The sequence below is a fragment of the Corynebacterium sp. NML180780 genome (genome assembly GCF_007786415.1).
Classification (GTDB): domain Bacteria; phylum Actinomycetota; class Actinomycetes; order Mycobacteriales; family Mycobacteriaceae; genus Corynebacterium; species Corynebacterium gottingense.
This window is the reverse complement of the sequence record NZ_VNKN01000015.1, coordinates 1-57671: the sequence shown is the minus strand read 5'-3', so window position 1 is coordinate 57671 and position 57671 is coordinate 1. Positions and strand designations below refer to the sequence as shown.

The 57671-nt window shown below is 63.3% G+C and carries 51 protein-coding genes, 1 tRNA gene and 1 pseudogene (1 of these 53 running past the window's edge); 36 read left to right on the top strand and 17 right to left on the bottom strand.

Annotated features, from left to right (window positions below; genetic code table 11):
* The 4 genes in view from FPP74_RS10530 to FPP74_RS10515 are tightly spaced (at most 32 nt apart) and all read left to right on the top strand, a layout consistent with a single transcriptional unit that may run on beyond the window.
* On the top strand, positions 1–1199 hold the 3' portion of the coding sequence (locus FPP74_RS10530) for an ATP-dependent DNA helicase RecG (protein ID WP_095548317.1). 904 nt of this gene lie to the left of the window's left edge; only the last 1199 of its 2103 coding nucleotides appear in the window; its start codon lies beyond the left edge, outside the window; the stop codon is at positions 1197–1199.
* Between the two features lie 32 nt (positions 1200–1231).
* Positions 1232–1822, top strand: coding sequence for a 16S rRNA (guanine(966)-N(2))-methyltransferase RsmD (gene rsmD / locus FPP74_RS10525; protein WP_095534988.1), 591 nt, complete (start codon positions 1232–1234; stop codon positions 1820–1822).
* Complete coding sequence (coaD, locus tag FPP74_RS10520; protein ID WP_144718398.1) at positions 1819–2295, top strand: pantetheine-phosphate adenylyltransferase; 477 nt, start codon at positions 1819–1821, stop codon at positions 2293–2295. The genes rsmD and coaD overlap by 4 nt, the downstream gene beginning before the upstream one ends.
* A complete protein-coding gene (locus FPP74_RS10515) occupies positions 2292–3044 on the top strand; it encodes a sulfite exporter TauE/SafE family protein (RefSeq protein WP_144718396.1) in 753 nt (250 codons plus the stop codon). Before coaD ends, FPP74_RS10515 begins: the two co-directional genes overlap by 4 nt.
* A gap of 18 nt (positions 3045–3062) precedes the next feature.
* Here FPP74_RS10515 and FPP74_RS10510 read toward each other — a convergent pair whose 3' ends face one another.
* The 4 genes from FPP74_RS10510 to FPP74_RS10495 all read right to left on the bottom strand — a co-directional run bounded on the left by FPP74_RS10510 (position 3063) and on the right by FPP74_RS10495 (position 6348).
* Positions 3063–3836, bottom strand: coding sequence for an amino acid ABC transporter ATP-binding protein (locus FPP74_RS10510; RefSeq protein ID WP_304505087.1), 774 nt, complete (start codon positions 3834–3836; stop codon positions 3063–3065).
* 3 nt (positions 3837–3839) lie between these two features.
* Positions 3840–4787: an amino acid ABC transporter permease gene (locus FPP74_RS10505; RefSeq protein WP_144718394.1), complete on the bottom strand. Its 948-nt coding sequence runs from the start codon at positions 4785–4787 to the stop codon at positions 3840–3842.
* A gap of 6 nt (positions 4788–4793) precedes the next feature.
* Positions 4794–5708: an ABC transporter substrate-binding protein gene (locus FPP74_RS10500; RefSeq protein ID WP_144718392.1), complete on the bottom strand. Its 915-nt coding sequence runs from the start codon at positions 5706–5708 to the stop codon at positions 4794–4796.
* Between the two features lie 88 nt (positions 5709–5796).
* Positions 5797–6348 carry a hypothetical protein gene (locus FPP74_RS10495; RefSeq protein WP_144718390.1) on the bottom strand — a complete coding sequence of 184 codons (552 nt, stop codon included), beginning with the start codon at positions 6346–6348 and terminating at the stop codon, positions 5797–5799.
* Between the two features lie 172 nt (positions 6349–6520).
* Between FPP74_RS10495 and FPP74_RS10490 the strand changes: the two genes are divergently transcribed.
* Complete coding sequence (locus FPP74_RS10490; protein ID WP_144718388.1) at positions 6521–7561, top strand: HNH endonuclease signature motif containing protein; 1041 nt, start codon at positions 6521–6523, stop codon at positions 7559–7561.
* A 73-nt stretch (positions 7562–7634) separates the two neighbouring features.
* Here FPP74_RS10490 and FPP74_RS10485 read toward each other — a convergent pair whose 3' ends face one another.
* From FPP74_RS10485 to FPP74_RS10475, 3 genes and pseudogenes are all read right to left on the bottom strand, one after another.
* Positions 7635–8846, bottom strand: coding sequence for an MFS transporter (locus FPP74_RS10485; protein ID WP_186439435.1), 1212 nt, complete (start codon positions 8844–8846; stop codon positions 7635–7637).
* 82 nt (positions 8847–8928) lie between these two features.
* On the bottom strand, positions 8929–9369 hold the full coding sequence (locus FPP74_RS10480; RefSeq protein ID WP_144718384.1) for a MarR family winged helix-turn-helix transcriptional regulator: 441 nt from the start codon (positions 9367–9369) through the stop codon (positions 8929–8931).
* A gap of 92 nt (positions 9370–9461) precedes the next feature.
* Positions 9462–11246 (bottom strand): annotated as a pseudogene (locus FPP74_RS10475) (oleate hydratase).
* Between the two features lie 583 nt (positions 11247–11829).
* On the opposite strand from FPP74_RS10475, the gene FPP74_RS10470 reads away from it, so the two are divergent.
* Together FPP74_RS10470 and FPP74_RS10465 are read left to right on the top strand one after the other, a co-directional pair.
* Positions 11830–12156: a hypothetical protein gene (locus FPP74_RS10470; protein ID WP_143340325.1), complete on the top strand. Its 327-nt coding sequence runs from the start codon at positions 11830–11832 to the stop codon at positions 12154–12156.
* The gene (locus tag FPP74_RS10465; RefSeq protein ID WP_143340324.1) at positions 12153–12632 is read left to right on the top strand and encodes a hypothetical protein; all 480 of its coding nucleotides are present in this window, start codon (positions 12153–12155) and stop codon (positions 12630–12632) included. Before FPP74_RS10470 ends, FPP74_RS10465 begins: the two co-directional genes overlap by 4 nt.
* A gap of 1543 nt (positions 12633–14175) precedes the next feature.
* Here FPP74_RS10465 and FPP74_RS10460 read toward each other — a convergent pair.
* From FPP74_RS10460 to FPP74_RS10445, 4 genes are all read right to left on the bottom strand, one after another.
* Positions 14176–14949: a hypothetical protein gene (locus FPP74_RS10460; protein ID WP_095546306.1), complete on the bottom strand. Its 774-nt coding sequence runs from the start codon at positions 14947–14949 to the stop codon at positions 14176–14178.
* A gap of 135 nt (positions 14950–15084) precedes the next feature.
* On the bottom strand, positions 15085–15564 hold the full coding sequence (locus tag FPP74_RS10455; RefSeq protein WP_095546305.1) for a hypothetical protein: 480 nt from the start codon (positions 15562–15564) through the stop codon (positions 15085–15087).
* Positions 15558–15863, bottom strand: a complete 306-nt coding sequence (locus FPP74_RS10450; RefSeq protein WP_095546304.1) for a hypothetical protein — start codon at positions 15861–15863, stop codon at positions 15558–15560. The genes FPP74_RS10455 and FPP74_RS10450 overlap by 7 nt, the downstream gene beginning before the upstream one ends.
* Before the next feature lie 374 nt (positions 15864–16237).
* Positions 16238–16311, bottom strand: a tRNA-Leu gene (locus FPP74_RS10445).
* Between the two features lie 75 nt (positions 16312–16386).
* Here FPP74_RS10445 and polA point away from each other — a divergent pair.
* Entirely contained in the window at positions 16387–19029 is a 2643-nt protein-coding gene (gene polA, locus FPP74_RS10440; RefSeq protein ID WP_144718382.1) for a DNA polymerase I, read from the top strand.
* Positions 19030–19602: 573 nt separating this feature from the next.
* Here the strand turns inward: polA and FPP74_RS10435 are convergent.
* Positions 19603–20370, bottom strand: a complete 768-nt coding sequence (locus tag FPP74_RS10435) for a class I SAM-dependent methyltransferase (protein WP_144718380.1) — start codon at positions 20368–20370, stop codon at positions 19603–19605.
* A 212-nt stretch (positions 20371–20582) separates the two neighbouring features.
* Here FPP74_RS10435 and rpsA point away from each other — a divergent pair, with 212 nt between their 5' ends.
* From rpsA to FPP74_RS10420, 3 genes are all read left to right on the top strand, one after another.
* Positions 20583–22046: a 30S ribosomal protein S1 gene (gene rpsA / locus FPP74_RS10430; RefSeq protein ID WP_095278821.1), complete on the top strand. Its 1464-nt coding sequence runs from the start codon at positions 20583–20585 to the stop codon at positions 22044–22046.
* 84 nt (positions 22047–22130) lie between these two features.
* Positions 22131–22739: a dephospho-CoA kinase gene (gene coaE / locus FPP74_RS10425; protein ID WP_144718378.1), complete on the top strand. Its 609-nt coding sequence runs from the start codon at positions 22131–22133 to the stop codon at positions 22737–22739.
* 57 nt (positions 22740–22796) lie between these two features.
* Positions 22797–23171: a DUF4259 domain-containing protein gene (locus FPP74_RS10420; protein ID WP_095536477.1), complete on the top strand. Its 375-nt coding sequence runs from the start codon at positions 22797–22799 to the stop codon at positions 23169–23171.
* A 4-nt stretch (positions 23172–23175) separates the two neighbouring features.
* Here FPP74_RS10420 and FPP74_RS10415 read toward each other — a convergent pair whose 3' ends face one another.
* On the bottom strand, positions 23176–24414 hold the full coding sequence (locus tag FPP74_RS10415; protein WP_144718376.1) for an alpha/beta fold hydrolase: 1239 nt from the start codon (positions 24412–24414) through the stop codon (positions 23176–23178).
* A gap of 57 nt (positions 24415–24471) precedes the next feature.
* On the opposite strand from FPP74_RS10415, the gene FPP74_RS10410 reads away from it, so the two are divergent.
* The 4 genes from FPP74_RS10410 to FPP74_RS10395 all read left to right on the top strand — a co-directional run bounded on the left by FPP74_RS10410 (position 24472) and on the right by FPP74_RS10395 (position 29640).
* Complete coding sequence (locus FPP74_RS10410) at positions 24472–26487, top strand: hypothetical protein (protein ID WP_144718374.1); 2016 nt, start codon at positions 24472–24474, stop codon at positions 26485–26487.
* 57 nt (positions 26488–26544) lie between these two features.
* The gene (uvrB, locus tag FPP74_RS10405) at positions 26545–28644 is read left to right on the top strand and encodes an excinuclease ABC subunit UvrB (protein ID WP_095278830.1); all 2100 of its coding nucleotides are present in this window, start codon (positions 26545–26547) and stop codon (positions 28642–28644) included.
* Between the two features lie 25 nt (positions 28645–28669).
* Positions 28670–29128 carry a universal stress protein gene (locus FPP74_RS10400; RefSeq protein WP_144718372.1) on the top strand — a complete coding sequence of 153 codons (459 nt, stop codon included), beginning with the start codon at positions 28670–28672 and terminating at the stop codon, positions 29126–29128.
* A gap of 68 nt (positions 29129–29196) precedes the next feature.
* Positions 29197–29640 carry a universal stress protein gene (locus FPP74_RS10395; protein WP_095278832.1) on the top strand — a complete coding sequence of 148 codons (444 nt, stop codon included), beginning with the start codon at positions 29197–29199 and terminating at the stop codon, positions 29638–29640.
* Between the two features lie 44 nt (positions 29641–29684).
* Here the strand turns inward: FPP74_RS10395 and FPP74_RS10390 are convergent, their stop codons facing one another.
* The 3 genes from FPP74_RS10390 to FPP74_RS10380 all read right to left on the bottom strand — a co-directional run bounded on the left by FPP74_RS10390 (position 29685) and on the right by FPP74_RS10380 (position 33806).
* Positions 29685–31916 carry an AAA family ATPase gene (locus FPP74_RS10390; RefSeq protein ID WP_255456134.1) on the bottom strand — a complete coding sequence of 744 codons (2232 nt, stop codon included), beginning with the start codon at positions 31914–31916 and terminating at the stop codon, positions 29685–29687.
* Between the two features lie 115 nt (positions 31917–32031).
* Positions 32032–33078, bottom strand: a complete 1047-nt coding sequence (locus FPP74_RS10385) for a DoxX family protein (RefSeq protein WP_095536487.1) — start codon at positions 33076–33078, stop codon at positions 32032–32034.
* 131 nt (positions 33079–33209) lie between these two features.
* On the bottom strand, positions 33210–33806 hold the full coding sequence (locus tag FPP74_RS10380; RefSeq protein WP_095548334.1) for an MBL fold metallo-hydrolase: 597 nt from the start codon (positions 33804–33806) through the stop codon (positions 33210–33212).
* 103 nt (positions 33807–33909) lie between these two features.
* Between FPP74_RS10380 and uvrA the strand changes: the two genes are divergently transcribed.
* The 21 genes from uvrA to tyrS all read left to right on the top strand — a co-directional run bounded on the left by uvrA (position 33910) and on the right by tyrS (position 57243).
* Positions 33910–36762 (top strand): excinuclease ABC subunit UvrA, encoded by a 2853-nt coding sequence (uvrA, locus tag FPP74_RS10375; RefSeq protein ID WP_095548335.1) that lies wholly within the window; start codon positions 33910–33912, stop codon positions 36760–36762.
* A 291-nt stretch (positions 36763–37053) separates the two neighbouring features.
* A complete protein-coding gene (infC, locus tag FPP74_RS10370) occupies positions 37054–37602 on the top strand; it encodes a translation initiation factor IF-3 (protein WP_205691350.1) in 549 nt (182 codons plus the stop codon).
* A 31-nt stretch (positions 37603–37633) separates the two neighbouring features.
* Positions 37634–37828 carry a 50S ribosomal protein L35 gene (gene rpmI / locus FPP74_RS10365; RefSeq protein WP_095278838.1) on the top strand — a complete coding sequence of 65 codons (195 nt, stop codon included), beginning with the start codon at positions 37634–37636 and terminating at the stop codon, positions 37826–37828.
* A 57-nt stretch (positions 37829–37885) separates the two neighbouring features.
* Entirely contained in the window at positions 37886–38269 is a 384-nt protein-coding gene (rplT, locus tag FPP74_RS10360) for a 50S ribosomal protein L20 (RefSeq protein ID WP_095278839.1), read from the top strand.
* Positions 38270–38376: 107 nt separating this feature from the next.
* Positions 38377–38880: a TM2 domain-containing protein gene (locus FPP74_RS10355; RefSeq protein ID WP_095278840.1), complete on the top strand. Its 504-nt coding sequence runs from the start codon at positions 38377–38379 to the stop codon at positions 38878–38880.
* Between the two features lie 22 nt (positions 38881–38902).
* Complete coding sequence (locus FPP74_RS10350; protein WP_144718368.1) at positions 38903–39715, top strand: RNA methyltransferase; 813 nt, start codon at positions 38903–38905, stop codon at positions 39713–39715.
* Positions 39716–39831: 116 nt separating this feature from the next.
* Complete coding sequence (pheS, locus tag FPP74_RS10345; RefSeq protein WP_144718366.1) at positions 39832–40878, top strand: phenylalanine--tRNA ligase subunit alpha; 1047 nt, start codon at positions 39832–39834, stop codon at positions 40876–40878.
* Between the two features lie 33 nt (positions 40879–40911).
* Positions 40912–43431, top strand: a complete 2520-nt coding sequence (pheT, locus tag FPP74_RS10340) for a phenylalanine--tRNA ligase subunit beta (RefSeq protein ID WP_144718364.1) — start codon at positions 40912–40914, stop codon at positions 43429–43431.
* A 51-nt stretch (positions 43432–43482) separates the two neighbouring features.
* Positions 43483–44526, top strand: a complete 1044-nt coding sequence (argC, locus tag FPP74_RS10335; RefSeq protein WP_144718362.1) for an N-acetyl-gamma-glutamyl-phosphate reductase — start codon at positions 43483–43485, stop codon at positions 44524–44526.
* A gap of 72 nt (positions 44527–44598) precedes the next feature.
* Positions 44599–45813, top strand: coding sequence for a bifunctional glutamate N-acetyltransferase/amino-acid acetyltransferase ArgJ (gene argJ / locus FPP74_RS10330; RefSeq protein ID WP_144718360.1), 1215 nt, complete (start codon positions 44599–44601; stop codon positions 45811–45813).
* A 19-nt stretch (positions 45814–45832) separates the two neighbouring features.
* Complete coding sequence (gene argB / locus FPP74_RS10325; RefSeq protein ID WP_095554349.1) at positions 45833–46813, top strand: acetylglutamate kinase; 981 nt, start codon at positions 45833–45835, stop codon at positions 46811–46813.
* Positions 46810–48021: an acetylornithine transaminase gene (locus tag FPP74_RS10320; protein ID WP_144718358.1), complete on the top strand. Its 1212-nt coding sequence runs from the start codon at positions 46810–46812 to the stop codon at positions 48019–48021. Before argB ends, FPP74_RS10320 begins: the two co-directional genes overlap by 4 nt.
* On the top strand, positions 48018–48959 hold the full coding sequence (argF, locus tag FPP74_RS10315; RefSeq protein WP_144718356.1) for an ornithine carbamoyltransferase: 942 nt from the start codon (positions 48018–48020) through the stop codon (positions 48957–48959). Before FPP74_RS10320 ends, argF begins: the two co-directional genes overlap by 4 nt.
* Positions 48956–49453: an arginine repressor gene (locus FPP74_RS10310; protein WP_095278849.1), complete on the top strand. Its 498-nt coding sequence runs from the start codon at positions 48956–48958 to the stop codon at positions 49451–49453. The genes argF and FPP74_RS10310 overlap by 4 nt, the downstream gene beginning before the upstream one ends.
* A 109-nt stretch (positions 49454–49562) precedes the next feature.
* The gene (locus tag FPP74_RS10305; RefSeq protein ID WP_095536499.1) at positions 49563–50783 is read left to right on the top strand and encodes an argininosuccinate synthase; all 1221 of its coding nucleotides are present in this window, start codon (positions 49563–49565) and stop codon (positions 50781–50783) included.
* A 2-nt stretch (positions 50784–50785) separates the two neighbouring features.
* Positions 50786–52222 carry an argininosuccinate lyase gene (gene argH / locus FPP74_RS10300; RefSeq protein WP_095536858.1) on the top strand — a complete coding sequence of 479 codons (1437 nt, stop codon included), beginning with the start codon at positions 50786–50788 and terminating at the stop codon, positions 52220–52222.
* A gap of 56 nt (positions 52223–52278) precedes the next feature.
* Positions 52279–53445 (top strand): hypothetical protein, encoded by a 1167-nt coding sequence (locus FPP74_RS10295; protein WP_144718353.1) that lies wholly within the window; start codon positions 52279–52281, stop codon positions 53443–53445.
* Positions 53442–55070, top strand: coding sequence for a VWA domain-containing protein (locus FPP74_RS10290; protein WP_144718351.1), 1629 nt, complete (start codon positions 53442–53444; stop codon positions 55068–55070). The genes FPP74_RS10295 and FPP74_RS10290 overlap by 4 nt, the downstream gene beginning before the upstream one ends.
* A complete protein-coding gene (locus tag FPP74_RS10285) occupies positions 55057–55722 on the top strand; it encodes a hypothetical protein (protein WP_095548347.1) in 666 nt (221 codons plus the stop codon). Before FPP74_RS10290 ends, FPP74_RS10285 begins: the two co-directional genes overlap by 14 nt.
* A gap of 10 nt (positions 55723–55732) precedes the next feature.
* A complete protein-coding gene (locus FPP74_RS10280; protein WP_095278855.1) occupies positions 55733–55909 on the top strand; it encodes a Trm112 family protein in 177 nt (58 codons plus the stop codon).
* Positions 55910–55977: 68 nt separating this feature from the next.
* On the top strand, positions 55978–57243 hold the full coding sequence (gene tyrS, locus FPP74_RS10275) for a tyrosine--tRNA ligase (RefSeq protein ID WP_095278856.1): 1266 nt from the start codon (positions 55978–55980) through the stop codon (positions 57241–57243).
* A 13-nt stretch (positions 57244–57256) separates the two neighbouring features.
* Here tyrS and FPP74_RS12360 read toward each other — a convergent pair.
* The coding region (locus FPP74_RS12360; protein ID WP_222428221.1) for a hypothetical protein at positions 57257–57671 on the bottom strand (415 nt) is incomplete at its 5' end.

Genomic DNA, 57671 nt, shown 5'->3' with positions numbered 1-57671 from the left:
AGGGTGAGGTCGGCTCCGGCAAGACGATCATCGCGCTGATCGCCATGCTGCAGGCGGTGGACAACGGCGCACAGGCCGCGCTTCTCGCGCCGACCGAGGTGCTGGCGATGCAGCACGCGCGCTCGCTTGCAGAGACGCTGCTGCGCGCCGGCGTTCCCGCGCGCGTCGTCGCGCTCACCGGTTCCATGGGGGCCGCGCAGAAGCAGGAAGCGCTGCTCAAGATCGTCTCCGGCGAGGCGGACATCGTCGTGGGCACGCACGCGTTGATCCAGGACACGGTGGACTTTTTCAACCTCGGGCTGGTCGTGGTGGATGAGCAGCACCGGTTCGGGGTGGAGCAGCGTGATACGCTGCGGGCGAAGGCGGGGGAGCGCACCCCGCACCTGCTCGTCATGACCGCGACCCCCATCCCGCGCACCATCGCCATCACCGTGTTCGGCGATCTGAGCGTGTCCACGCTCAAGGAGCTGCCAGGCGGGCGCAAGCCGATTCGCTCCTCGGTCGTGCCGGAGTTTCGGCCGTCCTGGGTGGCGCGCGCGTGGGAGAAGATCCGCGAAGAGATCGCGGCGGGCCACCAGGCGTACATTGTCTGCCCCAGGATCGAGGGCGAGGGTGGCGTGCACGAGGTGGCCGAGTACCTCGCCGACGCGGAGTTCCCGGACAGCACGGTCGCCGTCCTCCACGGCCGGATGAAGGGCGAAGAGAAGGACGCCGTGATGGCGGATTTCGCCGCGGGCGCCACGGACGTGCTCGTGTCCACCACGGTGATCGAGGTCGGCGTGGACGTGCCCAATGCCACGGTGATGATGGTGCGCGAGTCCGAACACTTCGGCGTCTCCCAGCTGCACCAGCTGCGCGGGCGCGTCGGCCGTGGCGGGTTCGAGTCGTGGTGCCTCTTCCATACGCTGGCGGACCAGGGCTCCCCGTCGTTTACCCGGGTACAGCAGGTCGCGGCCACCACGGACGGCTTCAAACTCGCGGAGCTTGATCTGCTCAACCGCCGCGAGGGCGACGTGCTGGGCAAGGAGCAATCGGGCCTGCACCGCACCCTGCGGCTGATCAATCTTGTGGACGACCGAGCACTCGTCGAGCGCGCCTACCGGGACGCGGGCAGCATCGTCGCCGACAACCTGGAGTTCGCGCGCAGCGCCACCGCGGACTTTGTCGCCGAAGACTTCGAATACCTAGACAAAAGCTAAACCCGCGCTACCTGCCCGCTACAGTGTGTGGCATGAACCGCATTATTTCCGGAGACGCCCGCGGCAGGAAGATCAAGGTCCCGCCCGAGGGCACGAGGCCGACATCCGACCGCGCCCGCGAGGGCCTGTTTTCGTCCCTCCAGGTCCGCTTCGGGTTCACGGGGGCGAACGTGCTCGACCTGTTCGCCGGTTCCGGCGCGCTTGGCCTCGAGGCAGCGTCGCGCGGCGCGCAGCAGGTGGTGCTGGTGGAAAATGACCCGCGTGCGGTCGCCGTCATCGAGCACAACGCCGAGGTCGTCGGCCACGCGGACGTCCGCATCGAGCCAGTCAAGGCTTCCACCTACGTTGCGCGCGCCCCGCGCAAGCACTTCCACATGGTGCTCGCAGACCCGCCGTACGCGCTCGATGACGCCACCGTCGCCGAGATGGTCCGCGCGCTCGAGCCATTGCTTATCGACGGAGCCGTGGTCGTCGTCGAGCGCCACCGCGACAGCCCCGAGACCGATTGGCCGGCGACCTTCACCCCGACGGGCCAGAAGCTGAAGAAGCGCACCTACGGCATTGCCCGCATGGACATGGCCGTCTACGCGGACCCCGAGACCAACGAAAGCGAGGAGCAATGACCACCGCTGTCTGCCCCGGGTCCTTCGACCCGATCACGAACGGGCACCTCGACATCGTGCGCCGCGCCTCGCACAGCTTTGACGAGGTCGTCGTGCTTGTCACCGGCAACCCGTCGAAGAAGTCGGGTCTGTTTAGCGTGGACGAGCGCATGGCGCTTATCCGCGAGGTGACCGCGGACATCCCGGGCGTGCGCGTGGACTCCTGGGGAGGCCTGCTCGTCGACTACACCAACGAGCACCGCGTGACCGCCCTGGTCAAGGGCCTGCGCTCCTCGCTGGACTACGACTACGAGCTGCCCATGGCGCAGATGAACCGCCGCTTGTCCGGCATCGACACCTACTTCCTCATGACGGACGAGAAGTACGGCTACGTCTCCTCCTCCCTGTGCAAAGAGGTGGCCAAGTACGGCGGCGACGTCACCGGGCTGGTGCCGCACACGGTCCGCGAGGCCATGCGGGAGAAGTTCCAGTGATCTGGCTCGCCGTCGGCGTGTTCGTTGCCATCGCTGCCGGCGCCATCTCCCAGCGCGTCTCCGGCATGGGGCTCGGTCTCATCGCCGCGCCCGCGCTCTCGCTCATGCTGGGGCCGGTCGTGGGCATCATCCTCATCAACGTCCTCGCCACGATCAACGCGGTGCTGAACACGTGGTCCATGCGCGCGGACGTCGATTGGGGCAAGTTCGCACCGATTGCGGCGGCGCTCGTCGTCGGCGCGGTGCCGGGTGCGTTCCTCATCCGCGCGGTGTCGCCCTCGGCGCTGCTCGTGGTCGTCGGCATCGTGCTCATCATCGCGTTGAGCGTGGTGACCCTGGGCAAGCGGTACGTGCCGCCCATCGAAGGCGCGCTGCCCGCGGCCGTCTCCGGCGCCGTCGGCGGGTTCATGAACACGCTCGCTGGCGTGGCAGGGCCCGCCATCACGGTGTACTCGCAGGCGGCGCGCTGGCTGCAGCGCACCTACGCGGCGACCTTGCAACCCATCTTCATGGTCTCCGGCGCGGTCTCGTTCCTGATCAAGGAGCTCACCGGGGCTGCGAACCTGGCGACTATCCCGGCGGCGTTCTGGGTGGCGGCGGCCGCGGGGCTTTTTGTCGGTCAGGTTTCGGGCACGAAGTTAGCCCCGCACATCCCGAGCGCCAAGGCGCACACCGTGGCGCTCTCGCTCGCGTTTTTCGGCGGGTTTACCGCGCTCGTGCGCGGGCTGGTCGGGATGTTCGGGGCGTAAAGGGCGCTAGAACGAGCGTTAGAACAGCGTCGAAACGAAGGCCTTGGTGCGCTCCTCGCGCGGGTTGTCCAGGACCTCGGCGGGCGTGCCGTACTCAATGACCTGGCCGTTCGCCATGAACGCAACGTGGTCGGCCACTTCGTGGGCAAACGCCATCTCGTGGGTGACCACCATCATCGTCATACCCTCGGCGGCGAGGTCCTTCATCACGCGCAGCACTTCGCCGACGAGCTCGGGGTCGAGGGCGGACGTGGGCTCGTCGAAAAGCATGAGCTTCGGCTCCATGGACACGGCGCGCGCGATCGCGACGCGCTGCTGCTGGCCGCCCGAGAGCTGGATGGGGAAGGCGTCGGCCTTCGCGGCGAGGCCGACCATCTCAAGCAGTTCCATCGCGCGCGCCTTCGCCTTCGCCGGGTCCTCGCCCTTGACGTGGATGGGCGCCTCGATGATGTTTTCCAGCACCGTGCGGTGGCCGAAGAGGTTGAAGTTCTGGAACACCATGCCGATGTCGCGGCGCTGCTTGGCCGCATCCTTCTCGCTCATCTCGTAGAGCACGCCGTCGCGCTCGCGGTAGCCGATCAGGTCGCCGTCGACGTACAGGCGGCCCGCGCTGACCTTCTCCAGGTGATTGACGCAGCGCAAAAACGTCGACTTGCCGGACCCCGACGGGCCGATGAGGCAGGTGACGCTGCCCGGCATGACCTCCAGGTTGATGCCTTTGAGCACGTCCAGCTGGCCGAACGACTTCCACACGTCCACGGCCTGGATCATCGGTGTTGCTTTGACCGTCATGGCTTAGCGTCCCTTCTTCTTGTCCGGTGCGGTGATGATTTCCACGTTGGAGGGGATGGTGCCCTCCGCGTCGGCCAAGCTGGCGAGCTGGCGGGCGGTGAGCTGGCGGGTCGCACCGCGCTCGAAGTAGCGCTCCAGGTAGTACTGGGCGACCATGAGCAGCGAGGTGATGACGAGGTACCAGGTCGCCGCGACGAGCAGCAGCGGCACCGGCTGGAACAGGGCCGCCGCGATGTCCATGGAGCGGCCGTACAGCTCGAGCGAGTAGGGGACCGCCACGACCAGCGACGAGGTCTTGAGCAGCGAGATGAACTCGTTGCCCGTCGGCGGGATGATGATGCGCATCGCCTGCGGGAGCACCGTGCGCGTCATCGTTTGGCGCCAGCTCATGCCGAGTGCCTTCGACGCCTCGACCTGGCCCTCCGGCACCGAGGACACGCCCGAGCGGACGATCTCCGCCATGTACGCGGCCTCGTTCAACCCGAGGCCCACGACCGCCAGCGCGAACGCGGAAGAGGTGAACGGCTCGAGCGGGATCTCGGTGAAGCCGAGGTTGATCGAGTCATAAATCGCGCCGATCAGTCCCCAGAACATCAGCTGCACGTAGACCGGCGTGCCACGGAAGACCCAGAGGAAGAGCCAGGCGACCGCGTTGAACACCGGGTTCGGGCTCATGCGCATGACCGCAAGCAAGATGCCGCCGACGACGCCGATGATCATACCCAGCAGCGTGATCGCGAGCGTGTGCAGGCCCGCGACGGCGATGCGCGTGTCAAAGAGGTACTGGAAGTAGGTGTCCCACCCGTAGGCGTCGTTACGCGCGGCGCCGATGATGAACCAGGCGACGAGTGCGATCAGGATCGCGGCGAGCACCCAGCGGCCGGGGTGGCGAAGCGGCTTCGCCTCGATGCGCTCCGGCTTGCTCCGCCGGCTGTATACCTTGTTGCTCATCTGGTGTTACCCCAGCCCTTCTATCGGTTGTTCGTTCAGGAGTGCGTGCTCGAGCAGCCCACTATCGACGTTCCACTGCTCCAGGATGCGGGCGTATTCCCCAGTGACGATCAGGTGCTGCATGGCCAGCGCCATGACGGGGCCCAGCTCCGAGTCCTTCGGTACGGCGATTCCGTACGGCGCCGCGTCAAACATCTCGCCGACGAGCTCGAGGTCGCCGCCCGAGCGCTCCACGGCCCACGCGGTGACGGGGGAGTCGGCGCTGTACGCGTCCGCGCGGCCGACGAGCGCGGCCAGCGCAGCGTTATCGGCGGTGTCGAAGGAGAGGACGGTAATCGGCTCCTTGCCCGCCTCGACGCAGGCGTCGGATTTGGGGCGCACGTCGTCGGTTTCGGAGACGGTCGTGCGCTGCACGGAAACGGTGAGCCCGCAGGCGTCCTTGGGGTCGACGGCGCTGTCCGTCTGCCGCGCCCACTGGATGCCGGCGTACAGGAAGTCGACGAAGTCGAACGATTCGCGACGCTCCGGGTTGTCAGTGAATCCAGATATGCCGGCATCGAGGCTGCCGGCTTGCACCGCGGGGAGGATCATGGAGAAGTCCATGTCTTGTGGGTCGTATTCCAGGCCCATCACGCCTGCGAGTGCGCGTCCGATGTCCATCTCGAACCCGATGAGTTCGCCCTCGGAGTTCTTAAACTCAAACGGGGCGAATGGCGGGTTGGCGCCGATGGAAAGCTTGCCGTCCGCGGCGACCTGCTCAGGCACAAGGGCCGCGATCTCGGGGACTTCTTCCGGGACGATCGGCTCCCAGCCATCGGGCGTACCGTCCTCGGTGTTAGTCACGCAGCCGGTCAGCAGGGTCGCTGCGGCGAGGCAGGCCCCGAGGACGCCTGCCCGGCGTGCGGTGAATGTTGCGTGCATGGAACTTCCAGAAGCGTAGAAATATACTGTGCACTGTATATTACTCGCAACGGTGTCGGCGGGGAAGTCGCCATGCCGTGCGGCAAAGCTACTGCTGCGCCATGCGGATGCCGCGCATCACCAGCTCCACGAGCTGGCCGATCACCAGCAGGCCCAGCATGACTGGGATGACGGACGACGCCGCGCGGCTCGAGCCCGCGGAGCTCTGCGCAAAGTCGCCGGTAAAGAAGCCGGACGACATCATCGACGAGCCCTGCACCTCCTGCTTCGCCAGCTCCCACGGGCTCGCTGTGTCCGGCACCGACGAGTTCTTCGCCCACGCCTGCACGACGTCCTTGCCGTCGCCCTCCTCCATGTCCTTGGTCCAATCCAGGAACATCTCGGAGCTCGACACCTTCTTCACCGGGTTCTTGTCCGGATCCAGGTGCATGGGATCCTTCTCTTCGTCGTAGTCCAGCGGCTTCAGGCCGGGCGAGGGGTCGCCGGGCTTGTTGCCCTTGGGGCGAGTGCTTGACGACGCCCCATCGCCCCCGTTTTCCCCCGCCTCCGCAGCGGCGGCGGCCGGGACGAGGGGGCTGAACTGGACGGTGGATACAGCGAGTGCGGCAGCGATGGTGCCGGCAAGAATGGTCTGGCGCATGCGAACATCCTAACCAAGTGGGTGGACCATTGTCCCATCGGCGAGGCGTGCGGAAAACCCTTAACCAGTATTAGACGCAATATGTAGGCCCGCGGTTCCCTTCGGTGGGTGTTTTGGGAGTCTTCTCACAAGTGCTTGTTTGCGCTGGTCACGGGCCCGTATGGTGCTGGGTATGGATGTGATTGCAGACCTTGTGGCCCACGACCGCGCCGGCGTTGACTACGTCGCCGCGGCCGTTGGCGTGTCTGCAGATTCGCTTATCGACGCCGACGTGGCCCCCGACCGCGCCGCCCAGCTAGTCGTTGCCGCCCGCATGTTGTACGCGCCGACGTCGCATTCGCGTTACCAGGCCCGTGCGGTGGCAGGTGCTCGTGAGTGCGGGCATCGGGTGGATACGTTGGCCTATATTGCGCGTGCGTCGCGCTCGATTGCAGATGCGACGAACCGGTGGCGGTTTATTGAAACGCTGTGTGCCACCAGTGGTGATTTGGCGTGTGTGCGCCGTGTTGCTGCGCAGTTGAAGCAGGAGTTGTCGCCGGCGCCTGCGCGCACGCCTGGGGTGCGGGTGCGCCAGCATGGTGATGGGCTGGCAACGCTTCGTGTGACAGGGCCGGCCCTTGCGGTGCAAGGTGTCTACGATGCGGCGAAAGATGATGTTGCTGGTTGGTTGGCCAATGATTGCCCGAAGGCGGACTACACGGTGCGTGTAACTGCGAATTTGGATCTCGGTGATTACGTGAAGATCATCTCGGGTGCCGGCGACGATGTTGAGGTGCATTTTGCCAACGGGGTGATTTGTTCTGGTGAGGAGTTTGTGCGGATGCAGCTCGAGGAACTGGGTGCGATCATTTTGGTGGGGGCGGCTGATGGGCCGGTGAATGCGTATGATGTGCGGTTTGCGCATCGGAAGCATCGGGAGATGATGTTGGCGGATTCGCTTACGTGTACGTGGAAGGATTGTGATGTGCCGGCGTCACAGTGCGATGCGCATCATATGGTGGAGCATCAGCATGGGGGTGAGACTGAGGTGGGGAATTTGGGGTGGTTGTGTCGGTATCACAATTATCAGGCCGGTCGGCCGTCGCGTGGGCGGACGCAGCGTCGGGGTGGGCGGATTGTGTGGGTCTCGCCGTCGGGTCGGGTCACACCGACTGGGGCGGATCACGCCGCGCGGGCGCCGTTTCGTAGCCCGGACCCGCCGGATGAAGGGTAGCGTGCCGTCGCCCTCGTGTTAAAAGCGCCAGTGCCCCTGGCGCCAACACGCATGCGCTGGGGCGGTGGCGTCGTTAAGCGAGGCGGCCCAGGTTGCGCTTGCCCACGAGCAGGATTGCGAGGGAGAGGACCAGCGACGCCGCGCCGAACCAGTACGGGACGCCTGCGCCGAGGGCGGCGGCGAGCGGGCCGGAGACCGCGGGGGCGATGGCGCCGCCGAGGAAGCGCAGTCCGGAGTACGTGGAGGAGGCGACGTTGCGGGGGAGGTGGGTGGCTTCCATGACGGCCTCGGTGAGCACGGTGTTGAAGACGCCGATGAAGATGCCGGCGATGATGACCAGGGTGACGACCGCCGTGAGGTGCAGCGCGGCGAAACCGAGGCAGGCGAGCAAAACGCCGAAGCCGCCGAGGATCAGGTTCAGCACGGGGAAGAGGCCGAGCCATTGCACGAGGCGGGGTGCGAGGAACACCGAGGAGATGGCGAGCGTGAGGCCCCAGCCGAAGAAGACGAACCCCAGCTCGATGGCGCCGAAGTCCTTGCCTGCGAGCGAGGCGGCCTCCTCGATTGGGTACGGGGAGTACGCCAGAAGCGTGAAGAAGCCGAAGTTGTAGAAGAACGCGACCAGGCCGAGCGTGAGCAGCGCCGGTTCCTTGAGCGCGACGAAGCCTGCGCTGAACTCGACGGGGGCGGGGTTGTTGGACTTGCGCTTGAGGAGCGTCGCGATTGCAAGAAAGCCGATGGCCATGAGGACGGCGGTGCCGTAGAAGGGGGCTCGCCAAGAGATCTCGCCGAGGAGTCCACCGGCCAGCGGGCCGACGGCGAGGCCGATGCCCATCGCCGCTTCGTAGAGGATGATGGCTTGACCGGCGCTGCCTGCGGCGGCGCCCACGATCGCTGCGAGCGCGGTGGAGATGAACAGGGCGTTGCCCAAGCCCCAGCCGGCGCGGAACCCGATGATGGCGTCAACGGAGCCAGCGGCGCCGGACAGAAACGCGAAGACGACGATGAGTGCGAGGCCAATCAAGAGTGTGACCTTGACTCCGATTCGCGAGGAGATGAAGGCGCTGAAAAACATTGCGAGCGCCGTGATGAGCAGGTAGCTGGTGAACAGCAGCATCGTCTGCGTGGGGGACGCGTCGAGTTCGCGGCTGATGGCAGGCAGAATCGGATCGACCAAGCCGATGCCCATAAACGAGACCGCGCAGGCGAACGCGAGGGCCCACACAGCGATTGGTTGCTTCAGCATTGAATGCGGTTCGGTGTCTTCCAAACCAGCGTTGGACATGAAAACCTCCTTGTTTTTGGGCATGACAAATGTGGTGGGGTCGACTGGATTGCCGGCCTCAGTAAGTAGGGATGCAGATGTGCTAGCGCTTCTCGGAGAGTTCCTCGGTGATCTGCTGGAGCAGTTCGGAGGCGCGGTGAAGCACGGCGATGTCGTCGTCGCTCAGCGTGTCCAGCACAGGCAGAATCTGGGCGGCGGAGTCGTTGCGGTACTTCAGGAGAATGTCGCGGCCCTTGTCGGTGATCATGAGGTCCGCGGCGCGCGCGTCTTCGGGCGAGGGGTGGCGGGTGATGAAGCCGCCGTCGACAAGCTTCTTGATTGCCTGACTCATGGACGGCTGTGTGATACCCTCACGACGTGCGAGTTCTCCGACGCGAAGTCCGGGCTCGCGATTGAGTGCGGACATCGCGCGTAGCGAGACGTACGAGAGTTGCACCGGGGTTGCTTGATATGCGGTCCGTGCGAAGCGGCTGCTGGCCCACACGAGGTTATTGGCGAGCTGTGCTTGTTCGTCAATCTGCATAGCGTAAATATATACTATGCCTATGTAAGTTGCAATCCGGGGCCCGCGCCAAGCCGCGGTGCAGCGCGCGGCCTGGCAGGTGGAGGACGCGGCTAATTGCGCGGTTTGAGCAGGCCCGACTCCTGGAGCAGCTCGCCGATCTCGTTGTCCTCGATCTTGTCCAGGAAGTGCTTTCGCATGAAGCGGCCCGCCTTGGTGTCGCGGCCGGAGCCAAGCGGCTCGCCGTCGCGGAGTTGGACGGTGGCGTCGAGAAGCGCGCGGACGTCGAAGGTCGAATTGAAGACCTCGGGCACACCGCGCTCGACATTCATGAGCGTGTAAACGGCCTCCATTGGAGTGCGGACCGAGTACTCGGTGGTGAAGATGCAGTCCCGCTGCGCGGACTCGGCGAATTGGCCGATGAATGCGAAGTTTTTCGCACCTTCCGGGACGACGTCAGGGCGGTCGCCGGCCTGGCGCGGCATGAAGAATGCCGTAACGTACGGCATCATCACTGGGACGGCCTTCGCGCCGGTGGCGGCGAGCTCGTCGATCTGGTCAACCGGGACGCCGAGGTGGTAGAGCCACTCGCGGGTAATTTCCTCGCCCGTGGACTCCTCGATGGTTTTACCTGTGTAGTCACCAGGCTTGTCCGAGTAGAGCGCGTAGACCCACACCACGATCTGGTCATCTGGCTGGTTCTTGAAGTGTGGCTGGCGGTTCACGGTCCACGAAAGCAGCCAGCTCGAGTCGCGCGCGGTAACGATGCCGCCCGTGACCACCTTGCCGGAGAAGGGGTCGCGCTTGGCAATCTTCTCGATGTAGCGCGGGATGCGCTCATCGAGCGTGGTCACGGTACACGACTCCCACTTCGTCTCCGGGATGTGGCTGCCAAACACGTCCGGGCGGCCGAACGAGGGGTCCTTCGCCGCGATCTTGCGCCACAGGTCCCACGCCGGGGCAGGTCCCTCGTTGAGCTTGGCCGCGCGGTGGTGGTTGCCGTTGTCGGAGTTTTCCACCAGTGAGCCGATGGTGAGAAACGCGAGGTCGTTCTCCGTGAGTGCGACGCCGCCGTCCTCGCCGTCCTTCTCCCAGTGGATGTACGTGGCCTGCTTCTCGCCGTTGGCGATGCGGAAGTCGACGTCCGTGACCCGCGTACCGTACTCGAACTGCACGCCGTTGTCCTGCAGGTATTTGGTCAGCGGGAGGACGAGGGACTCGTACTGGTTGTACTTGGTGAATTTCAGGGCGGAGAAGTCGGGCAGGCCGCCGATGTGGTGGATGAAACGGTGGACGTAGAGCTTCATTTCCAGCGCGGAGTGCCACTCCTCGAACGCGAACATGGTGCGCCAGTACATCCAGAAGTTGGACTCCAGGAAGTCTTCGCTGAACCACTCGTTGATGCGCACGTTTTCCACCTCGTCGCGGGTGGCCAAGAAGAGCTTGATCAGTTCCTTCTGCGCCTTGCGGGTAAGTGTGAACTTGCCGTCCGTGTGTGCGTCCTGGCCGCGGTTGACGGTCGCGCGCTGGAGGGAGTAGTTCGGGTCGTCGAGGTTGAGCTAGTAGAACTCGTCAAGGACGCTCGCGCCTTCGATTTCCAGCGAGGGGACGGAGCGGAAGAGGTCCCACAGCGTTTCGAAGTGGTTTTCCATCTCGCGGCCGCCGCGGATGACAAAGCCGTCCTCCGGTTCTTTGATGCCGTCGAGCGCGCCGCCGGCGATGTTCGCCTGCTCGAGGATGTGGATGTTTTCGCCCGGCACCTGTGCGTCGCGGATGAGGAAGGCTGCGGCGGACAGCCCGGCGAGTCCGGAGCCGAGGATCCAGGCGGTCTTTTCGTCAGCACCTTCGGGCTTGCGGGGGCGGGCAAAGGCTTCGTAGTTGCCGTTTGTGTAGCGCATGGTGGATCTCCTTCGGAAGCGGTTGTTGCTACAACTGCTTAGGCTAGACCTCTGCAAAACCGCAGCGCTAGGGATTGACGCGAACTCGCGCACAAATGAGGGTGGCTGCAATCCCCGTCACGTCCTGGACGTGGAGAAACGGAAATGTATCGCAAAATGGAGTGCGGATTGCGAGTTGCTCGTGCGGGGCTAGGAGGCGGGAAGCAGCCCAAGAACGGTGGGTGGCAGGCGCACGAAGAACGCCCCGCGGCTGGCTGGTGGGCCGGCGGCGGGGCGTCGAAAAGCGTGCCCCAAGTGAGGCTCGAACTCACGTACTGGCTGTTTCTGTCGCCTGTCATATCCGCAGGTAATGGCATCCTTTTGCGGTATCTGCGACACTGTAAACCTGCTCCGTACGTCATTTGTATGGCACCGGGTTTGGGGGTAGCTGTCGAAACTGTACGCGCCAACTGGCCTTCTGGGACGTGCCGTTAGTTTCTCTACGTCACTATCTCGAATCGGAGAAGCCTTCAAAAAGTTCGCGGATCTGCACTAATGGGACGGGTATAATAGAAATGTATCTCTAATAGAAGAAGGATATTAAATGGCTTCACGCAAAACCACCCAGTCAGGCCGCTTCACACGCGGTTATGTCACAACGCGGAGCAATAGAGACGGAACCGTTGTAGACGTGGAAGTCTTCCACCCTGATGGTTCTTTTGTTCCGGCCCCTCGAATCCGTGGCTATAAGGATCATGGTGGGCTTTTTGGAGGCAATCAGTGGGGCTATCCGCGCGCTCAAGCTCTGCAATATCTGCGATGGCTCAACGGCGGTATGCCTCGGGATTTTGAACCGGAGTTCCTTTTGGCAGATACAGACCGGTTTCTTCTGTCCACTTACCGAACGGCTATGGCATTGTTAGGGCCGTGATGGTCTGGAGCGACCCCAAAAAATCAGATCCCCTGCAGTTTGGCCCGGTGCGATCTGAAGCGATTCTTTCCCAAACGGGTGAAGTGGAGAGCAAAACTTGGGGCGAGGATCTCGTCGAATACGTGAACCTGCTGGCGGTCCGGTCACTTCGTCACGGAGGAGTTGACCCTGAGACCCTGTGCAATCTTTTGGACACTTACGCGAATGAAATTCGCATCGCCTATCATATAGAAGCAGAAGAGAGAACCTATAGTGACGCCATTATCCTGAAGTTCTGGAGAAACGACGATGGCCTCTTGCGCTACTCAGTGCAAACGTCACAAACTTTCCCCGTGAACATCCTTCCGCTCGCCCAACGCTTGGGAGAACTAACCGTGAATCTAAGCGAAAAGAGCACCCCTTCAGCACCATTGCCCGCCATCGATCCCGAGGTCTCGTCGCTTCGAGTGGCCCCTCGCCATTTTCCTTCCGTGTAGGGCTTGAAATATCGGTTGCAGCAAGCGTCCATTCAGTCGATAATCCTTTTTGGCCCCAAGGACCTCTCACCCATTGATTAGTTGCGACAGGACGATGATGACTCCAATGTCGGGCTGGTTGACACACGCTAGCAGTTCTTGTGAGTAGTACTGGCCCGAGCATGTCGAGCGCTTTAAAGACTTCCGTTAGTTCGAGCCTTAAACAAAGAGGGTGGAACATACTGTCGTCCGAGGCACTATGTCATCTGCAGTACGGGATACTATGAAAAGGGAAGCAAGGTTTTTGGTGCGAGGTTCGATTAGCCTCAAATCACCACTTGTAGTAATCATTGGGATCGAACTCTTGTTCTCTTAGAAAATCGTCAAGTTGTCGCTGCACGTCTTTTCTGCTCCTAATGCTACTTAAAGTGAACTTATCCATATCAGCATCGTCAGGAACACGAAATAGCATTGCGCTTCCAAATGCATGGACGCTAAAGTGTTTAGCCATCCTCAATCTTCTCCTCTGATCTGTGAAGATTAGAATACTTTGGCGGTCATCGTCGCGCAATCTTTAATGATACTTTTTCCTAGAGGAGAAGCCGCTGCTCCGCTGGGTCTGAGAGGGGAGGCAAGGGTGATCACAAAGCATCTTGGTGCTCGAGGGTTATTACGATTTGCTGGTCGGTTAGTCGGTTAAGTTGTGAGACCAGCCGAGTAGCTCGCGGATTTCCCTGAAATGCTGTTGCTCCTAATGCCTTTAGAGGTGGTTCTAGGCGTACGTCGCAATCGATAAGCAGGATCTGAGGGAGGGGCTGTCAAACCCGGCTCCGGTGCTAAGTTCATTGTTGGGCTCAAAATTGTCGTGAGCAGTTGCCTGCCTCTCAGCGCATCCATGTCGTTTCAGAGGCCCGATTTTCGGGTTCCTAAGGGAGGCGAGAACTAACAATCGCGGGGAGAGATACCCCGGAACGATGTCTCGAGACTTCATAGCGTGCCCCTGAGAGGCGTGCCCCCGAGAGGGAAGTCGGATAATTCTGAGCCCAGCTGCTTCAAAACCACCCCAGCTAGGTTGCTTCCCATCGTTCTGAGTTTTCTTCTCGTGACCACGTCGCAAAGGTGAACCCCGCCCCCCCGATGAGGCCTGGGGTTAGGTCACGGTGTGTGCGACGCCATCCCCCCGGCAGTCCCGCCGTGACCGCCTTAAACTTTTCACCCTGTGAAGCCGGAATCACTTTTCCTCGGGAACGTCGGACGTCTCAGAAATAGATGTACCAGGCCGTAGGCTATATAAGGTTCCCCTGCCGTTAGGCAGTTAAGTAATTACCTCTTCGAGAGGAAATCTTGTGGGGCAAGGAAGTCTAAGCTTTGGTGACTTTGGTTCATTGGTTTGCCACCGACCTCATAGTAGAACGCGCTCAGAATCGATAGTGGGCGGGTGTGAAGATAAGTAAGCCTGAGGCGGGTTATTTGCGCCGTTATTAAGAAGGCGAATTCTGGAAGTCTTTGCCTAACACCGAATTTTCTTCGGTTCTCAGTGGCCTACAGAGCCATGATTTCAGCGTCAGGATTCTTTCTCTTCTGTCCGGTGTCCTGGCTTGGTCAATTCTAAACTTGCGAGGTGCTTTTGTAGACGCTTCGACATCGGGAGGAACGTCCCCAGAGTAAGGCTCCCAGAGAGAACTGCACCGGCGACGGGGATGACCTTAGCTACTCCGTTAGCGAATATTTTCTTAGTCATACTCACCCCGAGATAGCTCGCAACCTTTTTCACGATCGGATAGATCACTCCCTTGGTGAGTGCCTTCTGCGGGAGTTTCCTAGCGACATTGGCTGCGACCATGCCTGCAACTCGCGTCACTCCACCTTGAGCGAGTTGCACCCCAAACATCACACCCACGAACAGGACCAACATGCCCTCGGTCGCTTCGTCCACATCTTCGCCATCATCGGCAAATAAATCAGGCCAGCTGTAGATATAGGCAAGCTTCTGGACAATTCGAAGAATATGCCCCATGTACTGCGCAAGATCTGCCGGCACAGTCCCCGCCATCGCCAGGCCGCCAGGGATGCCTGCGATTGTCGAGAGGCCAGTAACCTTGCTCGTCTCATAGGCAATAGATGTGTTCGCTATCGCAGTAATGACCTTGAGCGGGATGCCTGCCGTTGCCGGGCTGGTATTGATTGCTTCCTCGATTTGCGCCTCAGTGCAGTAACGCTTGAGGGCTTGGCGGAGGTAAGTAGCTCTGTTCATCCTTACCCCAGGGAGCTTCGCTGCAGCTTCCAACACCTGGGTGAAATTCGATCCCGGACTCTCGAGCTCTTGGGGTTGAGTCATGGATTCATTGTACTTATGTTGCCGGTGGCGAAACATTCCGCAAGCCCTACTCGGCCCAGGAGGTTGCAGCCAGTTCGCCAGTTCCTCCATTTTGATGGCCTGAGTGGACAACAGAAAGAGCCCCTAGTCCCAAGGTTATTCTGAAATACGTAACTCTTTCGCAATTGCTAGAACCGAATCGACGGCGAGAACGGCTTCTATACGGTGGACTGGCGTATTAGCCTGGGCCAGCTCCTCGCGAGCATTGGTAAGTCGGCGATATATATCTTCAATGTCACTGTCTTGACCTGCGATTCTCGTGCCTATGCCCCTAGTGTATTTCAGCTTATCCCAGGCGATTAGTTCCTCAGCAATATCAAACGAGGCATCATTGCTAAGCTGCTCAACCTCACCCGAAACTGCTCGAAACACGGCATCTCCCTCCTCGGAGGAACGGAGTATAAGAAATACTCCAACTGCGATCGACCCTAGGGTTACCAAGGAAGCTAAAATGATAAGCGCTATACCATAAAGGCTCATTGCCAAGCCGACAACTATGAATCCGACTAGGCCTAAAAAAGCTTGACGCTCTGTAATGGTTCCGTCATTGGATCCGGAGGAGTTGCTCTTTACCATTCCTCCTCCACGTACTCCATGAAATCTGGCCACAGCAGGTAAGCGCTGTAGAAGAGAAGTGCACCCACAATAATCCCAATAATTAGGATGATGACACCTGCGATCTTCGTGGTCTTTGGGTTTCGCACGGGGGTTGAACGAAGCTCAGCAACTAAATCGCGCATCTGAGAACGTACGTCACTGTACTCTTCTTCGGTTTTCGCAAGTCTTCGTTGACGGCGCACACGTTCAACATCCTCAACGGAAATCGTCGGCTGTGTTTGAGCCGACTTAAGCCGCGCCATGGGGTTCAGGTTCACGCAAGTAAAGATACCATGTCACGAAAGGCCCCAGTGATACATATTTCAGGAGGCAGTAATAAGCTTTATAGATCAGCGACAACGCCCCAGGCGATGAATGTCGCGATAGGGTGCAGCCAAATGAGACGCAGAAAATAGTGCTAGAGAACGTCTCAATAGGGTTGATGAACCTTATAAAATTACACTTATGAAAACATCTATAGAACCTATTGAGACAATCCCCCGCAAGCACTAAAGACAGTTACGGAGGCGGGGTTCTTGTTACGGCATCAGAACCGCAAAGACTCCCGTTTTGCCTATTTTTCCACCCACTATTTTCTATGTAGTAACCCCTGTGACCAGGTTTTACTTAGTCACAGGGGTATGGTTCTTAGTGCCCCAGGTGAGACTCGAACTCACACTGGACGGGTTTTGAATCCGTTGCCTCTGCCAATTGGGCTACTGGGGCTCGCGGAAAAGTGTAGCGGATGCGCGCGGGGATCTGGAAATTGCGTGGCGTGGGCGGTCGCTAGACTGGTGCACCGTGACTGATCAAAAACGTCTCCTGCTCATCGACGGCCACTCCATGGCCTTCCGCGCCTTCTACGCCCTGCCTGCGGAGAACTTCTCCACCACGGGCGGGCAGCACACGAACGCGGTGTACGGCTTCCTCTCCATGTTCGCCAACATCCTCGCCGACGAGGCTCCGACGCACGTTGCAGTCGCCTTTGACGTCGGCCGCAAAACGTTCCGCACGGAGCGCTTCCCGGAGTACAAGGCGCAGCGCGAGTCGGCGCCGCCGGAGTTCAAGGGCCAGGTGCCGATTATCGAGGATGTGCTGCACACGCTCGGCATCGTCACGCTGTCCAAGGAGAACTTCGAGGCTGACGACATTGTCGCAACGCTGGTCACCCAGGCGCGCGGCGACTACGAAATCGTCATCGTCACCGGTGACCGCGACTATTTGCAGCTTGTCGACGCCCACACGACCATCCTCTACCCAACCCGGGGCGTCTCCACGCTCACCCGCTTCACCCCGGAAGAGGTGGAGAAGAAGTACGGCCTCACGCCTGAGCAGTACCCGGACTACGCGGCGCTGCGCGGAGACCCGTCGGACAACCTGCCGAGCGTGCCGAAGGTGGGCGAGAAGACGGCGACGAAGTGGATCGTGAAGTATGGCTCGCTGGCGGAGCTCATCGCCCACGCCGACGAGATCAAGGGCGTGGCCGGGAACAACTTCCGCGAACGCATCGAGCAGGTGCAGCTCAACCGCGAGCTCACCCAGATGGTGACGGACGTGGAGCTGCCGGTCGGACCGGACGAGCTGGCGCTGAAAACGGCGGACGTGGGAGAGGTCTCCACGGCTTTCGACGACCTGGAGTTCGGCGCCAACCTGCGGGAGCGTGTGCTCAAGGCCGTGCCGACCGAGGGCGATGCGGCCGAGCAACAGGCGCCGGTGGAGCTCACCGACGTTGAGATTGCGAGCGAGCCGCTGGACACGTGGCTCGAGGCCCGCCGCGGGGAGGGGCTCGCCGTGTACCTGTCTGGTTCCGCTGTGCCGGCGGGTGGTGATGTGACGGGGCTGGGGATCGTCGATAAGCAACGGCGCGGCATTCAGCGCGACACCGCCGAGCTTTCCCCGGCCGAGGACGCGGCGCTCAAAGCCTGGCTGGAGTCGGAGGACCCGAAGTACCTCCACGACGCGAAGGGCGCGTACCACATGCTGCGCGGGCGCGAGATCGAGCTGCGCGGGATCGCGCACGACACGGCGATCGCGGCCTACCTGCTGCGGCCCGGCCAGCGCACGTACGGCCTCGAGGACGTCTACCAGCGTCACCTGCAGCGCCAGCTCACCGTGGGTGGGGACCAGTTGAGTCTGCTCGAGGACACCTCGCTTATCGACGCCGCCGCGGCCGTCCTCGAACTCGCCGAGGAACTCACCGCGCAGCTGCGCGACATCGACGAATACGAACTCTACGCGGACCTGGAACTCCCGCTGGTGCCAATCCTCGCCGAGATGGAGCACACCGGCATCGCCGTGGACCGCGACGTGCTCGAGGCGCAGCGCAAGGACTTCGCCGACAAGGTCACCCAGGTGGAGGAGAAGGCGCGCGAGCTTGTCGACGAGCCCGAGCTCAACCTGTCCAGCCCGAAGCAGCTCTCCGTGGTGCTCTTTGACAAGCTCGAGCTGCCGAAGACGAAGAAGACGAAGACGGGGTACTCGACGGCGGCGTCGGAAATCGAGGCGCTGGCGGAGAAGCACCCGCACGAGTTCCTTGACTACCTGCTGCTGCACCGCGAGTACCAAAAAATGAAGTCCACCATCGAGGGCCTCATCAAGGCGGTCGGCGACGACGGCCGGATCCACACGACGTTCAAGCAGACGGTGGCGTCGACAGGCAGGCTCAGCTCCGCGGACCCGAACCTGCAAAACATCCCGGTGCGGACAGACGCGGGCCGCAAAATCCGCTCCGCCTTCAGGGTCGGCGAGGGCTACGAATGCCTGCTGACGGCCGACTACTCGCAGATTGAGATGCGCGTGATGGCGCACCTGTCGCGCGACGAGGGCCTCATCGAGGCGTACAAGGCGGGGGAGGACCTCCACAACTTCGTGGGCTCGCGCGTCTTCGACGTGCCGATCGGCCAGGTCACGCCCGAGTTGCGCCGTCGCGTGAAGGCGATGAGCTACGGCCTGGTGTACGGGCTGTCGGCCTACGGGCTGTCGAACCAGCTGGGCATCTCGGCGGGCGAAGCGAAGCAGATCATGGAGAGCTACTTCGAGCGCTTCGGCGGTGTGAAGCGCTACCTGGATGAGGTGGTCGAGCAGGCGCGGCGCGACGGCTACACCTCAACCCTGTTCGGCCGCCGCCGCTACCTGCCTGAGCTGAACAGTGAAAACCGGGTCGCGCGCGAGAACGCGGAGCGCGCGGCGCTCAACGCGCCGATCCAAGGGACGGCTGCGGACATCATTAAGGTTGCGATGGTCCGCGTCGACAAGGCGCTCGCGGGCTACCAGTCGCGAGTGCTGCTCCAGGTGCACGACGAACTTGTCGTCGAGGTTGCTGCGGGTGAGCTCGACGAGGTGCGCGGGATCGTCGAGCGAGAAATGGATAGGGCGATCTCGCTGCTGGTGCCGCTCGAGGTTTCCGCCGGCACGGGCACGAACTGGAACGAGGCGGCGCACTAAACGCACGGAAAATCGCGGAAACACACGGAAAATCGCGGGGTGAGCCGTCTCCGTGCAGTTCACCCCGCGCCTTTCGCGCTCAGCTGCGGGCAGAGCCGCCGCTGAGGGACGAGGAGGCGGGCACCAGGGCCGTTAATCTCGTGCCCGCCTCTCGCGCAGCATTCCGGGGAATGCTGCATCCCCCTTCCCCCCGATCGCGTGGCGAACCCCCTCCACCACGCTGTGCTTCCCTTTTCACTTAAACCCCCTGTGAGCGGGGAAGGGTTTTCGATGTTTTTCCCGCCTCAGTGGTCTTCCCTTACCAGAGGGGCGAGCTTCGAAAACCAAGAGCGAGTTTAACATGTTGTGAGCGAATTGCCGGGTTCGCCTTACGTGAAACTCAGGTATGAAGAAGCATTTATATTTTATGACGAGTCTCACGATGTGGAAATATCTTGACCTGCAGGTTGGCTGTGTATAGGTCGATTTTCTCGGAAAAGCGGTAAATGGTCATCTCACTTCAAGGAGCGGTCCAATTGCCCCTATATGGGGGTGTTGGGTTCGGGGAGAAGCTGAGAGTGTGGGAAGTGAAGCTTAGACCGCCTGGGTAGCGAAGATGGCTGTGCCCGGGAAGAGCGCGCCGCGCTCCGGTGACCACTGCCCCCAGGTTTCTGTGAGGGTGGGCGGCCAGGTTGGCTCGGTGACGTCGACAAGCGGCAGTCCCGCTGTACGGAGGGCGCGGACCCAGTCGCCGAACGTGCGGTGGTATTCCGCGTAGGTCAATCGGCCCTCGGTGTCGCGCTCCTCGTAAGCGCGGTCGAAGTAGCTGATCTCGGCGGTGGTGGAGACGGGGTCGTCGGGGAAGACCCAGCGCATGGGGTGCGTGACGCTGAAGACGAAGCGTGCGCCGGGGCGCAGCACGCGGCGGATCTCGGAGAGGGCCACGTCGAGGTCGGCGACGAACGGCAGCGCGCCGAAGGCGGAGAATGCGACGTCGAAGGCGGCGTCGCGGTACGGGAGGGCGAGCACGTCCGCTTGTGCGAGGGGGAGTCCGGTGGGCGCGCGGCGCAACATGCCCGCGGAAATGTCGAATCCGGTGACAAAACCGGTGCCTTGCTCGGGGCGAGCAAGCCACGCGCTGCACGGGGCGGAGCCGCACCCGATTTCCAGCACGTTGCGCCCGGCGAGGTCGCCGAGGAGGCGTGCCTCCGACTCGTGGAGCATCTCCGGGCACCAGTAGAAACTTGACAGGTACGCCGCGTGATCGGCGTGGTAGCGTGCCGCGTCATCGTCCCAGAATTGGCGGTTTGCCGCGGAGGGGGTGACGGTGGCGTCGATAAGCGAATGATCGGAATTGTGCATGACGGATATTATTTGCTTAAGCAGGTGAAACGGACTACCCTTGCAGGGGCGCATCGACGTATCGGGGCGACACCGGCCGTAATAGGAGGGCCTGGGTCGATCCTCGCGCGAGATCTTTCCCACGTCAAGCCCCCCATTGGAAGGTGAACTGGGTGGAGAGATGCGCCCCTGTCCAATTTCGATCTCCTATTCATTTCGGAGCACATATACTTATGCGCACTACTAACGCACCCCAGGTTGCTATCAATGACATCGGTGGCCCTGAGGAATTTCTCGCTGCAGTCGACGCCACCATCAAGTACTTCAACGACGGTGACATCGTCAGTGGCAAGGTTGTCAAGGTTGACCACGACGAGGTCCTCCTTGACATCGGCTACAAGACCGAGGGCGTCATCCCGACGCGCGAGCTGTCCATCAAGCACGACGTCGACCCGGACGAGGTTGTCGAGGTCGGCGACGAGATCGACGCGCTTGTCCTGACCAAGGAGGACAAGGAAGGTCGCCTGATTCTGTCCAAGAAGCGCGCTCAGTACGAGCGTGCTTGGGGCACCATCGAGGAGCTGCAGAACAACGACCAGCCGGTTACCGGTACGGTCATCGAGGTTGTCAAGGGCGGCCTCATCCTGGACATCGGCCTGCGCGGCTTCCTGCCGGCATCGCTGGTTGAGATGCGTCGCGTCCGCGACCTGGAGCCGTACATCGGCCAGGAGCTCGAGGCGAAGATCATCGAGCTGGACAAGCACCGCAACAACGTCGTGCTGTCCCGCCGCGCCTACCTGGAGGAGACCCAGTCCGCGGTCCGCTCCGACTTCCTGCACCAGCTGCAGAAGGGCCAGGTCCGCAAGGGCGTCGTGTCCTCCATCGTCAACTTCGGCGCCTTCGTCGATCTTGGCGGCGTCGACGGCCTGGTCCACGTGTCCGAGCTGTCCTGGAAGCACATCGACCACCCGTCCGAGGTTGTCACCGTGGGCGACGAGGTCACCGTCGAGGTGCTCGACGTGGACCTGGACCGCGAGCGCGTGTCCCTGTCCCTGAAGGCAACCCAGGAGGATCCGTGGCGCGTGTTCGCACGCACCCACGCCGTGGGCCAGATCGTCCCGGGCAAGGTCACCAAGCTCGTCCCGTTCGGTGCGTTCGTTCGCGTCGACGAGGGCATCGAGGGCCTCGTCCACATCTCCGAGCTGGCTCAGCGCCACGTCGAGGTGCCGGACCAGGTTGTCAACGTGGGCGAAGAGGTCATGGTCAAGGTTATCGACATCGACCTGGACCGTCGCCGCATCTCCCTGTCCCTCAAGCAGGCTGACGAGGACTTCACCGAGGAGTTCGATCCGTCCCGCTACGGTATGGCCGACTCCTACGACGAGCAGGGCAACTACATCTTCCCGGAGGGCTTCGACCCGGAGACCAACGAGTGGATGGAAGGCTACGACGAGGCTCGCCAGGAGTGGGAGGCACGCTACGCCGAGGCAGAGCGTCGCCACCAGGCGCACGCCGGCCAGGTGGAGCGTCACCGCGCCGCAGCCGCAGAGGCCGCCGACCAGGCAGCAGACCAGGCAAACTACTCTTCCGACTCCAACGCTGCAGCTCCGGCAGCGGAGCCGGCAGAGTCGTCCATGGGCTCCCTGGCTTCGGATGAGCAGCTCGCCGCACTGCGCGACAAGCTCACCGGCAACTAAATCCTCCATGTGAGGTCGCACGGCGGCCCGCACCCAGTCGCTTATCGACGGGGCGCGGGCCGCTTTGCTCTATCATCGAGTCCCATGTACATGATCGGATTGACCGGCGGCATCGGCAGCGGCAAGTCCACGGTCGCGGCGCTTATGCGCCAGCGTGGCTTTCCCGTCGTTGACGCCGACCAGGTGGCCCGCGACAACATGGAACCCGGCTCGCCCGTCCTCGCCGCAGTGGCGGAGGAGTTCGGCGCCGACCTGCTGGGACCGGACGGCGCGCTGGACCGGGCGGAACTGGCCCGCCGCGCATTCGCCTCGGAGGAGGGGACGCAGCGACTCAACGCCATCACCCACCCAGCGATCCGCGCGGAATCCGCCCGCAGGTTCGCCGCGCTGGAGGCCGCTGGGGAGCGGGCAGCGGTATACGACATGCCGCTGCTCGTGGAGCTCGGCATGGACCAGGACATGGACATGACCGTCGTGGTCGACGTGAATCCGGAGGAACGCGTGCGGCGCCTGGTGGCGCACCGCGGGCTGGACGAGGCCGACGCGCGCAACCGCATCGCGCGGCAAATCCCGGACGTCGAGCGCCGCGCAGCGGCAGACGTGGTGCTGGATAATAACGGCACGGAGGACAAACTTGCACAGCAGGTAGACACGTTGGCAAACCGGATTACCAACATATTGCTTGACGTTTAAGTATTGTTCGCTTTACGGAAAGCAACCTGCAACCAGCCGGTCTTAAGCTCACTGGCCATGGGAACGTGGAACTATGGGCCGTTTGATAATGACCACGCGCGCGACGCCGTGCGTCAGCTTGCCAATGGCACGTTCCGCATGGATAAGTTCCGCTTCGCCTGCCGCGAGCTGCCCCTTGATTCGGGCCAGGCCGAGGTCGTCGTCGCCCTCGTTGCCGTGATGAACGGCAACCTGCCCTCCGAAGAGTTCCACGAGGCTCTGGCGTTTGAATTTTCGTTCCGCGACCGACGCTGGCTGGAGCACCAGGTCCGTGAGCTGATGTCCTCGCCCGACTCCGACTTGTACGAGCAATGGCTCGACGCCGGCGAGCTCGAGCAGTGGCTGGCGGCGACGCGCCGCGCCACGGGGTTTACGGGTTTCGCCGACGCGTAGGCTCTCATTGCACTTGTGTCTGGAACCGTTCCTGATGGGCGGAGTAGAGTCGTTGAAAAATTTCGCCGCCGTGAGTGTAAACTCCATCGTGGAAAAGCTTAGTGTCCAGAAGAATCTGTGTGTTGGGCACCGACGCCGTAGGCTCCATGAACCACTCTGGTGGCATGAATAGGTCGCGTTCATAGAACAATGCTGTGCAAGGAACGGTATTGTACTCCAGCACTTCGGGCAGAGTAATTGGCATGTAGCCGGTATTCTGAGACATCGCGTGAACTGCAGATTCGAAAGGTCGCAAGGCCGGGTCTTCTGCAAAGTGCCACGGGAAGAATTGATTGCCTAGTAGTGGCATTGGCTCTGTGTCCTCGAGCACCCTTTGCGCAGACCAATTAGTTGGTTGCTCGGGGTCCGCTAGCATTGGTTCTTGAATGACGGCCCACAGTGGTGTGCGCTCCAAACTAATCACGTCTTGCACTCCTTGTAGAAAGTCTGTCCTCAGTCGCTTTACACTTTGGTGAAAAGGCTCTTCTAGAAGGGTCGACAATGCATCAAAATCATGCAATTCGCCAAGGAGAACACCGACCATGCGGAAACGATTTGCGCTCAGCCGCTCACCAGATGGCATTCTCTCGTCGTTGGACTCCAGGTGCTGACAAATAGTATCGATAAGATCGCGAGTCCCCGGAAATTTGGAAAAAAACTCCTCTTGTCGCTTGTTTGTCAATGCTAATGTGACCTGGTGAAATTCATCTGGGTCCCATCGATAGGGTATCCCTGACCCTGTGATGAAGGCATTGCCAATTGCCTCGGGGTAATAAGACATGTAAGCAGCGACACATAGGCCACCGAAGGAGTTACCAAAGACATCCCACTTTTCGATCTTGAGAAATTTTCGCAGTGCTTCGGCATCGCGAACAATGTTTGGTGGGCGCAACAAAGATAGGTGGCTAGGGCTGATTAGCTCTGGAGAGTTGCGGTCTATCCGACAAGAGCTACCGGTGCCACGTTCATCAATCAGAAAGATCCGATAGTGCTTTAGCGCCTCGGGGATCCAAGGCATCACGGTCCGGGGCCCTGGCTTTCCCGGACCACCTTGAAAATAGACGAGCGGTGGTAGCGTGTCGTCACTAATCAGTTCTCGAGCAAAAAGCGAAAACTTGCCTAGGGAGGGGTCTTCTTGGGACCAGGGCACGTCAATGCGATGTTCGCGGACGACAACGTCGGGCAAGAAACGAGTAGATGTCATTCATTTAGCATAAACTGTGACTCTACGTCCTTTATGAGTGGCAACGAATGGATTGATATGAGCTCCTTTAAAGAATGCGTGAACCCACCAGTAGGTTCGCGTTTTAATTCGGGAAGTCCAAGAATTGAGCTGCAATCGATAAAGAGGTCAGGGCATGAATTTCGCGTCCCAGAGGATTTTCGCGCGAAGGAACTGCACCCGTGGCGTCTAGCTAGTTTTTCCTTGGTACTGCCCGTTCCCGAGCAAGTTTCATTTCTTGACCAGAACAACCTGCCGACTGATTTTGCGGCAGGTGAAAATCCTCGTGGAGCGTACGGTTGGAAGAATGGCCGGGATAAGGGAATACAACTCATTGAAAATCCTCAGTGGGATGAAGATGCCGAAGTATTCAGGGCTCCGGACAAGAAGCATGACTGGTACCGCAAGCCGTTAGTGCATGGAGGCAATGCTTGGTATCACGATGCACGCGTGCGGTTTCACGAACCTATCGGGCGCGCAATAGGGAACTTGTCGATCGATATTGACGTGGCACCGACGGACGCGCAAGTCGGGCAGGTGGTGCCGAAAAGCGAGCTAGATTCCTGCCCGAACCTTACGGCGCACCATTACCTGTTTCCGCCTGAAAAGGATAGGACTGTATTTGAAATCACAAACTACGATCGTCAAGTTCCGTGGGCAGATCAACTCCGTAGTCGGAAGGACGCGAAAGGACCTTCGTGGCTCAAGCTTTTATCCTTTGAACTTCTTCAGTACAAAGAGCCAAATCTTACCGACTTCACCAGGTCGTCCCCCGTACGAACCGAAACGCGTTGTTCGTTCCTCGTCATCAACGTTGCTGCAGAGAACATTTCCGCGGCTACCCTCGGCTTTTTGAGCGCGACTCTGCACAAACCCTGGAATACTTCACAGGTGTATTTGGAAGGGCAGGGTGACAAGACTGATCTTGAACAACTCCCAGCGCTGCGGCATTTTGCCGAGCTTGCAATTGCTGAAATCGACTCAAAGCTGCGAAGGAAGCCTTCGATGTATTTGGACGACAGCGGTTGTTTGAGAGCTACTGATGCAATGCCGAGCGATCCGCGTCCTTTTCTTCTTCCACCCCCACAGCGTGTCGCTATGGCTATACCCAGCCCTTGCCGTCCTCAGCCTGAAGAGCGGACTGAGTCACAGTGTGTAGATGAGCAATTCGAATTTTACGGTGGCAAACACTCAGTAGCTCCCGAGAGCGAATGGGAACAGGGGATAAATGGAAGCGTCGCTGAGATGGAAGGTCCTATGCTGCTCAACGACACTGATCCTAAGGCGAGGTGGAGCTGGCAGAAGCAATGGGCCTGGCAAATCGCCGTGGGTGCAGATTCATATCCGGAGCAAATTCCCTTGCAGACCCCAGATAATTTCGCCGCGATTGAATCTGGAAGTGACCAAAACTGGTCGATAATCTCGACCAGTGAGGGCGTAGGGATGGTCCGTACAAAATCTGCAAACAAGGATGGTATGTCCTACTGGTCTCTCGCGCATACAAGATTCCTTGACGTGTTAATTCTGCATATGCGTGCACGGGCAGGCGAGGCGCATTTGCGTATCTCCCTGCGTGCCCTCGCCGCAGCTTCCGGTCTGGATACACGTGACCCCGCATCGAGGAATCAACGGAAATATCTACAGAAGGATCTCCAAAATCTGGAGCTTCTCCAGCTTGATCACATCGAGATTCGAGATAATCTCTGGTTTCGGAACGTGCCCGAGCGCGAGATTGAGACGAGGATTCTGCGTGGTTTGCAAAGCGCGTCCGAGTTTGACCGTCTGCGGAGCGACTTCGAAGAAAAGCTGCGTACCCGCCAGGCGGTTCTGAGAACTCAGTTCAATAAGATCTCCGGAGTGATTAGGGAAGAAGAAGCGCAGGTCTCAGAAAGGACTAACCTAGTACTCGGAATCATCGCTGCGGCAATTGGTGCACCCGATTGGGCAGCAGCGGCTGGCTACCCGGATCACCTGCTGGCGAGCTTTGTTGCGTTTCTTGCGACCATCGCCGTGTTCGCAGGGATCGTAAAGGTGCTGCCGTTCTTCAGCCGCTAAATCGAATAGGGGCGAAAGTAGTAACTGAACGCTCGAGCGGCGAGTATGCTGACCGCCATGGCTTTCGCTGCAGAACACCCAGTCCTTGCGCACTCCGAGTTCCGCCCCGTCGGCGAGATTGAGCGGCGCGAAAAGCCGTTTGAGGTGGTTTCCGAGTTCGAACCGTCCGGCGACCAGCCCGCCGCGATCGCGGAGCTGGACGAGCGGCTGCGCCGCGGCGAGGAGGACGTCGTGCTCATGGGCGCCACGGGTACGGGTAAGTCCGCGACGGCGGCGTGGCTGATTGAGCAGCAGCAGCGGCCAACGCTGGTGATGGCGCCGAACAAGACGCTGGCCGCGCAGCTGGCAAACGAGCTACGGCAGCTACTGCCCAACAACGCCGTCGAGTATTTCGTCTCCTACTACGACTACTACCAGCCGGAGGCGTACATCGCGCAGACCGATACCTACATTGAGAAGGACTCGTCCATCAATGATGACGTGGAGCGTTTGCGCCACTCCGCAACCTCCGCGCTGCTGAGCCGCCGCGACGTGGTTGTCGTCTCCTCCGTGTCCTGCATCTACGGCCTGGGCACCCCGCAGTCCTACCTGGACCGCTCGATCGTGCTGCGCGTGGACGAGGAGGTCGAGCGCGATCGGTTCCTGCGCCTGCTCGTGGACGTCCAATACGAGCGCAACGACATCGACTTCAAGCGCGGCACCTTCCGCGTCAAGGGCGACACCGTCGACATCATCCCCGCCTACGAGGAGGTCGCCGTGCGCGTCGAGTTCTTCGGCGACGAGGTCGACTCGCTCTACTACATCCACCCGCTCACGGGCGACGTACTCAGCCAGGAGGACGAGGTGCGCATCTTCCCGGCCACCCACTACGTGGCCACCGAGGAGCGCATGGAAAAGGCGATCCAGGCGATCAAGGAGGAGCTCGCCGACCGGCTCGAGGAACTGGAGAGCAAGGGCAAGCTCCTCGAGGCGCAGCGCCTGCGGATGCGCACCGAGTACGACCTGGAGATGATCCAGCAGGTGGGGTTCTGCTCCGGTATTGAGAACTACTCGCGGCACATGGACGGCCGCGGCCCCGGCTCCGCGCCGGCCACGCTCATTGACTACTTCCCGGAGGACTTCCTCACCATCATTGATGAGTCCCACGTGACCGTGCCCCAGATCGGCGGCATGTTTGAGGGCGACATGTCGCGCAAGCGAAACCTCGTGGAGTTCGGGTTCCGCCTGCCCAGTGCCGTCGATAATCGGCCCCTGACCTTCGACGAGTTCGAGGCGCGCGTAGGGCAGACCGTGTACATGTCGGCGACCCCGGGCGACTACGAGCTCGAGGCCGCGCAGGGCGAGTACGTCGAGCAGGTGATCCGCCCGACCGGACTGGTGGACCCGAAGGTGACCGTCAAGCCGACGAAGGGGCAGATCGACGACCTCATCGACGAGGTGCGCCAGCGCGTGGACAAACAGGAGCGCGTGCTCGTGACCACGCTGACCAAGCGCATGGCCGAGGACCTCACCGACTACTTGCTCGACCACGGCATCAAGGTGCGCTACCTGCACTCCGACATTGATACGCTGCAGCGCGTCGAGTTGCTGCGCCAGCTCCGGCTTGGCGAGTTCGACGTGCTCGTGGGCATCAACCTCCTGCGCGAGGGCCTCGACCTGCCCGAGGTCTCGCTCGTGGCCATCCTGGACGCGGACAAGGAGGGCTTCCTGCGCTCCACGAAGTCGCTCATTCAGACCATCGGCCGCGCGGCCCGCAACGTCTCCGGCGAGGTCATCATGTACGCCGACACAATCACCGAATCCATGCAGGAGGCGATCGATGAGACCGAGCGCCGCCGCGAGAAGCAGCTGGCCTACAACAAGGAGCACGGCATCGACCCGCAGCCGCTGCGCAAGAAGATCGCCGACATCCTCGACCAGGTCTACGAGAACGGCGATGCCGAGGAGCAGGCGAGCCTGAGCTCGGATGCAGCGGTGGCAGAGAAGCCGGACGTGACCACCATGGCCTCCGACGAGGTGCAGAAGCTTATCGACGACCTCACGAAGCAGATGGGCGACGCCGCCCGCGAGCTGAAGTTTGAGCTCGCCGGCCGACTCCGCGATGAGATTGCAGATCTGCGCAAGGAACTCCGTGGTATGAAAGACACAGGAAACTAGAACGAGAAAGGGCGCAATACCCATCATGCACACTTACACATCCATCGCCGTGGGCACCGACGGTTCGCCGACCTCCCTGGTGGCCGTCCGCGCCGCAGCCAGCCTGGCCCGCGTGTACGACGCCCAGCTTACCGTGATCTGCGCGCACTACACCGCCTCCGGTTCCATGCTGAACTCCACGAACGCCGAGCTGAGCAAGATCGACATCGTGACCGAGACCGGTGCCCAGGAGATCCTGACCCGCGCCCGCACGATCGCGCAGGAGGAGCAGGCTCCGAAGGTCAACGTCGTGACCAAGGCCGGGCAGCCGGCGAACGTGCTGCTTGAGTCCGTCGCGGAGTACGCGGTCGACCTGCTCGTGGTGGGCAATAAGGGGATGCGCTCGCTGGCTGGCCGGGTATTTGGCAACATCCCCGGGAGCGTGGCAAAGAAGGCTCCGGTGGACGTTATGCTGGTAGATACCAGGGCCGAGGGGCATAACTAACCTCCCCGGAGCACCCGGAGTACCATGTCCACAGATTCCTAAACTCGATGAAAGGTCACCCAGACACTATGGCTGAGTACTACAACACCATCGTCGTCGGCTCCGACGGCTCCAAGTCCTCCCTCCTCGCAGTGGAGCGGGCGGCACGGATGGCAGCGGCCTTCGGGGCAACGCTGGTCATCGGCACGGCGTACTACCGCACCCAAGAGGACGCCTCCAAGGCCTTGCGCCAGGACTCGGTGACGATTCTGGGCGACGAGCAGGCGCTGAAGAACCTCGAGGAGGCCGCTGAGCACGCTCGCTCCTTCGGCGTCGAGGATGTGCAGACCGCGACCCGCCCGGGCACCCCGGTCGAGGCGCTCATGGCGATCGTGAACGACAACAAGGCTGAGCTGCTGGTCGTGGGCAACCGCGGCATCAACTCGCTGACCGGCCGCCTGCTGGGCTCCGTGCCGGCTGACGTTGCCCGTCAGTCCGACTGCGACGTGATGATCGTCCACACCGTCAAGTAACGGTGACCCCGCCGCGCTGCGCGGCGGGGCGCTGGCGGTGGCGCTTAGCCGATCACCGTCAGGCTCTGAGTCGCTCGCGTAGCGGCAACGTAGAGGTCTTGCCACCCCTGTGGCGAGGCCTCTACTACTTTGTCCGGATCGACCACGATGACGTGGTCGAACTCCAACCCCTTCATCTGCGCCACGTTGGCGGCATCGATGACGGCAACGGTGCGCTGCTCCTGCGCATCCCCCTGGTGCAGCTCCACGCGCACCCACTCCGGGTCGGTCCCGGCAGGCAGGCGGCGCACCGGAACACCGGTCTCGCGGATGGCTACCGACGCCTGCGCCTCCGGGTCGATCTGCGCCAGGACGTCGCGCGCGTACTCCATGATTTCCGCGGGGGTGCGGTAGTTTACCGTGAGCTCGTGGGTGACAAACCGCTCGCCGACGAACGGCGCGAGTGACGCGGCCCAGTCGTCCGTGCCGGCGGGCGCCGACGTCTGCGCGGGGTCGCCCACCAGCGTCATCCACCTCGACGGGCACCGGCGGAACACCATCCGCCACTCCATGGGGGAGAGCTCCTGCGCTTCGTCGACGATCACGTGGCCGTAGGCCCAGGTGTGATCCGCCCGCGCGCGCTGCGCGGTGGAGCGAATGTCGGTGACGCGCTGGCGGCTTGCCAAGGTTTCCGCGTCGATGACGTCGGCAGCGGAAAGGATTTCCGCCTCGAACTGGTCGTCGTCGTTGTCCGTGGACTCGGAGGACGCGAGCACGTCAAGGGCGTCGGCGGCCTCCTCGACCTGCTGGCGCCACTGCGCGTCCTCCTTCGCGCGCTGTTCCTCGGGCGCGACGACGCCGATGAGGACGGACAGCTCGTCGATAAGCGCGGTGTCCGACGCGAAGAACCCCGAACCCGGCGCGCGGTAGAGCGCGTCTTGGGTGTAGGCGTCGTAGTCCCCGGCGACCTCTGCGATGCGCGCGCGGTCCGTGAGCGTGACGTCGAGGACCTCTGCGGGGTCGAGCTCCGGGAAGTACTCGTCCACCAGGGCGATTACCTGCGGGTCGTCGGCGAGGTCGTCGTGCAGCTGGTCCACGTCTGCGGCGGAGAGGAGGTTGCGGCCGCCGAGCGGGTCCGCGCCGATCTTCTCCGCCAGGGCCTCCGCGAGCGACTGCGTGAGGTGCTCGGCGAAGTACTCGCGGGCCTGGTTGTGCGGCTTGCGCGAACGCCGGGCGCGGGTACGTGCCGCCCTTACCATCGCCGGGGTGGCCTCGATGTCGACGGAGTCGATCTTCAAGGTGACGGGGCGCTCGGGCACCGTCTCAAAGGCCTGCACGGCACGCTTGAGCACCGTGACCATCTCCTCCGAGCCCTTGACCTCGCGCGCAGCCAGCGGCTCCGCGTCACGCGCCGGCGTGAACCCGGGGACGAGGTCCTCGATGGTGGACAGGACGACGCCGGTTTCGCCCAACTCGGGCAGGACGCGGGAGATGTACTCCAGAAACGTCGGGTTCGGGCCGATGATGAGCACGCCGGTGCGCGAAAGCTGCTCGCGCCAGGTGTACAGCAGGTAAGCCACGCGGTGCAGCGCCACCGCGGTCTTGCCGGTGCCGGGGCCGCCCTGGACGACCATGACGCCGCGAGTGGCGTCACGGATGATCTCGTCCTGCTCGCGCTGGATCGTTTCCACGATGGACTGCATGTGGCCGGTGCGTGCGGTGTTCATGGCGCGGCGCAGCGCGGCCTCGGAGCCGACGTTGCCGCCGTCGGTCGCTGACTCCGCGGCGCCAGGCTGGTCGGCATCGGTGCTGTCTCCAGACAGGACCTCGTCATCCACCGCCGTCACCTTGCGGCCGTGCATGCGGATGTTGCGGCGCTGTTCCACGCCCTCGGGGTGCGCCGTGGTTGCTAGGTAAAACGGCCGCGCCAGCGGCGCGCGCCAGTCCAGCAGGAGGGTGCGGTAGTTGTCCGCGCGATCGTCCATCCCCATGCGACCGATGTAACGCCGCTCGAGCCCAGGACGTCCCGGGACCGGATTCTCCACGTCCGTGTCGGCGACGTCGATGCGGCCGAAGACCAGCCCCACCTCGGCGATGTTGAGTGCATCGAGTTTGGCGTTGAGCCCGTGGTACTCCGTTTCGCGGCGCACGAGTGCGTCCGAGTCCGGGTTGTCTGGGTCGACGTCGCGCTGCACCGCAGCCAGCTTCTCTTGGGCTGCGGTGACCTCCGCATCCAGGTGCCGGAAGAGCTCATCGACGTAAGCCTGCTCGGATGCGATGTGTTGGGGATTTCTCACCCGCGTGTACCTCCTCACGATTCTCCGCGGTCAAGCCGCGCCGTGTAAGCAACAAACGGCCCCGCCGCCCGGATTATTCCGGGGTGGCGGGGCCGCGGTGCGCGAAAGCGGGGGATTAGCCCAGCTTCTTCTGCAGCTTCTTCACCGACTTCTTGGCGCGCTTCTCGGCCTTTTTCGCCTTGCGCTTCCACTTCAGCTTCTGAATCCAAGACGGGTCAGCGTCGAGCTTGTCAAACGCAGCCTGCAGCTTATCGACGGAACCCTGCGCCTTCTTTTCCAGCTTCGCATGGTTCTTCTTCACCTTGTGCTTTGCGGAGAGCTTCTCCAGGGTGCTCGGGCGAAGGTCATCGATGGAGCCCTGCAGGTCGCCGACAATGCCGTGGACCTTGCGCTTGGCCTGGAACTGCTCGAGCTTGGACGGGGTAGCCTGCTCGATCAGCTTCTCCGCGTCGAAGTCCTTGTACGCGTCCTGCGCGCGGTCGGAGGTCTCAGCGAGGAACTTCGAGGTCTGCTTCTTTGCGTCCTCGAACCAGTCGCCGGCTACCTCGGTGGCGTGGGAGGCAGCCTTCTTCCAGTCGTCCTTGTTGTCATCGACGTAGCTGGTGACCTGGCTGGTGACCTGGTCGGTGGTGTCGGACAACCAGTCGCTGGCCTTGCTCATGGTCTTCTCGGTCTCGGACTGAGTGGGCAGCGCCTGCTGGACGTTCTTGCGCGCAACCTTTGCGGCATTCTGCGCGCGCCACTGCAGGCCCGGCTTGCCGGCCGTGTCGACGGTAGCCAGCAGGACGCCGCCTGCGAGTGCGACATCGGTCAGCGCGCCGGTGCGGCGGCGGGCCTTGTCGTCCGCATCATCTGCCTCCCAGAACGCGTTGCGCCCGATCAGGGACGGGACGGTGGAGAGGGCGAGCAGGGACGCGGAGGTGCGCGGCATCTTGCCGATGGCGAAGAGGCTACCGGCACCGGCCTTGACGCCACCCACGATCTGGGCGGCGGTCTCCGGGTCCTTCGGCAGGAAGCTGCGGTACTGACGCGGCAGTACGGAGCGCACCTTCTTCAGTGCGGAGTCCGCAGCGTCCTTGTGCGACGCCGGGTTCAGCGCGGTCTCAACGCCGTCAATGATGTAAACGGACGCCAACATCGGGCGAGCGATCTTACGGATCATCTTGCAAACCAGTCCTTTTCATTTGATCGTGGTTTATTCAGGTTCATGCTGGAGCCCACAGCGGGACTCTTCTGGGCACAACTGTACTTACGTTCCGGTCTCATCGGGGAAACTCGGTGAAAAACGCTCGGCTACCAGCGACGCTGCCACCACTCATCCAGGTGGGGTCGTTCCTCGCCCAGCGTCGTCGGCTTCCCGTGGCCTGGGCGGACGATGGTGTCGTCCGCGTAGGCGTCGAACAGCTTGGTTTTCACCTCGTTGAACAGGCGGACAAAATCGCCCTCGGAGGCCGTCTTGCCCAGGCCGCCGGGGAAGAGGGAGTCGCCGACGAAGAGGTTCGTCGCGCTGTCGATCTCCGCCGCGAGCGCCGCGCCGCCGGGGGTGTGGCCGCGCAGGATCATGACGGGGAACTGCTGGCCGTCGAACTCGAGGGTGTCGCCGTCCTTGAGCTCGCGGTCCACCGGCGCCGGCAGTGCGGGCGCGTCCAGGAACGGCGCCCAGTGCGTCGCGCCGGTCGCTTCGAGGACCTCCTTGAGCGCGCGGACGTGGTCGTGGTGGCGGTGCGTGGTGAGCACGTCGGTGATCTCTACGCCTGCGTCGCTGGCGAGGGAGAGGAGTGCGGCGGGGTCGGCGGCGGCGTCGATAAGCAGCCCCTTGCCCTGGGAAGCGATGAGGTAGCAGTTGTTGTCCATCTCGGAGACGGAAATCTGGTGCAATGAAAGCGTCATGGCGCCCCAGCGTAGCCGGGCGGGAATAGCTCGGGGGTGGCCCGAGTTGGTAGTTTCTAGGACTGAACCCCACAGAGAACCGCTAGGGAAGGGACGTGGTGACGTGGCCGAATGGCTGACCGTGCGCGGCGCGCGCGAACACAACCTCAAGGGCGTCGACATTTCGCTACCGCGAGACAAGATGGCCGTGTTTACCGGGCTCTCCGGCTCGGGCAAGTCTTCCCTGGCGTTCGACACGATCTTTGCGGAAGGCCAGCGCCGGTACGTGGAGTCCCTGTCCTCGTACGCCCGCATGTTTCTGGGGCAGATGGATAAGCCGGACGTGGATTACATCGACGGGCTCAGCCCCGCGGTGTCCATCGACCAAAAGTCCACGAACCGCAACCCGCGCTCGACCGTGGGCACGATCACGGAAATCTATGACTACCTGCGTCTGCTGTACTCGCGCGCGGGGACGCCACACTGCCCGGTGTGCGACGCGGTAATCCAGCGGCAGACGCCTCAGCAGATCGTCGACCAGGTCCTTGAGTACGAGGAGCGCACGAAGTTCCAGGTGCTCGCGCCGATCGTGCGCAAGCGCAAGGGCGAATTCCAGGACCTGTTCGCAGACCTGGCCTCCCAGGGCTATTCCCGCGTGAACGTGGACGGGGAGACCTACCAGCTCTCCGAACCGCCGAAGCTGGAGAAGCAGATCAAGCACACGATCGACGTCGTCGTAGACCGCCTGCAGGTGAAGGAGAGCCAAAAGCAGCGCCTCACCGACTCCGTCGAGACCGCGCTGAAGCTGGCCGACGGGCTCGTCGGGTTCGACTTCGTCGGCCTGGACGCGGACGACCCGGATCGCGTGCAGATCTTCTCGGAGAAGATGGCCTGCCCGAACGGACACAAGCTGGACGTGGAGGAGTACGAGCCCCGCGCATTCTCGTTCAACTCCCCGTTCGGCGCGTGCCCGGCCTGCGACGGCCTGGGGATGCGCAAGGAGATTGACACCGACCTGGTCATCCCGGACCCGGACGCCCCCGCGGTCGACGCGTTCCAGCCGTGGAACTCGAGCCCGAACAAGAAGTACTTCGTGCGGCTCATCGAGGCGCTGGCCAAGGAAGAAGGCTTCGACGCGCACGTCCCGTTCTCCTCGCTGACCAAGACGCAGCAGAAGCACCTGGTCAACGGTTCGAAGACCAAGGTGAGCGTGCGGTATAAGAACCGCTACGGCAGGCAGCGCTCCTTCAACGCCGCGTACGAAGGCGTGATTGGCTACCTGGAGCGCAAGCTCGAGCAGGCGGAGACGGACACGCAGAAGGAGCGGCTGCTCGCTTACACCCGCGAGGTCCCGTGCCCGACGTGTAAGGGGGCGCGCCTGAAGCCGGAGATCCTGGCGGTGCGCTTGGACTCCACGACGCACGGCGAGCGCTCGATTGCCGGGCTGACCGAGCTGTCCATCGAGGACGCGTCGGAATACCTGGACCACCTGGTGCTGGGGTACCGCGAGGAGATGATCGCCGGTGCCGTGCTGCGCGAGATCCAGGCAAGGCTCCACTTCCTGCTGGACGTGGGCCTGAACTACCTCACGCTGTCGCGTTCCGCCGGGACGCTCTCCGGCGGCGAGGCGCAGCGTATCCGCCTGGCCACGCAGATCGGCTCGGGACTTGCTGGCGTGCTGTACGTGCTGGATGAGCCCTCCATCGGCCTGCACCAGCGCGACAACAACAGGCTCATCGCCACGCTGAAGAAGCTGCGTGACCTTGGCAACACACTCGTGGTGGTGGAGCACGACGAGGACACGATCCGCGAGGCGGACTGGCTCATCGACATCGGCCCGCGCGCCGGTGAGTACGGCGGCGAGGTGGTCTACCAGGGCGAGCCCGACGGACTCGTCGAGGCGGAAGGCTCGCTCACCGGCGACTACATCGCCGGCCGCAAGAAGATCGAGGTGCCTTCGCAGCGGCGACCGCTGGATAAGGACCGGAAGATCAAGGTGGTCGGGGCCCGCGAGAACAACCTGAATAACGTCAGCGTGGAGATTCCGCTCGGCCTGCTCGTCGCGGTGACGGGCGTGTCCGGCTCCGGCAAGTCCACCCTGGTCAACGAGATCCTGGCCAAGACTCTGCAGAACGAACTGAACGGCGCCCGCCAGGTTCCCGGCCGCGTCAAGCGCGTGGAGGGGCTGGACTCGTTGGACAAGCTGGTCCAGGTAGATCAGAGCCCGATCGGGCGCACGCCGCGCTCGAACCCGGCGACGTACACGGGCGTGTTTGACAAGATTCGCAACCTTTTTGCCGAAACACAGGAGGCGAAGGTGCGCGGGTACAAGGCGGGCCGCTTCTCCTTCAACGTCAAGGGTGGCCGGTGCGAGGCCTGCCGCGGCGACGGCACCATCAAGATCGAGATGAACTTCCTGCCCGATGTGTACGTGCCCTGCGAGGTGTGTGGCGGCGCGCGCTACAACAGGGAGACCCTCGAGGTCCGCTACAAGGGGAAGACGATCGCGGAGGTGCTGGAGATGCCGATCTCCGAGGCCGCCGAGTTCTTCGAACCGATTTCTTCCATTCACCGGTACCTCGCCACGCTTGTCGACGTCGGCCTCGGCTACGTCCGCCTGGGACAGTCCGCGACGACCCTGTCCGGCGGCGAGGCGCAGCGCGTGAAGCTGGCAACCGAGCTACAAAAGCGATCCAACGGCCGCACCATCTACATCCTGGACGAGCCGACGACCGGCCTGCACTTCGAGGACATTCGCAAGCTGATGCTCGTGCTCAACGGCCTGGTGGAGAAGGGCAACACCGTCCTGGTTATCGAGCACAACCTCGACGTTGTAAAGTCCGCCGACTGGATCATCGACATGGGCCCGGAGGGCGGCTCCGGCGGCGGCACCGTGGTTGCGCAGGGAACGCCCGAGGACGTGGCAGCGGTGGAAGGTTCGTTTACGGGCGAGTACCTGCAAAAGGTCCTGCACTAGCTGCCGGGGCGGGGTGCGGAGAATCGAAATAGCCCGTCTCGGCGTGCGATTTGGTGTCTCTCGCAACGGCTGCTAGCATATGCACCACTACCGCCCAGTGCTCCTGATTCAGGTGTACGGGCCGCAAGTGGAGTTACTCCCACCCCACGCCGCGCAGCAGCGCAGGATACGGGTCAACGGTATGGCACACGCGAGACGTGTGTTGTGCTGAACGGATGAACTCCCGCTGGCGTAAACGCTAGCGGGTTTTTCGTGTGGGATGACGTCGCTTGGGGCTTGGTAGCGATCACATTGTCATTCTCGTCTTTAGGAGTTCTCATCAGCGCTGAAGCTCGGATCAACGAACGAATCCGCGTACCGGAAGTTCGCCTCGTCGGCCCGTCCGGCGAGCAGGTGGGCATTGTCCGCACGGATGATGCCCGCAAGTTGGCGTACGACGCGGACCTCGACCTGGTCGAGGTCGCGCCGAAGGCCAAGCCGCCCGTGGCCAAGATCATGGATTACGGCAAGTACAAGTACGAGCAGGATCAGAAGGCCCGCGAGGCTCGCAAGAACCAGCAGCAGACCGTGGTGAAGGAACAGAAGTTCCGCCCGAAGATCGATGAGCACGATTACCAGACGAAGAAGGGCAATGTCGAGCGCTTCCTGGAGAAGGGCAACAAGGTCAAGGTGACCATCATGTTCCGTGGCCGCGAGCAGTCGCGTCCGGAACTCGGCTACCGCCTCCTCGAGCGTCTTGCAGACGACATCGGTGAGCTGGGCGTGGTCGAGTCTCGTCCGAAGCAGGACGGTCGCAACATGACGATGGTCTTCGGGCCGGCTCGCAAGGGCAAGAAGTAGCACACATTTTCAACTCTGAAGGGCTTTTACCATGAAGCAGAAGACCCACAAGGGCACCGCAAAGCGCATCAAGGTCAACGGCAAGGGCAAGCTGCGCCGCGAGCAGGCCGGCAAGCGCCACCTCAACGAGTCGCTGTCCTCCAAGCGTCGCCGCAAGCTGTCCGGCACCACCGACGTCGCACGGGCAGATCAGAAGCGCATGAAGCGCCTTCTTGGCCGCGCATAGTTCAACCAGCGCCCCGTAACCAGCACAAATACCGAATAAGTAAAGGAAGTTTGACTCATGGCACGTGTGAAGCGTTCAGTCAACGCCAAGAAGAAGCGCCGCGCAATCCTCAAGTCCGCGAAGGGCTACCGCGGCCAGCGCTCCCGCCTGTACCGCAAGGCCAAGGAGCAGTGGCTGCACTCCCAGACCTACGCGTACCGCGACCGTCGTAAGCGCAAGGGTGAGTTCCGCAAGCTGTGGATCCAGCGCATCAACGCCGCTGCTCGTCTCAACGACATCACCTACAACCGCCTCATCCACGGCCTGAAGCTGGCCGAGGTCGAGGTCGACCGCAAGATCCTCGCCGAGCTTGCCGTCAACGACTTCGCTGCGTTCTCCGCGATCTGCGAGATTGCCAAGAACGCCCTCCCGGAGGACGTCAACGCTCCGAAGGCTGCGTAAGCACCCTTCGCTTATCGACGCCCGCCTCACCCTCGCACTTGCGAACGGGTCGGGGTGGGCGTTTCGCGTGCCCGGGCGTGTTCGGGTGCCTGAGTAAGGTGTGAGACATGACGAACCCCTATGACAACGGCAGCAACAACAACACCGGTGGACCCTACGGGAGCGGGTACCCCAGTGGACACGGCAATGGTGCAGATGACTGGTACTGGGACGAGCAGGGCGCGGCTGCCAACGAGTGGGCGCGCACCCGGCAGTTCTACGGCGGCAGACCCGGTAGCGCGAGCGCTCCCGCGCTGTCGGATCACTTCGAAACACTTCGCTCCTCAACCGCATCCGTGCAGCCTGTGAGGCAGCCCCGCGCATGGCCCCTTGCTGTCCTGCTGTGCCTTTTCTTTGGGCTTTTCGGTGTGCACAATTTTTACTTGGGGTACACCAAGCGGGGGCTTGTCCAATTGGGGCTCCACTTCTTCGGCTGGTTGACGACGTTCTTCTTGGTTGGCTTTGTCGTGTTGGGGGTGCTGGGGATCTGGGTGCTGTGCGACCTCGTCAGAATTTGCACGCGCAGCGGCTTCTACTCCACGGACGCGGACGGCGTGCCGTTGTTGCGGTAGCACGCCGGTAGAATGCAAGGCCATGAGCCTTGATTTCACGCAACCCTTTACTGAGCGCACCCCCCGAGTAGTCAACGCGGCGAAGCTGCACCGGGCGCAGGCCCGAAAGAAGGCGAACCGCTTCTTGGTGGAAGGCGCAAACTCAGTGGAGGCGGCCGTGGCGACGGGCGCGGCCACCGATCTTTTTGCCACAGAGCGTGCCGCAGACGAGTTCGCGGAAATCATCACCACGGCGGACTACATGGACGTGTTCACCCACGCCATTACTGATCAGGCGGCGAAGCACATGTCTGATACGGTCCACACCACCGGGCTCTTCGCCGTGTGCAAGCCGTCGCTGTGGACTGTCGGAGCGGCGCTGCGCGGGACCCCAGAGTTCGTCGCCGTAGGCGTGGAAACGAACGACCCAGGCAACGCGGGCACCATCATCCGCATCGCTGACGCTACCGGCGCGAACGCCGTCATCTTCGCCGGTGAGACGGTGGACCCGGAATCTTCCAAGGTTGTGCGCGCTTCCGCAGGCTCGCTGTTCCACCTCCCCGTGGCCCGCGAACGCAACATCAAGGACGTCCTGGGTCAGTTGCGCGCCAAAGGCTTGCAAGTAGTCGCGACCGCCATGGACGGAGAAGTCTCCCTCGACGCAGCGGGGGAGGTGCTCGCGAAACCCACTGCGTGGCTCTTCGGCAACGAAGCGCACGGGCTCCCCGACGAAATCCTGGAACTGGCTGACCACCGGGTAGCAATTCCAATCAAGGGAAGCGCGGAGTCATTGAACCTCGCCACAGCTGCAGCAATGTGCATGTGGGAGTCGTCCAAGGTGCTCGGCCAGGAATAGGCATTGCGGCCGGTGGTGGTGGCTCGCTTGGCTTTGGGGCGCGTCAGGGGTCGTCGGGTGCGCCCGGGTATGCTTGTGTGCGCTGAAATATCACCAGACAAGTGGAAGGGACGAGCGTGTCCGAGACCCCGGAGATTCAACTGACCGAGGAAGCGCTAGACAGCGCTGCCGCGGCGGCGATCGAAGCGTTTGAGAACGCGGCAGACTTGCCGGCGCTGGAAGAGGCGCATAGACAGCATCTGGGGGAGAAGGCCTTTATCCCGCAGGCGCGGCGGGCACTGGGCACCCTTCCGAAGGACCAGCGCAAGGACGCTGGTCGGATGGTGAATATGGCGCGCGCGCGCGTCGAGAAGCGCTTTGCGCAGCTGCGCGAGCTGCGCGAGGCCGAATACCGTGCGCAGCAGCTCAAGGAAGAAGCGGTGGACGTCACGCTGCCGACAACTCGTGGGCAGGTCGGGGCGATGCACCCGATCACCACGCTGAGCGAGCAGATTGCGGACATTTTTGTCGGCATGGGCTGGGAAATCGCCGAGGGGCCGGAGGTTGAGGCGGAATACTTTAACTTCGACGCGCTCAACTTCATCCCGGATCACCCCGCGCGCACCCTGCAGGACACCTTCTACATTGGTGAGCCGGGCTCCAAGCAGGTCATGCGTACGCACACCTCGCCGGTGCAGGTGCGCTCCATGCTGGACCGTGACGTTCCGCTGTACATCGCGTGCCCGGGTCGCGTCTTCCGTACCGACGAGCTTGACGCCACGCACACCCCGGTGTTCCACCAGATTGAGGGCCTGGCCGTGGATAAGGGGCTGACCATGGCGCACCTTCGCGGCACCCTGGACCACCTGGCCAAGACGCTGTTCGGGCCGGCGGCGAGAACCCGCATGCGTACGAACTACTTCCCGTTCACGGAGCCGAGCGCTGAGGTGGACGTGTGGTTTGAAAACAAGAAGGGCGGCGCAGGTTGGATCGAGTGGGGCGGCTGCGGCATGGTCAACCCGAACGTGCTGCGCGCTGTCGGCGTGGATCCGGAGGAGTACCAGGGCTTTGCCTTCGGCATGGGCCTGGAGCGCACCCTGCAGTTCCGCAACGGGCTGACGGACATGCGCGACATGGTCGAGGGCGACGTGCGCTTCACCCTGCCGTTCGGCGTGCAGGCGTAAGCAGGCAATAGGAGAGAAGGGACAAGGACAACAATGCTGATTTCCAAGAACTGGATCACCCGCCTGCTGCGCAACGCGGGCAACGAGGGCTGGACCGTCACTGACGACGAGCTGGACGCAGGCTTCGTCCGCGTCGGCTTCGAAACGGAGGGCTACGCGCCGATCGAGGAGACTACCGGCCCGCTCGTGCTGGGGCGCGTCGCCGAGATTGAGGAGCTCACCGGGTTTAAGAAGCCGATCCGGTACTGCCAGGTTGACGTGGGAGATGCGAACGGCACCGGCGAGCTGCAGGGCATCATCTGCGGTGCGCGTAACTTCGCGCTCGGCGACTACGTCGTAGTGTCGCTGCCGGGCGCGGTCCTGCCGGGTGGCTTTGCCATTTCCGCGCGCAAGACCTACGACCATATCTCCAGCGGCATGATGGCGTCCGCCGCGGAGCTCGGCATGACCACGAAGAGCGACGGCATCATCACCCTGCCCGAGGGTATGGGCAAGCCGGGCGATGATGCCCGCGAGATCCTCCAGCTCGATGACACGATCTTTGACGTCAACATCACCCCAGACCGTGGCTACGCGCTTTCCGCGCGCGGCCTGACCCGCGAGATCGCCTCCGCGTTCGACCTCACGTTCACCGATCCCGCCGCGGACCCGCAGGTCGCGGCCGTGGACACCTCGCAGGTCCCCGCAGCGCAGGGTTCGCTTATCGACGTCACCGTGGACGACTCCACCCGCGCTCGCCGCTTCGGGCTGGCCAAGGTCGAGGGCATTAACCCGGCAGCGAAGGCCCCGTTCTGGATGCAGCGCGAGCTCATGCTCTCCGGCATCCGCTCCGTCAACGCGGCGACTGACGTGACCAACTACGTCATGCTGCTCCTCGGCCAGCCGATGCACGCCTTTGATGCGGACAAGATCTCCGGCAACCTGCACGTGCGCAACGCGTCGGCGGGCGAGGAGTTTGAGACGCTGGACCACACGAAGCGCACCCTGCTGGACTCCGACGTAGTCATCACCGACGACGCAGGCATCCAGTCCCTCGCGGGCGTGATGGGTGGCGTCACCTCTGAGATCTCGGACGAGACGGTAAACGTGTACTTCGAGGCCGCCAACTGGGACGAGCTTACGGTGGCGAAGACGGCGCGCCACCACAAGCTGAGCTCGGAGGCGTCGCGCCGGTTCGAGCGTGGCGTCGACCCGGCCATCGTGGAGGTAGCCCTGGACGTTGCGTGCGCGCTGCTGACCAGCATCGCTGGCGGCGAGATCGCGTCCGGACGCACCCTCGTCGGCGCGGTCCCGCAGCGCGAGGCCATTGAACTGCCGGTGGCCGCGCCGTCCAAGCTCATCGGCGTCGAGTACGCCGAGGAGACGGTCGTGCGCCGCTTGGAGGAGGTCGGCTGCGCCGTGGAGGCCGTGGAGAAGGCGGCCGAGGGCATCCTGGCTGTCACCCCGCCCACCTGGCGCGGCGACCTCACCGTCCCGGTCGAGCTGATCGAGGAAATCGTGCGCCTGGAAGGGCTGGACGACATCCCGTCTCTCCTGCCCACCCCGCGCGGTGGCCGCGGTCTGACTCCGGCGCAGCAGCGCCGCCGCGCCGTGACGCACGCGTTGGCCTACGCCGGTTACGCCGAGATTATCCCCACCCCGTTCATGGCAAACAGCACCTTCGACACCTGGGGCCTGGACGAGGACGACCCGCGTCGCAACACCGTGAAGGTGCAGAACCCGCTGGATACTGACTACGGAGTGCTCGCCACGACGCTGCTGCCGGCGATGCTCGAGGCCGTGGGGAAGAACGTGGCACGCGGTCGCGCTGACGTCGCGATGTACTCGGTGGCGCAAACGGCGTTCAAGCGCGCGGAAGCCTCGCCGCTGCCCAGCGTGGAAGCTCGCCCCGACGGGGCGACGATCTCCGGCATCCTGGATTCGGTGCCGCACCAGCCGCTGCATGTGGCAACCGTCGCGCTGGGCAACGCCGAGGAGGCAGGCCCGTTCGGCCAGGCTCGTGCCTACACCTGGGCAGACGCGCTCGAGTCGGCGCAGGTTGTGGCCCGCGCCGCAGGCGTTGAGCTCACGGTTGCTGCTGCGGAGTACTTGCCGTGGCACCCGGGCCGCTGCGCTGAGCTGCGCGTCGGCGAGACCGTCGTGGGGCACGCCGGCGAGCTCCACCCGCAGATCTTGGAGGCGCTCGAGCTGCCGCCGCGCGTGTGCGCGATGGAGCTCGACCTCTCCGCGCTGCCGTTTGCGGAGGTCCTCCCGGCCCCCATCCTTTCCGTCTACCCGGCGCTGCACCAGGACATCGCGCTCGTCGTCGACGAGGCAGTGCCGGCCGAGGAGGTCCGCAGGGTCCTCGAAGAGGGGGCAGGTGAGCTGCTCGAGGGCGTCACGCTTTTCGACGTCTACCGCTCCGAACAGCTCGGCGAAGCCAAGAAGTCCCTGGCGTTTGGCCTGGTGTTCCGCGCACCGGACCGCACGCTCACCGAGGACGAGGCTTCCGAGGCCCGCCTCGCGGCGGCGGAGGCGGCCAAGGCCCGCTTCGGCGCCGAGATGCGTGGCTAAACCAAGAATGAATAATTTGCAGCCGACTGCATAAAAGCGTAGGGTGTCTGTATGACACTGAACGTAGCAGTCGCCGGGGCGACGGGGTACGCAGGCGGAGAAATCCTCCGCCTGCTCCTGCGCCACCCCCTGTACGAGTCGGGCGACCTCACTATCGGCGCACTGACCGGAAACTCCACGACGGGGCAGCCCGTCGCCGAGCTGATGCCACACCTGCCGCAGTTGGCGGATCGGGTCATCGAGCCGACCTCTGTGGAGGTGCTCGGCGGGCACGACGTCATCTTCCTCGGGCTGCCCCACGGGTTCTCAGCCGAAATAGGCGCGAAGCTGCCGGACACAACGATCGTGATCGATTGCGCGGCGGATTTCCGTCTCCGTGATGCCGGCGCGTGGCAGCGCTACTACGGCTCCGCGCACGCGGGCAGCTGGCCCTACGGTATTCCGGAGATGCCCGGCCACCGTGACCAGCTGCGCGGCGCGACCCGCGTCGCCGTACCCGGCTGCTTCCCAACGGGTGCGACCCTCGCCGCCTACCCGGCCGTTGCAGCGGGGTTGGCGGTACCCAACCTCCGCGTTGTGGCTATCACCGGGGTCTCGGGCGGCGGCAAGAAAGCGTCCGTCGCCATGCTTGGCGCAGAGACGATGGGCTCGCTTAAGACGTACAAGACCGCAGGCGCGCACCGGCACACCCCGGAGATCGCGCAGAACATCGCCGAGGCCACGGATGAGGACGTCACCGTGAGCTTCACCCCGGTCCTGGCACCGCTCCCGCGCGGCATTCTCACCACCGTGACCATGCCGCTACGCAGCGGGATCGACGCCGCCACCGCTCGCGCGGCGTACGAGTCGGCGTACGGCGACGAACCGTTCGTGCACGTCCTCCCGGAAGGCGCGCACCCGCAGACGCAGCACGTCGTGGGTGCAAATACGTGCCACGTTCAGGTTGAGGTCGACGAGGGCGCCGGAGTACTGCTCGCCACGTCCGCCATTGACAACCTGACCAAGGGCACCGGCGGCGCGGCAGTGCAGTGCATGAACCTCGCCCTCGGACTGGACGAGACGGCCGGCCTGCCACGACAGGGCGTCGCCCCCTAGCCCAGGCACACCTGGAAGATCATCCCTACAACGCCACCCGCGCGGCGAGCTTTTCACAGAAAGCGAGACACCATGGAAACCCCAAACCCCTCACCGAGTACCCACGGCACCGCCGAAGCGCCCCGACTGAGTGTGACCGCCCCCCAGGGGTTCCGCGCTGCGGCGACTGCGGCGGGCATCAAGCCGTCGGGGAAGTCGGACATGGCACTCGTGGTCAACGACGGCCCGAATGACGCCGCGGCCGCGGTATTTACGCGCAATCGCGTGAAAGCGTCGCCGGTCAAGCTTTCGCAGGCGGCGTTGGCAGACGGTGCGCTGCGCGTGGTGCTGTACAACTCCGGGAACGCAAACGCGTGCAACGGCGCGCAGGGCGACGCGGACGCGCGCGAATCCCAAGCGCTCGCCGCAGCGGCGCTCGGTGTCGAGCCCTCGGAGGTGGCCGTGTGCTCGACCGGGCTGATTGGGGAGCTGCTGGACATGGGGAAGGTGCGTGGTGGCGTCGAAAAGCTGCTGCCCCTGCTCGGCGACGACGAGGCGCAGGGCGAAGCGGCGGCTGACGCGATTTTGACGACGGACCTTGTGCGGAAAGAGGCTGGCTACCGCGGCGAAGGCTGGACGGTCGGGGCGATGGGCAAGGGCGTGGGCATGATGGCGCCCTCGCTCGCCACGATGCTGGTGTGCATTACTACCGACGCCGCCGCGACACCCCAGGCGCTGGACGCCGCGCTGCGCAAGGCGACGAAGGTGACGTTTGACACCGTCGATATTGACGGATCGACCTCCACCAACGACACGGTCATCGTGATGGCAAACGGAGCGAGCGGGGTCACCCCGAGCCAGGACGAGCTAGATCGCGCGATCCACGCGGTGTGCGATTCGCTGGCGCGCCAGATGCAGGCCGATGCCGAAGGCGTGACCAAGCGCGTCAACATCACGGTGACCGGCACCGCGAGCGATGACGACGCACTCAACGCCGCCCGCACGCTGGGCCGCGACAGCCTGTTCAAGTGCGCCATGTTCGGCTCCGACCCGAACTGGGGCCGCACCCTCGCGGCGGTCGGCATGGCGGACGCAGCGATGGACCCCGAGAACATCTCCGTGTACTTCAACGGGCAGCCGGTGTGCGAGCGCTCCACCGGAACGCCCGGCGCGCGCGGCGTCGACCTCTCCGGCGTGGACATCGACGTCCGCGTGGACCTGGGGACCGGGGGCCCGGGCACCGCGACGGTCCACACCACCGACCTGTCACATGACTACGTGGAGATCAACTCCGCGTACAGCTCCTAGCAGGAAGGGCACCGAGGCAATGAGCGAACCAACTCCGGCGCAGCCGCTGAAACCCCTGAAGAATCTCAGCAGCGAGGACCGCGCACACGTCCTCGCGGAGGCCCTCCCGTGGCTGCAGCACTTCCGTGACAAGATCGTCGTGGTCAAGTACGGCGGCAACGCCATGATTGATGAGCAGCTGAAGGCCGCGTTCGCCGCGGACATGGTGTTTCTGCGCACGGTTGGCGCTAAACCCGTTGTCGTGCACGGCGGCGGGCCGCAGATTTCGGCGATGCTCAAGCGGCTGGGCCTCGATGGCGGAAAGTTTGTTGGGGGCTTTCGCGTTACCACGCCGGAGATCCTCGACGTGGTCCGCATGGTCCTGTTCGGCCAAGTCGGCCGCGACCTGCTGGGCAAGATCAACTCGCACGGCCCCTACGCGGTGGGGACCTCCGGCGAGGATGCCGGGCTGTTTACCGCGGAGCGCAGGCTTGTCGACGTCGACGGGCACCCCACCGACATCGGTCTGGTCGGCACGATCACGGACGTGAACCCCTCTGCAGTGATGGACATCATTGAGGCTGGCCGGATCCCCGTCGTCTCCGGCATCGCGCCAGGTGAGGGCGGCGACGTGTACAACATCAACGCCGACGAGGCAGCCGGCGCGCTGGCCAAGGCGATCGGCGCGGAGCGCCTGGTTGTACTCACCAACGTGGAGGGCCTCTACACCGACTGGCCGGACAAAGACTCGCTCCTGTCCAAGATCCAAGTCGGGGAGCTCGAGCGCATGATGCCAGACCTGGATTCCGGCATGATCCCCAAGATGGGGGCCTGCCTGACGGCGGTGAAAGGGGGAGTGCGCGCTGCCCACGTGATTGACGGCCGTATTGCCCACTCCGTGCTGCTGGAGCTGCTCACCGAGGGCGGTATCGGCACCATGGTGTTCCCGGATGCTTTTGACGTGAACAACTACCCGGAGGGCACGGCCACCACTGTGTTCAGGAAGGATGAAAACGCATGACCGAGCAGACGCACTCCACGCAACCAGCGCTCGCGGCCTGGGGCGACACGCTCATGAACACCTACGGCACGCCGCCCGTGGAGCTCGCCCACGGCGAGGGCGCGCGGGTCTTTAGCCCGCAGGGCGCCGAGTTCATCGACATGTTGGCCGGCATCGCGGTCAACTCCTTGGGCCACGCCCACCCGGCGGTGATCGACGCCGTCACCGAACAGATTGGCAAGCTGGGCCACGTCTCCAACCTCTTCGCCTCCGAGCCGGTGGTGCAGGCCGCACAGAAGCTCAAGGCGCGGTGTGGCGACGATGCTGCGCGACTGTTCTTCTGCAACTCGGGCGGCGAGGCGAACGAGGCTGCGTTCAAGCTTGCTCGCTTGACTGGGCGCTCGCGCGTCCTCGCCGCGGTGAACGGTTTCCACGGCCGCACGATGGGTTCGCTCGCGCTTACCGGCCAGCCCGAGAAGCGCGCGCCGTTCGAGCCCCTGCCCTCCGGCGTGGAGTTCTACCCCTACGGCGACACCGACTACCTGCGCAAACTCGTGGCCGCAAACCCGGGTGACACCGCGGCGATCATCCTCGAGCCGGTCCAGGGCGAAACCGGCGTCATCCCCGCGCCCGAGCATTTCCTCACCCAGGTCCGCCAACTGTGCGACGAGTCCGGGGCGCTCATGCTTATCGACGAAGTCCAGACCGGCATCGGACGCACCGGAGACTTCTTTGCGTTCCAGCACGAAGGCATCGTCCCGGACGTGGTGACCATGGCGAAGGGGCTCGGCGCCGGCCTGCCCATCGGCGCGGTCCTGGCGCGCGGGAAGGCCGCGGAGCTGTTCACCCCGGGCTCGCACGGCACGACCTTTGGCGGCAACCCCGTCGCCTGCGCTGCGGCGAACGCGGTGCTGGACACTATTGATGACGCCTTCCTCGCGGAGGTGCGCCGCAAGGGGGAGAAGCTCGCTGCGTCGGTCGCGGCGTTGGACGGCGTGCAGGAGGTGCGCGGCCGCGGCCTTATGCTCGGGGTGGTGCTCGACCGGCCCGTGGCCAAGGACGTGGTGGCGAAGGGGCTGGAGCGGGGAGTGATTGTGAACGCTCCGTCGACAAGCGTGGTGCGACTTACGCCGCCCCTCATCATCACGGACAATGAGATTGATGCGGCCGTTGAGCGCATCGCGCTCGCGCTTGCCGACGCCACCGAGAACGAAAGGAACGACTCATGACCAGGCACTTTTTGGCTGATGACGATCTGACGCCGGACGAGCAGGCCGAGGTGCTTGCGCTCGCCGCCGAGATGAAGCGCGACCCGTATGCGAAGCGCCCGCTCGAGGGGCCGAAGTCTGTGGCCGTGCTCTTTGACAAGACGTCCACACGGACCCGCTTCTCCTTCGACGTGGGCATCCACCAGATGGGAGGGAATGCGATCATCACGGACACGTCCAACTCCCAGATGGGGAAGGGGGAGACGCTGCAGGACACGGCGGCGGTGCTGTCGCGGTTCGTTGACGCGATCGTGTGGCGCACCTACGCGCATGACAACTTCCACGCGATGGCCGAGACCGCGACGGTCCCGCTGGTCAACGCGCTGTCGGATGACCTGCACCCCTGCCAGATCCTCGCGGACCTGCAGACTATTCAGGAAAACTTCGGCCGCCTCAAGGGGCTGCGCGCCGCGTACCTGGGCGACGGCGATAACAATATGGCGAATTCCTACATGCTCGGGTTCGCCACCGCGGGTGTGGACATTGCCATCGTCGCGCCAGAGGGGTTCCAGCCTAAGGAGCAGTTTGTGCAGCGGGCGCGCGAGCGCGCCGAACAGACCGGCGCGACGGTCACGGTGGGCACCGACCTGGCCGCGGTGGACGGCGTGGACGTGGTCATCACCGACACGTGGGTGTCCATGGGCATGGAGGACGACGGGTTGGATCGTCGGACCCCGTTTTTGCCCTACCAGGTCAACGCGGAGGTCATGGCACGCGCGTCGGAGGATGCCGTATTCTTGCACTGCTTACCTGCGTACCGCGGCAACGAGGTCACGGCGGAGGTGATCGACGGCGCGCAATCGCGCGTGTTCGACGAGGCGGAAAACCGGCTGCACGCCCAGAAGGCATTGCTGGCGTGGCTCATGGAACACCAAGACGAGGAGGAACACCAGGTATGACCCAACCCGTATCGCGCACGGCGCGACAGGCCCGCATCCTTGAGATCATCGGGAGCACACGGGTGTCTTCGCAGGCGCAACTCTCCGAATTCTTGCAGGCCGACGGCATCGACATCACCCAGGCGACGCTGTCGCGCGACCTGGACGAGCTTGGGGCGAAAAAGATCCGTCCCCTTGGGGGCGGCCGTGCGTATTACACGGTGACCTCTGACACGGGGTCGCTCTCCGTCGTGCAGACCGGGCCGCGGGACAAGCTGCGCCGCATGATCGAGGAGCTCGTCGTCTCGGTGGACTACACCGGCAACACCACGGTCTTGCGCACGCCTCCCGGCGCCGCGCAGTACTTGGCCAGCTACATCGACCGCGTCGGCCTCGACGAAGTCGTGGGCTGCATCGCGGGCGACGACACGATCTTTGTCCTGGCTCGGGAGCCGCTCAGCGGCAAGGAACTGGGCGAAAAGATCTTCGGCCACGCGCACCCCGCCAACGAATAGCGTGTTCCGCAGCAGCGGGTCACAGGAAACGCACATCCCCGGGTAACCTCAGTAACCGGGTGTGTCACAACTTGAACAACCTCGAACATTATTGAAGGAGCTACTTCTCATGAGCAATCGCGTCGTACTCGCATACTCCGGCGGTCTGGACACCTCCGTCGCCATTTCCTACCTGGGCGAAATGCTTGATGCCGACGTCGTCGCAGTCGCCCTCGACCTGGGCCAGGGCGGCGAGGACATGGAGTCCGTCCGCCAGCGCGCCCTGGATTGCGGTGCCGTCGAGTCCATCGTCGTTGACGCGAAGGACGAGTTCGCTGAGGACTACTGCCTGCCCACCATCAAGGCGAACGGCATGTACCAAGGCGAGTACCCGCTGGTCTCCGCGATTTCGCGCCCGCTGATTGTCAAGCACCTGGTCAAGGCCGCCCAGGAGCACGGCGGCACCCACGTCGCCCACGGCTGCACGGGCAAGGGCAACGACCAGGTCCGCTTCGAGGTCGGTTTCCTCAACCAAGACCCCGACCTGGAGATCGTGGCCCCGGCTCGCGACTTCGCCTGGACGCGCGATAAGGCAATCGAGTACGCCGAGGGCAAGGACCTGCCGATCGAGCAGTCCGCCGCGTCACCGTTCTCCATCGACCAGAACGTGTGGGGCCGCGCCGTCGAGACCGGCTTCCTCGAGGACCTGTGGAACCCGCCGACAAAGGATCTCTACGCATACACCGAGGATCCGGCGATGGGCAACGCGCCGGACGAGGTCATCATCTCCTTCGAGGGCGGCAAGCCCGTTGCTATCGACGGCCGTAAGGTCACCGTGCTCGAGGCCATCGAGGAGCTCAACCGTCGCGCCGGCGCGCAGGGCATCGGCCGCCTGGACATGGTCGAGGACCGCCTGGTGGGCATCAAGTCCCGCGAGGTCTACGAGGCACCGGGCGCGGTTGCGCTGATCACCGCGCACAAGGCGCTTGAAGACGTCACCGTTGAGCGTGAGCTTGCGCGCTACAAGCGCCTTATCGACGCCCGCTGGTCCGAGGAGGTCTACGACGGCCTTTGGTTCGGCCCGCTGAAGCGCTCGCTCGACGCCTTCATCGACTCCACCCAGGAGCACGTCACCGGCGACATCCGCATGGAGCTGCACGCGGGCAAGGCGACCGTCAACGGCCGCCGCTCCAACCACTCCCTCTACGACTTCAACCTGGCCACCTACGACACCGGCGATACCTTCGACCAGACCCTGGCCAAGGGCTTCGTGCGCCTGCACGGCCTGTCATCCCAGATTGCCAACAAGCGCGACCGCGAGGCCGGCGCCCAGGAGAAGCAGGAAAAGTAGCCATGGAACAGCACAAGACCAACGAAGGCGCGCTGTGGGGCGGCCGCTTCTCCGGCGGCCCCTCGGAAGCGATGTTCGCGCTCTCCGTGTCCACCCACTTTGACTGGGTCCTCGCACCCTACGACGTGCTCGCGTCCAAGGCGCACGCGAAGGTGCTCAACAAGGCAGGGCTGCTTTCCGACGCTGACCTGCACACCATGCTCGACGGTCTCGACCAGCTCGGGCGCGACGTGGCGGCCGGCTCCTTCGTCCCGGCTCCGACGGACGAGGACGTCCACGGCGCCATGGAGCGCGGACTGATCGAGCGGGTCGGCCCCGAGGTGGGCGGACGGCTGCGCGCCGGCCGTTCCCGCAACGACCAGGTCGCCGCGATGTTCCGCATGTGGTGCCGTGACGCGCTGCGCGGCGTGGCCGTCGAGGTCAGCGCGCTCATCGATGCGCTCGTCGACCAGGCCGCCGCGCACCCGGACGCGATCATGCCGGGCAAGACCCACTTCCAGGCGGCGCAGCCGATCCTGCTTGCGCACTCGCTGCTGGCGCACGCGCAGCCGCTGCTGCGCGATCTCGAGCGGATCCAGGACGCGGACAAGCGTCTCGCTGTCTCGCCTTACGGCTCGGGCGCGCTGGCGGGCTCGTCGCTGCACCTGGACCCTGAAGCGATTGCGACCGAGCTCGGTTTCGACTCCGCATGCGACAACTCGCTGGACGGCACTGCCTCGCGCGACTTCGCGGCGGAGACCGCCTACGTGCTCACCCAGATCGCCGTGGACATTTCGCGGCTGTCCGAGGAGCTCATCGCGTGGTCGACCCCTGAGTTCGGCTACATCACGCTTGACGACGCCTGGTCCACCGGGTCCTCGATCATGCCGCAGAAGAAGAACCCGGACGTGCCGGAGCTGGCTCGCGGCAAGACGGGCCGTCTTCTGGGCAACCTGACCGGCCTGCTCGCCACGCTGAAAGCGATGCCGTTGGCGTACAACCGCGACCTGCAGGAGGACAAGGAGCCGGTGATCGATTCGGTCAACCAGCTGCGGGTGTTGCTGCCCGCGATGACCGGGCTCGTCTCCACGCTCGTATTCCACGAGGACCGCATGCGCGAGCTCGCGCCCGCCGGCTTCACGCTGGCGACGGACCTCGCGGAGTGGATGGTGCGCCAGGGCGTGCCGTTCCGCGAAGCGCACGAGGCGTCGGGCGCGTGTGTGCGCATCGCCGAGGAGCGTGGTGTGGACCTCATCGATTTGACGGATGAGGAGCTGGTGGGCGTCGATAAGCGACTGACCCCCGAGGTCCGTGAAGTCCTCACGATCGACGGGGCCGTGGCATCCCGCGATACCCGCGGCGGTACCGCCAAGGTGCGCGTGGACGAGCAGCGGCAGCGCGTTTCCGAGGCGAACGCGGCATTCCGCGCGTGGGCGGAGGCGCCGGTGCGCGGCGCGTAACCTCGGCATTGGCGCAATGACCTGCGCCACAACCGCGCAGCCCTTATGCTGAGTGCATGAGCGACACCAACGGAGGGAAGCGGTCTTTCTCTGCAATAGTCTCGATCATCATCGCGGTTGTGCTCATTGTGATGATCGGGCTTGCGCTGAGCGATGCCCGCGGCGAGAACAACGCGATACGCTGGCTGAACTTCGGAGGCGGCGAAGGTGGTGGCGCCGGAACCACCACCGTAGAGGGCATCATCGGCTCGGAGAAGCGCGACTACTTCGAGGACCCGGAAGTGAAAAGCCGGCTCGCGGAGCTCGGCTACACCGTGAAGTTTTCCACCGCGGGCTCGCGCCAAATCGCGACGAACACTGACCTGGACAAGCAGGACTTTGTCTTCCCGTCGTCCGGACCGGCAGCCCAAAAGGTGAAGAGCCAGGGCGGCAGCTACTCGGTGGACTACCCATTTTTTACCCCGATGGCCATCGCCTCCTGGCAGCCGATCGTGAACCTGCTCGAGCAGGAGGGCGTGGTGCGCAACACGGGCGACGGCTACGCCTTTGACATGGGCGCGTACGTCAAGCTCGCGGAAAGCGGGAAGCGGTGGCGCGACCTCGGCGACACTTTCCCGTCCCCGCGCCAGGTGCAGGTGAGCACGACGGACATTCGCACCTCAAACTCCGCTGCCATGTACCTCTCGCTGCTGACCTGGCAGTTTGACCAGGAAAAACCGGGGATGAGCACCGAGGAACTGGTGGACAAGATTTCGCCGTTCTTCGTGGGGCAGGGGTACTCGGAATCGTCTTCTTCCGCGCCCTTCCGCGACTACCTGAGCCAGGGCATGGGCTCGACGCCGCTGGTCCTGGTCTACGAGGCCCAGTTCCTTGGCGAGCAGATGAAGGACAACTCGCGCGTTCGCGACGACATGGTCCTCCTGCGCCTCGAGCCGACCGTGGTGGCAAACCACGGCATCGTCGGCATCTCGGACAAGGGAAAGGAGCTCGGCCGCCTGCTGAGTACTGATCCGGAATTGCAGCGACTCGCTGCGAAGCACGGTTTTCGCCCGGCTGAGAGCGGCTCGCTCGCGGACGAGCTCCAAGCGCACGGACTGCCCGCGCCGTCCGACTACGTCAACAGTGTCGACCCGCCGACCTTCGATCGCCTCGAGCAGCTTCTCGACGCCGTCGGGCAACGCTACAGCGGACAACCACCAGTCAATGAGGAGGCCACCCTATGAAGAAACTACTTGCCGTTCTTTCCGCGCTGTTCATGGTGACTGCCACCGCCGGCTGCATGAACCTCGGCGGTGAATCCGGTGGCCTGGGAGGATCGGGTGGGTCCGGTGGGAGTGGTGATGCATCGCTGCACATTCTCGCTGCGACCGAGCTGAAGGATCTTGAACCGCTGATCCAGCAGGCGGCTGATGACCTAGGAATGGACATCAGCGTGAGCTACGACGGCGGCACCCTGGAGAACTCACAGGGCCTGAAGGACGGCGGGTACGACGGCACGTACGACGCCACTTGGTTTGCCACCAACCGCTACGCGGACCTGATCGGCGCCTCTGACGCGCTGGCGGACCAGTACCCGTTGGCCAATTCCCCGATCGCGCTAGGAGTTCGCAGCGATCTGGCGCAACAGAAGGGCTGGGTTGACAACCCGCCGACCTGGGACGACCTCGTTGCGGCCGCCGATGCCGGCGAGCTGTCCTTCGGAATGACCGACCCCACGGCGTCGAACTCCGGCTTTTCCACGGTGGTCTCTGCCGCGACGGCGCTGGCCGATACCGGGCTCGCGCTGACGGAGGAGGACATCAACCGGGTCGCCCCGCAACTGCAAACGTTCTTCTCCTCCCAGACGGTTTCGTCTGGGTCCTCCGGCTGGCTCGCGGACACGTTCGCGCAGGATCCGACGAAGGCGGACGCGATCTTCAACTACGAGTCGACGCTCTTCCAGTTGAAGAAGGCAGGGCAGGACATCGAGGTGGTGGTCCCCGCCGACGGAACCATCACCGCGGACTACCCGCTCAGTGCTCTCAAGCACCCGCAGAATACGGGCTCGGGCGAGGCGGTCCGTGAGCTCGCGGATTGGTTCCAGGAACACCAGCAAGAGGTGGCGGATACGTACCGGCGCCCGGTGCAGGGCGTCGATACTCTGCCCGCTGAGCTCGCGCGGCACACGCCGATCGAGCTGCCGTTCCCGGCCACGGAGAACGTCACGACGCAGCTGCTGGACAAGTACAACGGCGAGTTCCGCATGCCCGGCCAATCGACATTCCTGCTGGACACCTCCGGCTCGATGGAGGGCGAGCGCCTGGCGTCGCTGAAGCGAATCATGCACGAGCTTATCGGCGGCACTGCTGCCACGTCGACCGGTGATGTCTCCTTCCGCGACAGGGAAGACGTCGAGCTCCTGCCGTTCAATGATGCACTGGAGGAAGGCGCCTCAAGTGTCATTGCTGATGCGGACCCCGCGTCCCGCGAAAACCTTGACGCCTTTGTGAACAACCTCGAGCCGGGCGGGTACACCGCGACCTACGCCGCGCTTGAGCAGGTGCTTACCCAGCAAGCTGCGGCGAAGGCGAAGAGCGAGTCGACGCAGGACCAGAACGAGAAGACCCGGACTCCCACGGTCGTGCTCCTGTCCGACGGGCAGGCGACCGCCGAACCGTTCTACGATCAGTTCGTTGCGGATTACGGGCAGCACCCCGAATGGTCTGGTATCCCGGTCTTTGTGATCCTGTACGGTGAAGCGAACCGGGGCGAGATGGAGCAGTTGGCTCAGCTCACCGGCGGTAAGGTATTCGACGCCCAGAACGGCGACTTGGCCGAGACGTTTAAGGAGATCCGTGGCTACCAGTAAATGGGACTATTTCGCCTCGCCGAAAAACCAGGTTGGCATGATCGCGGCCGCGGTCACCACCGGGGCGTTCGCCGTCTTCGGCCTGGTGGGGGCGCTCGGAGTGATTCCCTGGGCGGTCGCCGCCGGAGTCGCGTACGGGGCGGGCGCGTTGCTCACGCCGTCGAATAGCCAAAAGGCGCTCCCGGCGGCTGAGACGACTTCGACCGAGTCGATGATTGATGAGTCAATCAAGGAAAACCTGGCCAAACTGCACCGCGCGAACGTGCCACCGCCGGTGTACAACGAGGCGATGAAGCTGCAGTCGGTCACCCGCTTCGTGCTCTCGCAGTGGGAGAGCCTGACGCCGACTCCTGAGCACCAGCAGACCGTGTACAACGTGTCAAAGGTCTACCTCCCCGAGGTTGTCGACACCTACCTCAAGGCGCCCCAGTACCGGGGGCGCGAGGCGTCGATGCGCTGCATCGATTCGCTGCGTACGATGTACGACGCGGTCGACCGCGTCAAGCACGGCATCCTGGACAACAACCTCCGCGCCCTGGATTCGCAGGCTTCGTACCTCAAGGAGGCGCTGCAGGGGCCCGTTTCGCTTGACGACGCCGCCGTTGACCCTCCCTCCGATCCCGACACGTCGGGGACGAGCCCGTACAAGTAGGATGAACCCCATGAGTCTCGATCCGAAACTCCTTGACGTCCTGGCCTGCCCGAAGGACAAGGGCCCACTGACATACAAGGAAGACGAACAGCTGCTGGTCAACGAGCGCCTCAACATCGCGTATCGCATCGACGACGGGATCCCGGTGCTGCTTATCGACGAAGCCGAGCCCTATCCCGCAGCCTAAGACCTCACCCCAGCAGCTGAATTCAACTACCCGAGACAACTGCGCTTTTCCACGCGCGAAGGACACCGATGAGCACAAACATTGTTGAAGAACTCGAATGGCGCGGACTGATCAACCAGTCCACCGACCTGGACGCACTGCGCGCCGCGACGGAATCGCCGATCAGCTTGTACTGCGGCTTCGACCCGACTGGCCCGTCGCTGCATGCCGGCCACCTGGTGCCGTTGCTCATGCTGCGGCGCTTCCAGGAGGCTGGGCACCGACCGATCGTGCTGGCGGGCGGCGCCACCGGCATGATTGGTGATCCCCGCGACGTAGGGGAGCGGACCATGAACTCCTCCGACACAGTTGCGGATTGGGCTGGACGTATCAGCGGTCAGCTCAAGCGGTTCGTCTCCTTTGAGGGCGAGAACGGCGCGTTGTTGGTGAACAACAACGACTGGACGAAGGACATGTCGGTCATCGACTTCCTCCGCGACGTGGGCAAGCATTTCTCCCTGTCCACGATGCTTGGCCGCGACACGGTGAAGCGCCGCCTGGAAAACGACGGCATCTCGTACACCGAGTTTTCCTACATGCTGCTGCAGGCGAATGACTACGTGCAGCTTCGCCGCAACCACGACTGCGTGTTGCAGGTTGGTGGAGGTGACCAGTGGGGCAACCTTGTCGCTGGTGTGGACTTGAACCGTCGCATGGACGGCGAGCAGGTGCACGCGCTGACGGTGCCGCTGGTCACCGACTCCGAGGGCAAGAAGTTTGGCAAGTCCACTGGTGGCGGCTCGCTGTGGCTCGATCCCGAGATGACCAGCCCGTACAAGTGGTACCAATACTTTGTGAACACCGCTGATGCCGACGTGATCCGCTACCTGCGCTGGTTTACGTTCCTGGACCAGGAAGAACTCGATCGCCTTGCGGTTGAGGTGGAGGAGCGACCGTTCAAGCGTGAGGCTCAAAAGCGTCTTGCACAGGAGATGACGGACCTCATTCACGGCCGCGAAGCGCGCGAAGCTGTTGAGCTGGCTTCGCAGGCGCTGTTCGGGCGGGCGGAACTGACCGACCTGGACGAGAAGACGCTCGCCTCCGCGGTTTCGGAGACCCAGGTGTTTGAGTTCCGCGATGCGGAGACCACCATTGTTGACCTGCTCATTGGCGCAGGCCTTGCCGATTCGAAGGGCGCTGCCCGTCGCTCGATCAAGGAGGGTGGCATCTACGTGAACAACGAGCGGGTGGCATCCGAGGAATGGAAGCCCGGAAGTGACGACTTGTTGCACGGCGCGTGGCTGGTCCTCCGCCGCGGGAAGAAGAACTTCGCCGGTGCCAAGAAGGTGGGATAGCTCCTCACCGCTACTAACCGCCAACAGTTTTCGTGTAAGCGAGCTGTTGGCGGTTTTCGTTTGCCCAAAAACCTGTTGTGTGCTGGGGGTTTGCGTGTTTGTGTTGTTCGTGGTTAAGTATTTCCTCGTTGCCGAGAGCGAGTGAGTCGCTCGGAGGGAACGAGATAATTTCACAGTGTTGCGGACTTGGTTGCTTGAGTTTGGTTGAGGTTTTCCTCGACTTTGACTTTTGTTTACCTTGTGTGTAACGTTGTTTTCCGCTACCGAGCACTGATTGGTTGTGTTTGACTGGTTGGTCCGGTGTGCGTGTGTTGTTTGAGAACTCGATAGTGTGCCAATGTACTTTTGTTTGTGGATTGGTTGCGTGCCTGTGTTGTGCTGGCTGCACGTTTTGTGTGGTTGGTGTGTGCCGGTGGCGCTGCTTGTGA

Excerpts from the sequence above, each read along its gene's own strand:
- rsmD (WP_095534988.1), top strand. The coding sequence starts at position 1,232 with ATGAACCGCATTATTTCCGGAGACGCCCGCGGCAGGAAGATCAAGGTC.
- coaD (WP_144718398.1), top strand. The coding sequence starts at position 1,819 with ATGACCACCGCTGTCTGCCCCGGGTCCTTCGACCCGATCACGAACGGG.
- FPP74_RS10510 (WP_304505087.1), bottom strand. The coding sequence starts at position 3,836 with ATGACGGTCAAAGCAACACCGATGATCCAGGCCGTGGACGTGTGGAAG.
- FPP74_RS10505 (WP_144718394.1), bottom strand. The coding sequence starts at position 4,787 with ATGAGCAACAAGGTATACAGCCGGCGGAGCAAGCCGGAGCGCATCGAG.
- FPP74_RS10500 (WP_144718392.1), bottom strand. The coding sequence starts at position 5,708 with ATGCACGCAACATTCACCGCACGCCGGGCAGGCGTCCTCGGGGCCTGC.
- FPP74_RS10495 (WP_144718390.1), bottom strand. The coding sequence starts at position 6,348 with ATGCGCCAGACCATTCTTGCCGGCACCATCGCTGCCGCACTCGCTGTA.
- FPP74_RS10490 (WP_144718388.1), top strand. The coding sequence starts at position 6,521 with ATGGATGTGATTGCAGACCTTGTGGCCCACGACCGCGCCGGCGTTGAC.
- FPP74_RS10485 (WP_186439435.1), bottom strand. The coding sequence starts at position 8,846 with ATGTCCAACGCTGGTTTGGAAGACACCGAACCGCATTCAATGCTGAAG.
- FPP74_RS10480 (WP_144718384.1), bottom strand. The coding sequence starts at position 9,369 with ATGCAGATTGACGAACAAGCACAGCTCGCCAATAACCTCGTGTGGGCC.
- FPP74_RS10470 (WP_143340325.1), top strand. The coding sequence starts at position 11,830 with ATGGCTTCACGCAAAACCACCCAGTCAGGCCGCTTCACACGCGGTTAT.
- FPP74_RS10460 (WP_095546306.1), bottom strand. The coding sequence starts at position 14,949 with ATGACTCAACCCCAAGAGCTCGAGAGTCCGGGATCGAATTTCACCCAG.
- FPP74_RS10455 (WP_095546305.1), bottom strand. The coding sequence starts at position 15,564 with ATGGTAAAGAGCAACTCCTCCGGATCCAATGACGGAACCATTACAGAG.
- FPP74_RS10435 (WP_144718380.1), bottom strand. The coding sequence starts at position 20,370 with ATGCACAATTCCGATCATTCGCTTATCGACGCCACCGTCACCCCCTCC.
- rpsA (WP_095278821.1), top strand. The coding sequence starts at position 20,583 with ATGCGCACTACTAACGCACCCCAGGTTGCTATCAATGACATCGGTGGC.
- coaE (WP_144718378.1), top strand. The coding sequence starts at position 22,131 with ATGTACATGATCGGATTGACCGGCGGCATCGGCAGCGGCAAGTCCACG.
- FPP74_RS10420 (WP_095536477.1), top strand. The coding sequence starts at position 22,797 with ATGGGAACGTGGAACTATGGGCCGTTTGATAATGACCACGCGCGCGAC.
- FPP74_RS10415 (WP_144718376.1), bottom strand. The coding sequence starts at position 24,414 with ATGACATCTACTCGTTTCTTGCCCGACGTTGTCGTCCGCGAACATCGC.
- FPP74_RS10410 (WP_144718374.1), top strand. The coding sequence starts at position 24,472 with ATGAGCTCCTTTAAAGAATGCGTGAACCCACCAGTAGGTTCGCGTTTT.
- uvrB (WP_095278830.1), top strand. The coding sequence starts at position 26,545 with ATGGCTTTCGCTGCAGAACACCCAGTCCTTGCGCACTCCGAGTTCCGC.
- FPP74_RS10400 (WP_144718372.1), top strand. The coding sequence starts at position 28,670 with ATGCACACTTACACATCCATCGCCGTGGGCACCGACGGTTCGCCGACC.
- FPP74_RS10395 (WP_095278832.1), top strand. The coding sequence starts at position 29,197 with ATGGCTGAGTACTACAACACCATCGTCGTCGGCTCCGACGGCTCCAAG.
- FPP74_RS10385 (WP_095536487.1), bottom strand. The coding sequence starts at position 33,078 with ATGATCCGTAAGATCGCTCGCCCGATGTTGGCGTCCGTTTACATCATT.
- FPP74_RS10380 (WP_095548334.1), bottom strand. The coding sequence starts at position 33,806 with ATGACGCTTTCATTGCACCAGATTTCCGTCTCCGAGATGGACAACAAC.
- rpmI (WP_095278838.1), top strand. The coding sequence starts at position 37,634 with ATGAAGCAGAAGACCCACAAGGGCACCGCAAAGCGCATCAAGGTCAAC.
- rplT (WP_095278839.1), top strand. The coding sequence starts at position 37,886 with ATGGCACGTGTGAAGCGTTCAGTCAACGCCAAGAAGAAGCGCCGCGCA.
- FPP74_RS10355 (WP_095278840.1), top strand. The coding sequence starts at position 38,377 with ATGACGAACCCCTATGACAACGGCAGCAACAACAACACCGGTGGACCC.
- FPP74_RS10350 (WP_144718368.1), top strand. The coding sequence starts at position 38,903 with ATGAGCCTTGATTTCACGCAACCCTTTACTGAGCGCACCCCCCGAGTA.
- pheT (WP_144718364.1), top strand. The coding sequence starts at position 40,912 with ATGCTGATTTCCAAGAACTGGATCACCCGCCTGCTGCGCAACGCGGGC.
- argC (WP_144718362.1), top strand. The coding sequence starts at position 43,483 with ATGACACTGAACGTAGCAGTCGCCGGGGCGACGGGGTACGCAGGCGGA.
- argJ (WP_144718360.1), top strand. The coding sequence starts at position 44,599 with ATGGAAACCCCAAACCCCTCACCGAGTACCCACGGCACCGCCGAAGCG.
- argB (WP_095554349.1), top strand. The coding sequence starts at position 45,833 with ATGAGCGAACCAACTCCGGCGCAGCCGCTGAAACCCCTGAAGAATCTC.
- FPP74_RS10320 (WP_144718358.1), top strand. The coding sequence starts at position 46,810 with ATGACCGAGCAGACGCACTCCACGCAACCAGCGCTCGCGGCCTGGGGC.
- argF (WP_144718356.1), top strand. The coding sequence starts at position 48,018 with ATGACCAGGCACTTTTTGGCTGATGACGATCTGACGCCGGACGAGCAG.
- FPP74_RS10310 (WP_095278849.1), top strand. The coding sequence starts at position 48,956 with ATGACCCAACCCGTATCGCGCACGGCGCGACAGGCCCGCATCCTTGAG.
- FPP74_RS10305 (WP_095536499.1), top strand. The coding sequence starts at position 49,563 with ATGAGCAATCGCGTCGTACTCGCATACTCCGGCGGTCTGGACACCTCC.
- argH (WP_095536858.1), top strand. The coding sequence starts at position 50,786 with ATGGAACAGCACAAGACCAACGAAGGCGCGCTGTGGGGCGGCCGCTTC.
- FPP74_RS10295 (WP_144718353.1), top strand. The coding sequence starts at position 52,279 with ATGAGCGACACCAACGGAGGGAAGCGGTCTTTCTCTGCAATAGTCTCG.
- FPP74_RS10290 (WP_144718351.1), top strand. The coding sequence starts at position 53,442 with ATGAAGAAACTACTTGCCGTTCTTTCCGCGCTGTTCATGGTGACTGCC.
- FPP74_RS10280 (WP_095278855.1), top strand. The coding sequence starts at position 55,733 with ATGAGTCTCGATCCGAAACTCCTTGACGTCCTGGCCTGCCCGAAGGAC.
- tyrS (WP_095278856.1), top strand. The coding sequence starts at position 55,978 with ATGAGCACAAACATTGTTGAAGAACTCGAATGGCGCGGACTGATCAAC.